We start from the raw sequence: 56,969 nt of genomic DNA on the forward strand, positions 1-56,969 counted from the left end.
CTGCTTCTGAGAGCGGGCGCAAGAAAAAACCGCCCCGGCCTAAGCCGGGGCGGTTTTGAGTGCGGGAGAGAGGACTTGAACCTCCACTGAGTTGCCCCAACATGCTCCTGAAGCATGCGCGTCTGCCATTTCGCCACTCCCGCGAACCTCTTTAATATAACACACGACCGGGGTGAGGTAAAGCCCCTTTTAAGCAATGGGGCGATTTTTTAGTGCCGAGGGGGGCGGACAGGCTAGAATGAAGCGCACGAACACCCCCTCTCACGCCCCGAATCGCCCCATCCGCCTCGTGATCGTTGAGGACGACGACCTCTTCCGGGACCTGCTGCGCATGGCGCTCGCCAACCTGCCGGGTCTCGAGGTCGTCGCCGACTTCGGCGACGCCGATCGCGCCGAGGCCGAGATCCCATCCCTTATGCCGGATGTCCTCTTGCTGGACATCGACCTGGGCAAGGGGCGCAACGGCGTGCAGCTGGGGCTCTCGCTCAGGCAGGCCCTGCCGGGGGTGGGGATCATGCTCTTCTCCAACCACCGGGAGCCGGATTTCCTGCTCTCGGTTCCCACCGAACAGGCAGGAGGCTGGTCCTACCTCCTCAAGACCTCGGTGCGGGACGTGGCCACCCTGGAGCGCGCCATCCGGGGGGCGGCCTCCGGGCTCGTCATTCTGGATCCGCGTCTTGCCGTGGACTTCCGGAGCCCCCTGCCCGGAGGCTCGGCCCTCAGCGAGCGACAGGTGGCCCTGCTCCAGTCCATCGCCCAGGGCTTCAGCAACAAGGCGATCGCCGCGCGCCTGGGCCTCTCGGAGAAGACCATCGAGAACCAGCTCGGCGTCCTCTACTGCGAGCTCGGCATCGACACCGCCGACTCCGAGACTCACGCCCGGGTCCAGGCGGCCCTGCACTACCTGCGAGGGATCGCCAGCTGAGCCTCGGGCTCGGACAGCGGGCAAACGACGCACACGCGGATCCTCACGTCGCTGGCGATGAGCATCTCCCAGCGCCCGCTCATGAGAGCCACCCGGGCGTCGAGCAGCGCAAAACCCGGGCTGCGGCGCACGCGCGCAAGGTCGATCCCCTCGCCCCAGGCCTCGATGTCCAGGGTCAGGCCCTGCGCGCGATCGCCCGTTAGCCCCACCCGCAACCTGCGCGCCCCCTGCACCGAGGCGAGATCGAGGGCCTGGTCCATGAGGGCCCACGCCATCAGCAGGCGGGACTGCACCTCCCCGTGGAGATGCTCGGCCGCCTCTCGCCGCAGGCGATCGTCCGTCTCGACCAGCTCGGCGCACGATCGCGCCAGGTCCCGCTCCAGCCGCTCGCTGGCGGCGAGCCAGGCCACGCGGGTGCGCCGGCGCGCGAGGAACACCTCGCACGCGGCGAGGGTGGAGAGGAGCGAAAAGGCCAAAAGGCCCATCATTTGCCAGAACGTCCGCGGCGAGAGGGCAGCGCCGAGGGCCCAGGGCGCAAGGGCCGAGCGCATGAACGAGCCGGCGAAGATGGCCGCCGTGAAGATCCCGTATACGCCCCCCAGCTGCCGAGCCTCGGTCGCGTCCAGTCCAGGCCCATGGCGCGCAGGCGATTCAGCAGGGGCAAGCAAGCCAGTAGCGAGAGGCTCGCCAGGAACGAGAGCAGGCCCCAGCGCAGGGCCATGAGCGGGGTTGCCTGCCAGGCCGCGCCGATGCTCCCGGTCACCAGGTTGTAGGCCCCAGTCACGCCGTAGTGCACCGCGATCGCAAGCAGGGCCCAGCCCGGCAGCGCGTAGGGTGCCCGGCGGATGAAGGCGCGATCGCGCGCGACGTCTGTGATAGCGGAAATGCGCCTCCCCATCTTGGGATAATACCCCGATCAATCGGGGGTTACCCCCCGAGAATCAGAAGGGAAGCCCTCTTTCACCCGCGAAGGCGAATTTCATAGACTCGAAACGAGGGTCTGTCCGCCTCGCGCGGATTCCCTCCTCGATACGCCGTCGCACCCCATCAGGAGGCCCCATGGTATCCAAGCTCCTGGCCCCGACGCTCGCGGGCAGGTTCTTGCTCGTAGGCTGCATGTCCTTGCCGTTCGGCTCGCTGCTCGGGCGCTCGAACGGTAGCGTGGCCGAGGGCCGCGCGGAGCTGCACCTGCGGCCCTGGATCCAGGCGGGCGGCCTGACGATCCAGGCCACCGTCTCCCCCTACGTGGCCGCGGACGTGGACCACCTGGTGGTCAAGGTCTTCACCCTCGACGGCAGCGACGAGCAGCCCGTGACGAACAAGCTCGGCGTCGCCCTCGCCGCGACGGTTCCCCAGGCCCAGCTGAGCGCGCCCATCGCCTTCGACGACCGGCCCACCATGGCCACCCTCAAGGTCAAGCTACTCGGCACCCGTCCCTTCGACGGCCAGGCCAGCGCCTCGGGCATCGCCGTCACCCCAGGCGGCCTCGTCTCCAGCGGGTCCTTCAATGTCGCCTTCCTCGAGGAGCCCGTCACCACCTTCGTGGGCGGTGCATACGGCAGCTCGGACGGGGCCACCTCGAGCGCGAGGTTCAATAGCCCCAGCGGGCTCGTCTTCGATGGCTCGGGCAACCTTTAGGTCGCGGATACCGGCAACAACGCCATCCGCATGCTCACGAAGAACGGGTCGGACTGGACGGTCAGCACCATCGCAGGCAACGGCTTTGCCGATTGGGCGGACGGCTCGGGGACGGGCGCGGCCTTCAACAGCCCTGTGCCGTGGCCCTCGACGCTTCGGGAGACCTCTACGTCTCGGAAAACAGCAACCACGCCGTTCGCCGGATCACCCCCGGTGGAGCCGTCACCACCTTCATCGGCGCCTACCCCACTCTGACGCAGGGCTCCACCGACGGCATCGGGACGGCCGCGAGGCTCAGGAGCCCCTGGGGGCTCGCCTTCGACGGCTCGGGGAACCTCTACGTCCTGGACAGCTGGAACCAAACCATCCGCAAGGTCACCCCCGCGAGGGTCGTCACCACCCTCGCCTCCGGCCCCAACGCCAACGGCTACGCCAATGGCAGCTTGAGTGCGGCGAGGTTCGCCTACCCCATGGGGCTCACCTGCGACCCCGCGGGGGTCCTCTACGTGGCGGACACGAACAACAACGCGATCCGCAAGGTGATCCCCTGAATCATCCGAACGCCAATCGCCCCCACCCTGTCCGGGTGGGGGCGATTGGCGTTGAAACGAAAGAGGCTACGCCTCGGCGCCCGAGGCGGCAGGGGCGCTCGCGCCCCCCTCCTTGCGACGCATGACCCAGGCGATGAGCGCAGCGCCCCCGACGACCATCGGCACGCTCAGGAGCTGGCCCATGGACAGGTTGCCGATCACGAAGCCAAGCTGCGGGTCGGGGTTGCGCAGGAACTCCAGCGAGAAGCGGATGGCCCCGTAGCCGATCAGGAAGGTCCCCAGCAGCACGCCCGGCTTGGGACGGCGCGTGCTCATGAAGAACAGCACAAGGAAGAGCAGGATCCCCTCCAGGCCGAACTCGTAGAGCTGCGAGGGGTGGCGCGGCAGGCCCATGGGATCGGTCGGGAAGACCATCCCCCACGGCAGGTCGGTGGGACGGCCCCACAACTCGGCGTTGATGAAGTTGCCGAGGCGGCCGAGGCCCAGGCCCAGCGGCACCGCGACCATCACGATGTCGGCCATCTCGAGGAAGCCCAGCTTGTGCTTGCGGCAGTAGTACCAGCCCGCCACGATGGTGCCGACGAGGCCCCCGTGGAAGGACATGCCGCCGTGCCACACCGCCAGGATCTCGAGCGGGTGCGCCAGGTAGTCCTTGAGGTTGTAGAAGAGGATGTAGCCGAGGCGCCCGCCCAGGATCACGCCCATGATGAGGGTCATGATGAAGTCGGCCACGTCGCCCTCGGGAAGGACGATGCCGCGGCGCTTCACCTGGGCCTTGACGATGAAGTAGGTGAGCAAGAAGCCCAGGCCGTACATCACGCCGTACCAGTGGACCCGCAAGGGGCCCAGGGTGTGGCCTGCCACGTCTAACGGGCCGAGCTGGAGGGCGACCGGGTTGAGCGGTGGAAATTGAAGCATGGTCCTAGTCTACCACGTCGGAAAGGTGCTGCTCGAAGTTGATGGAGCACGCCCCCTTGGCGGGCAGTTCCAGGCGCCAGTGGGGCATCATGCACGAGCTCTGGTACACCCGCTCGAAGCCGCCCTCCGACATGGAGATGGTCTCGACCGGGAAGCGCCAGACCGTCGCCGGAAGGTCCCAGCTCAGGCGGTAGTCGATCCCGTTGAAGACGTCCTTGATGCCGATGGCCTTGAGGTCCGCAAGCTCGCCCCTGGATCCCAGGCGCGGGTCGGGGACGATGGTGCCCGGGCTGTAGTAGTAGCGGTCCGGGGCGTTGCCCGCCAGGAAATTGGCGTTGAACTCGACCCCGAACCAGAGGCTCACCGGGCGCTCCATTCCGTTCTCGACGGTGTAGGCGACGCGCGTCACGGCCGGGCCCGCCTTGGGGATGACGAAGCGCTTTTTCACGGTGATCGGCCAGAACTCGGATCCGACCCACACGTGCCCGTCCCGCCTGAAGGTCAGGGCCACCTCGTCGGTGCCGTCCTCGCGCGTCAGGACGTAGTCCTGGTTCACGAAATCGCCCTGCTCGCCGTAGGTCATGTCGTAGAACGAGTCGAGGCGCGAATCGGGATGCAGGAAGTGGTCGAGGAAGGAGAGGCGGCGGTACCAGTCGTGGAACAGGTAGCGCTCGAGGCCCGCCTCCTTGGTGAGCACCACGTCGTAGATGGCCTTGAGGCCGCCCTCGCGGCGGAAGGCCTCGAGGGTGGTGGCGCGGGCGATCTTGCTGTGATAGGCCTCGGTGCGGCGCGCGAGCGTGTCCAGGACGTTGAAGGCGCGGGGCTTGTAGTCGAGCTCGAAAAGCGCGCCCCCCTCCAGGTTGAAGTAGAGGTTCTGTCGCTTGCTCGAGACCAGGACCTCGGGCTTGCCGTCGCAGTCGAAATCCCGCTCCTGCACCTCGAGGAAGTCCGCGCCCCGGTGGATCAGGTCGTCCGAGAGGGTCTCGGCCTTGAGAAGGGCGCGGTAGTTGGCCGAGCGCAGGTGCGAAAGGTAGAGCCCGCCGAAGACCCCGTGCCAGTAGGGGTCGCTGGACTGGCCCTGCCAGAGGGCCGCCTGGGCCTCGGGGGGACGGCCCGCGGCGTCGACCTTGTCGGCCACCAGGAGCATCTTCTTGTGGAGGTTGTTGCTCTCGGGGTAGCGCACCAGGAAGTTGCGCCACATGCCCCCGCGCAGGAAGTTGGCCTGGCGCTCGTTGAGCTGCGCGCGCGCCTCGGCGTACAGCTTCGCCTCCTCGGGGGGCAGGGCCCACTCCTGCATCTTCACGTAGGTCGCGCTCGGAAGGTAGATCCGGCCGAAGGGGCGGCGGCCCACCCGGTAGTCCCGGACGGTGGTGCAGTTGATCCAGTCGGAGTGGTCCTCGAGCAGCCGGAAGAAGCGATCGAGCCAGCCGTTCTCGTAGACCGCCTTGTGGGTGTTGGGCCAGACGCCGAACTTCTCGCCGTCGTCGAGGCAAAGGGCGATGCGGTTGCCGTCCGGCGAGGCGTTGGCGCGCAGGTACTCGATCACGCGCTCGGGGGCCTCGAACGGGATGAGGCGCATCAGCTCGGTGTTGATGGGGAAGAGCTCGAGCATGCGGCCCTGCTCCTCGGTCTGGTAGTACCCGAAGAGCTGCGAGCCCCTCAGGCCCGCCGCCTTGAAGATGGAGTCGTCGAGGGCCGTCCAGGCGCACCCCGCCTCGGCGATCGGCTTGGAAAGATGGGGCTCCCAGACCCGCTCGGCGAGCCACATCCCCTCGGGGGCGTCGCCGAACTGGGCCGCGATCAGCTCGGTCAGGCGCGTGATCTGGTCGCGCTTGTCCCGGTCCGGGATCACGGCGAGCACCGGCGCGTGGTAGCCCCCGGTGACGAGCTCGATCTGCTTGGCGTCGCTCAGGGCCTTGAGCCTGGCGATGAACTCGGGGTGGTGCTCCAGGAGCCACTCGAGCAAGGCCCCCGAGTAGTGCAGCGTGACGCGGACGCCGGGATGCCGCGCCAGGACCTCGAGGAAGGGCGAGTAGGCGCTGGCGTAGGCCTCCTCGATGACCCAGTCCCAGTTCCCGAAGGGCTGGTGGTTGTGCACCCCCAAGGTGAAGTTGATGGTCGGCTTGTCGGAGAGGAGCATGGAGAATCCCTATCGGAGTCGGTTGGCCGGATGGATGATGCCGTCAAGGACACCATACCATCCTGAAAGGCAAGCAGCCAGAGCCGGAAAGAGGCTAGCGCGGAGCCGAAACAAGGCGCAGGGCCACGTTCCCGACCGCCTCCAGGCTCGAAGGCGAACACTGCGCGGGAAGGTCATGGACCGTGTGCCACTGGGGGTAGTCGAAGTCGATCAGATCGACGAAGGGCACCCCCTGCTCGAGGAAGGGCAGGTGATCGTCCTCGATGGCGGGGCCGCCCTGGTCGGGGAAGTTCGCCCCGTAGCCCATGGCCGCGGCCGTCCGGTAGACCCGGTCCAGCAGGGCGCCCGCTCGCGCCTCCGAGTAGGCCTCGCGCAGGATCACGAGGTCCTTGTCCCCCACCATGTCGAGCAAGAGCCCCCAGGCGGGCAGATCGCCCCGGTGGCGCCGGACGTACTCGCGCGAGCCGTAGAACATGGTCTCGGGGGTCTGCCCCCAGTCCTCGCCGTCGAGGAGCACCAGCCTGACCTCGCGCGGCGGCGGGCTGGCCTTGAGGGCGCGGGCGAGCTCGAGCACCACCGCCGCCCCCGAGGCCCCGTCGTTGGCGCCGGGGGTCGGCTGGAGCCGGTGGGCGGGGTGCGGATCCTGCTCGGATCGCGGCCGCGAGTCCCAGTGGGCGGCGACCATCGCGACATCCCCCTTGCCCTGGCCGAAGACCGCGACCAGGTTGGTCAGGGCCAGGGTCCGAGGGCCGTCCTGGACCGAGAAGCGCTCGAGCGCCACGCGCGGCGCGTAGCGCCCGAGCTCCGCCTCGAAGGAGGCGATCGCCTTGGCGTGCGCGTCGGTGCCGGGCACCCGCGGCCCCAGGGCCACCTGGGCCTCCAGGTGGCGGAAGGCCGCCGCCCCGGAGATGCCGGGGGGCGCCGCCTGCGCGGCGCTCGCCGCCAGGATCAGGGTCAGGCTAAGCCATGACCAGAAGGGTGACGATCTCACCGGGGCCCACCTCCAGTCGGATCGACCCCGAGCCCAGCTCGCGGCCGGGAGCCTCTCTCAGGTCGGACAGCGCGATTACGCGGTGCGGCAGCGAAACTTCGAGGTCGGTCGCGACTGCCGCCGCGGTCGGGTTGTACAGCCGGATCGCCAGGTGCTCGGAGCCCTCGGCGCGCTTGACGGTGCTCACGACCAGGCGCGGATCCCCGATGGAGAGCCAATCGCCGAGCTGCTTTCCGCGCGAGAGCGGGGCCTGATCGCCGCCGAAGCCCCTGACGAGGAAGGGGGCGCCGAAGGCGTGGGCCTCGGGCCGGGCCTCGCTCCAGTCGCCCCGGTAGGGCACGATCGCGTAGGCGAAGCGCTGGGGCCCGAGGCACTGGGCGTCGGGGGTCTCGACCCGGGGGCCCGCGCCGCCGCCGCGGGTGCGCAGGTCGTCGCGCGAGAGCCAGCCCACGCAGCGCAGGAGGGTGACGTAGACCGCCCAGGCGCCCTCGGGCCCGGCGGCCACCTCGGCCTCGGGCAGGCCGACGCTCGCGACCATGAGCGATCGCTCGCCCTCCACGGCGCTCCAGCCCTGCTGGGGGAAGGTGGTGGGGGCGGCCTCGTGGTGACGCTGCACCGGCAGCTCGGGAAGCCGCGTGGTGGGCACGCGCTCGGTCACGGCGAACTGGTTCTCGCTCAGGACCCGGACCTGACCCGTCAGGCCCGTGCCGAAGCGAACGCGCAGGCGGTGGTCCTTGACCCGGTTGTCCAGCTCGGTCGTCACCTCGACCGTCCGCGACCCCGTTCGCAGCGTGAAGCGGCTCAGGACGATGGTGGCGACGTTGCGCTTGCTGCGCCCCGTTCGATCCGGGGTGAGGGCCTCCGGCAGCTCCAGGCGATAGACCACCCTGAGGACCGCCTCGACCGGGGTGACGCGCTCGACGATCCAGTGCTCGAGCTGGCTGGTGACGATGCGATCGCGCTCGGGGGGCGAGTAGTTGTACTCGTCGCCCGCGTCCGCCCCGTCCTCGAAGGCGTGGACGTCCGGGTAGATTTCGCCGGTCTCGAGGTCCTCTAGGTGGAGGGCGCCGTCCTTGACGAAGAGGCGCAGGGACTCGTTGGCGATGCTGTTGGGGCCGTGCGCGGTGGAAGGCTCGAGCGCCTGCGGCGCGCCGGGCGCGGCGAAGAGGGGCTCGACGCCCATGGCCGGGACCCCATCCAGCCACGTGCTGAAGCAAAAGCGCCTCACCTGGCGCCAGTCGGGGAACAGGTCGATGTCCGAGTAGAAGGCCTCGGTGTCCTCCACCCGATCCAGCACGCAGGGCACGGGGTTGCCGGCCGCATCGACCAGGTGCGCCTCGTCGGGCGCAAGGGAGCGCGGCCAGTCGATCACCACCTCGCACAGGCCGCTGCGCGGGTGGCCGAGGGGGTTGTAGACCAGGGCGCCCGGGCGATCGCCCACCGGCGAAAGCGCCAGCATGGCCCGATCCAGGAGGACCTGGCCGAGCTCGCGGGCCTCCGAGAAGCGCCCCATCATCTCCTGGTGGACCGCGTCGATCGAGCAGCCGCAGATGGAGTCGTGGGGCTGGTTCAGGAGGATCTTGCGCCAGCCCTCCTCGAGGTAGCCTCCGGGCAGATCGACGCCGAGCCGCCCGGCCAGGGCGCTCAGGGGATCCACGTAGCGCTCGTAGAGGGTCTGCACCTCGGCGTTGGCCTGCTTGAGGTACATGCGCGCCGAAAGGACGTCGGGCAGGAGATAGGCGAGGCCCACGCCGAAGGAGCGCAGCTCGCCCTTCACCACCGGGGCCTGCGGGCTCACGGCGAAGAAGGCGTCCTCGAGGCGGCCCAGGCGGATCGTCCCCTCGCCCCACCGCTCCTGCATCGCCTGGATGATCGACGGCAGCTCGGGATTGGGGGCCAGGTGGTCGCAGCCCGCGAGCAAGAGCATCCGGTCGTGCCGGTGCAGGTCGACGAACTCCTCGAGGCGCGCCATGCGCACCTCGAGCGGCAGATCGCCCCACAGGAGCACGTTGCAGTAGCCGCTCGGCAAGAGGGTCGTCGCGATTCGCTCGCCGCTGGGCGCCTCCCACCAGAACTGCTCGTCGTCCAGGCGTACCCCGCGCCAGATCACCGCCCGGTCCATGCCGAAGCCGCGCAGGATGGTGGGGATCTGGGAGACGTGCCCGAACATGTCGGGCAAGTAGCCGACCGAGCGCGTCTCGCCGAACTGCCCCATCAGGCGCCGGCCGAACTGGAGGTTGCGGATCAGGCTCTCGCCGCTGACGAGGAACTCGTCGGGCAGGATGTACCAGGGGCCGATGGCGAGCTTGCCCGCGGCGACCAGGCTTGCCAGGCGCTCGCGGTTCTCGGGCTTGATGGCCAGGTAGTCCTCCAGCATCACCGTCTGGCCGTCCAGCAGGAAGTTCGGCAGGGTGCCCGCCTCGAGCAGGTCCAGGACCCGATCGACCACCTCCACCAGGCGCAGCCGGAAGGACTGGAAGGTGCGGTACCACTCGCGATCCCAGTGGGTGTGGGGGACGACGACGACTTCTTTGGTCTGCAAGCGGCACCCTCCTAGCTGATCATGGTCAAGCCGATTCCAGACAGGGTAGCGGAGTTTCGGTCGATTGAAAAGGCGGCGGCGGGGGCCGTGAAATCTTCGTTTCGTTCACGTTAAACGGCCGGATCCGGGGAAGAGATCCAAAAGCGCCGGGAACCGAACGCGGCCTGAGCGGAGTCTCAGCTCCAACGCCATCGCGCCCCTCGACCCACAGGAGCCCGCCATGAGCAACCTCGTCGGAAACGGGAACACCCCTCGCCCCCAGTGGGCGTCCCCGGCGCCGCGCGCCCACGAGCACTCCAAGCGACCCGATCCCCACGGGACGGCGCCCCAGCGCCGAGCGGACGGGCTTTCGCTGAGCGCGGCGGCGACCGCCCTCTCGTCGGGCGAGGCCACCCAGGCCCTCTCCCTGCTCAAGCGCATGACGGAGCGTCCCGGCGGGACGCTCCAGGACGCCGAAGGGCGGGCGCTGACGCCCGCCCAGGCCCTCGAGCACCTCGTGATCGGCCAGGAAGTGCTCGCGCGGGTCTCGCCCGAGGGGGGCAAGACCCGCAGCGCAAGCGCCCTGCTGTTCGCGATCGAGGACATCCGGCCGATGGCCGCGCGCCTCGCTCAGGCCTGATCGCCCGCGCTAGCGCGCCTCGACCAGGACCTTCTCGCGGTAGAGGGTCTCGATCTCCTCGCGGTACTTGTCGGCCACCACCCGGCGCTTCAGCTTGAAGGTCGGGGTCAGCTCGCCGGACTCGGGGGTGAAGGGGTGGGCGATCGCCTGGAAGCGCCGGATCCGCTCGTGGGACGCGAGACCCGCGTTCACCTCCTCGATCGCCTCCTGGAGCGCCTCGCGCACCGGCGGAAGCGAGACGAGCTCGGCATCGCTCTTCCAGTCGTGGCCGGCCTCCACGGCCAGGCGCGCCGCCTCCCCGAGGTCGGGCACCAGCAGGGCCGTCATGTGGCGCCGCCCCTCGCCGAACAGCATGGCCTGGGCGACGAGCGCGTGCGAGAGAAGCCGCTGCTCGATGGGCTGCGGGGCCACCTTGGAGCCGTCGGCGAGCGCCAGCAGCTCCTGCTTGCGGTCGACGAGGCTCAGGTAGCCCTCGTCGTCCATGTGGCCGACATCGCCGGTGCGCAGCCAGCCCTCGGCGTCGAGGACCTCACGGGTCGCGGCCTCGTCGTTCCAGTAGCCCTTCATGACGTTGGGGCCGCGCACGACGATCTCGCCGTCCGCCGAGAGGCGCAGGGTCACGCCCGGCAGGGCGCGCCCGACCGTCCCCAGCTTGATGGCATCGGGAGGGTTGAGGGTCAAGACCGGCGCGCACTCGGTCAGGCCGTAGCCCTCGGCCACGGGCACGCCCATGACCTGGAAGAAGCGACCGAGCTCGACGCTGAGCGGGGCCCCGCCCGAGACGATGAAGCGCAGGCGACCGCCGAGGGCCTCGCGGACCTGCTTGAAGACCAGACGATCGGCGGCATGGTAGAGGGCGTTGGTCGGGAAGGTCACCCGGCCCTCCTCCTGCATGACCTTGTGGAAGAACTCGCCGATCTCGAGCGCCGCCCAGAACAGCTCGCGCTTGAGGGCGCCCTCGGCCTCGATCTGCGCGATGGTGCGGCGGTAGAAGGTCTCGAGGACCCGCGGCACCGCGCAGAAGAAGGTCGGCCGGACCTCCGCGAGGTTCTGGGCGAGGGTCTCGAGGCGCTCGGCGTAGGCGATCGAGGCCCCGACCGCGAGCGAGGCGTAGCAGGCGCTGCGCTCGAGGACGTGCGACAGCGGCAGGAAGGACAGGGCCACGTCCTCGGGCGTCAGGCCCAGGGCCGAGGCCGCCGCGTGGGCGTTAGAGGTGAGGTTGCCGTGGGTGAGCATGGCCCCTCGAGGGGTGCCGGTGGTGCCCGAGGTGTAGACGATCGAGGCCAGATCGTCCGGGCGCAGCATCTCGCGCCGGCTGCGGATCTCGTCCTGGTGGCGCGACAGGAGCGCCTGGCCGCGCGCCAGCGCCTCGTGGTAGGTCAGAAGGCCGTCGGCGCGCTCGAGGGGCTCGTCGAAGGCGAGGACCAGGCGCAAGGAGGGGACCCGCGGCGCGATCGCGCGCAGCTTGGCGAGCTGGTCGGGGGTTGAGGCGATGACCGCGCAGGCGGCGCAATCGTTGAGCATCTCGGCGATCGCATCGGCGTCGAGGGTGGGGTAGAGGGGCACGTCGACGGCCCCCACGCCGAGGACGGCCTGATCGGCGATCGCCCACTCGGGGCGGTTCTCGCTCAGGATGGCCACCCGCTCGCCGATCCCGACGCCGCTCTCGACCAGGTAGGCGCCGAGCGCGTCCACCTGGCGCTCGGCATCGCCGTAGGAAGCGCTGCGGTAGCGTCCCCCCTCCTTTGCAAGCAGAGCGGGTCGCTCGGCAAATCGGGTGATCGTCGCCTGGAACATCGCAGGAACGGTGGTGACCATGTGTCTTGCTACCCCCCTCTGAATAAGACGCGCGAAGCCGGGTCGGTCGTGAAAACCGTCGCTCGACATTGTAAAAGAAGTTTACAATTCGTGCAAATCCTTCACAAAGAAAAAGGCACCCGCACGATGTGCGGGTGCCGGGAGCGCCTCGAGGCGATCGCGTCGGGTCTTACTTGAAGAGGCCGCCGATGAGGTTGACGAGCCCGGCGACTCCCTGGATGCCCTGGCTGACCTGGGCGGCCCACTCGGGCTGGCCCTGGACCTGCGCGGGGGCGTAGGTCTGGGCCACGTTGGCCGGCTGCTGAGGAGCCTGGGCGGGCTTCGGCTGATCCGCCTGGCCCTTGATCAGGCCGACGAGGCCGAGCACCAGGGGCAGGGCCTGATCGATCACGGGGGCCTTCTTCTGGACGAACTCGTCGTAGTCCTTGTCCTTGACCAGGCCGCGCAGGGACTCCAGGGTGACCGAGATGGGGCCCGCAGCCCCGCCCGCCACGGGGCGGTTGGTCGAAGGCTGGTAGGTCGAGGCGTAGGGATTCACGCTCTGCTGGCTCTGCACGGCCGGCTGCGAAGCGGGAGCCACCTGCCCGATGGGAGCCGCCGTGGCCGCCTTGTAGCGGGCAAAGGCATTCGTGAAGTTGTCGACGGCGTTGGGCATGGGGGGACCTCCTGCGGAAACGATTGGATCCTTCGAGGAGGTTATGGCCCGGTCGGGCTCGGATTCGGTAAAGGCGAAAAAAAGCGAAAGGTAAGCTTCGGTAAAGCTATCCCTTGACCGCCCCCGAGGTCTGGCCCTCGACGAAGAAGCGCTGGAGCACGAGGAAGACCGCGAGGATCGGCGCGATCGCGAGCACCGCCCCGGCCGCGATCAGGCGCCAGTTCGCCGAGAAGGTCCCCGCCAGGTAGGCGATGCCCACCGGCAGGGTGTAGTGATCGGGGTTCTTGAGGACCAAGAGGGGCCACAGGAAGTCGCCCCAGGCGGCCACGAAGTCGAAGATCGCGAGCGTCGCGAGCGACGGGGTCACCAGCGGAAGCAGCACCCGGTAGAAGACCTGCCAGGCGCTCGCCCCGTCGATGATGGCGGCCTCGTCGAGCTCGCGGGGGATGGCCAGAAAGGCGTTGCGCATCAGGAAGATGCCGAAGGCGTTGACCGCGGTGGGCAGGATGACGCCCGCGTAGCTGTCGATGAGGCCCATGCGGTTGACCAGCAGGAAGAGCGGGATCATCAGGACGGGCAGGGGCACCATCATGGTGGCGAGCAGCCCCGCCTCGATCCCGCCCGCGCCCCTGAAGCGCATGCGCGCGAGCGGGTAGGCCGCGAGGCTCGCGAGCGCCACGTTGAGGACGACCGAGACCAGGCTGACCCCCACGCTGTTGGCGAAGTAGCGCGCGAACGGCACCGCCTCGAGCACCAGGCGGAAGTTGTCGAGGGTCGGCTGGGCCGGCCACACGGTGGGGGGGTAGGCGAAGATGTTCTCGCCGGGCCCCCTCAGGGCGGTCACGAGCAGCCAGGCGAAGGGGCCGACCGTCACGGCGGTCAGGGCGAGCAGGACGAGGCCCAAAAGCCAGGCGCGGAGCTTCTTCATAGGAGCATTCTAGACTTGGAGGCGACGATCGGCAAATAGGTAGATCGAAAGCATCCGAGGGTATAAGGGGCACAGGCAACCGGGCGCCAGGCCGGACCGAGGTCGACGCGCCACCCATCGCGAAAAAGGAGCAGCAGCCCATGTCAAAGCTGTCGGTCGAGGCCATCGAAGCCACCTACGGAATCACCTCCCGCGAGATCCGCAACGCCATCTCCGACGGGCACCTCGAGGGGGAGCGCAATCACGGCTCCTGGCTAGTCAGCGAGCGAAGCATCGAGGACGCCATCCGCCAGGGGGTTCTGAAGAACCGCAAGCAGGCCGTCTGACCGACGCCACGCGCTCCATCGCGCCCCGGCCCCTTGGCCGGGGCGCGCGTCGTCGGCGCGCCCCCTGACAAGAAGGATGATTCCAGTATAATGGGGGGCGGTCCCTGTTGCCCCACGCGCGAGCCTTCGTCCACCGGCCGACCTCGCGCGATCGCCAAAGGAGCGCCTCCGTTGTCGAATCCCCAGACCCCTTCCCCGGTCGTGCGCAGGCTCGATCGGGCCTTCGAGGGGGCCGCTTGGCTCATCCTCGGCCTCACCCCGGTCCTGATCAACGTCTACAACGTGGACGCGTACCGCACGGTCCAGGCCACCTTCGCCTCGATCCTGATCGCCGTTGCCCTGTGCTTCTGGGCCGTCGCGCGCTGCCTCGGCCGGAGCTGGGCCGAGGTGGGCAAGGTACCCATGCTCTACCCCATCGCCTTCCTGGGGCTCTGGACGCTCTTGACCGTGCCGCGCTCGCCGGCGCCCCCCCTGGGCCTCGCGAGCTGGTGGAACCTGGTCGCCTACCTGGGCTTCTGGATCGCCCTGAGCGACGTCACCGCCCGCGAGCCAAAGCTGCGCTGGCGGCTGATGGTGCCGATCCTGTTCGGCTTCGTCGCCAACAGCGTGATCGGCCTGATGCAGTACCAGCACGTGGACTTCATGGCCCTGAGCCGGGGCCTGCCCCAGGCGCCCTGGATCCTCAACTACTTCGCGGGCCTCGACGCTCCTGCCCGGCTGGGCTCGGCCGCGGGGATGCTCGGCAACCAGAACGTGCTCGGCGGCTACCTGGTCGCCGCCATCCCCCTCCTCTTTCTGGCGGGCTCGGCCCTGTTGGCCAAGCGCGAGCGCGTGGTGCTCGCGGTCGCGCTGGTGGCCTCGGGCCTCGTCGGCAGCGCCAGCCTGGTGGCGACCCAGACCCGCGGCGCCTGGGTGGGCCTCGCCATCGGCCTCTGCTGGGCCGCGGTCGCGGTCCTCGCGCACTACGGCTCGGCGATTCGCCGCCTGAGCGCCAAGACCTGGATCGCCGTGGCCCTGGGGCTCGCGGTGGCGCTCGGCGGCCTGGCCGCCGGCGGCAAGACCATCGGCCTGGACCGGGCGATCGCCAAGCTCCAGACCGCGGGCACCGACAACACCTCGCAGCAGCGCATCAACGCCTGGCATGTGGCCAGGACCATGGCCGACGAGCGGCCGGTGGTGGGGCACGGCCTCGGGACCTACAAGATCCTCTACTTCAAGTACCTGGTGAAGACCTTCAACGGCCAGCCCATCCCCTCGTCCATGCACCACCGCTACGTCCAGGCCCACAACGACTTCATCCAGATGGCGGGCGAGACCGGCTACCTGGGACTGATCCTGGGGCTCGTCGTCCTCTTCGGCTTCGCCGGCGGCGGCACCTGGTGGATGATCAGGCACCCCGCAATCGCGCTTAGCGAGCGCATGCTGGTGCTGGGCGGCATCACCGGGGCGATCGCCATGGCGGGCTCGGGCATCTTCGGCTTCCCCTTCCACATCGCCTCGTCGTCGGCCCTGGCCGTGGGCGTGGCGGGGCTCGCGGGCGGCGTCTGGACCCGGCAGCGGCGCGAGGGGGCTGCCAGCTCGCAGGCCCCGGCCGCGTACAGCCCGGCCCAGCTCGCGGTCTACACCTACGCCCTGCCGATCGCGATCGCCTTCGTCACCTTCGCCGTGTGCTGGAGCGTCTGGAACCCCTACCAGGCGGACAAGTTCACCAAGCAGGGGCAGGAGCTCTACAAGGCGGGCCGGGTCCCCGAGGCCCAGGCGGTCCTCGACCAGGCCATCCGGCTGGATCCCGAGCGCGGTGACGCGCGCCTGCTCATGGGGCTGATCTACGCGGTCTACGGCCGCTTCGACCAGAGCGAGAAGGAGCTGCTCGCCGCCCAGCGCAGCTACGACGACGTGACCCTTCACTACTACCTGGGGCGGGTGTACGAGAGCGTGAACCGCCTCGACGCGGCCCGCACCGAGTACCAGAACGCCCTTCACTACTTCCCGGCGGGGCTGGACATCACCAAGGCCGTCAGCGAGCGCCTCGCGGTCCTGGACCAGGCCACCAAGGGCACCCCGGTTCCCGCCGGCGCCAAGAAGTAAGAGCGGCCAAGCGGGCGATTCCGGGATCACGCCCCCGGCGTGACGACCGTTCTCGCCCGACAGGGCCGCATGCCCGATACTGCTCCCATCGGATGGAACCCTTCACCCGACCCCGCCGGCCGCACACCGGCGGGGTTCCTTTTTTCAGTCCCTCAGGGCCTCGAGCACCAGGGCGTGGCAGCGGTTGTCGACGAGCATCAGGGAATGGAGGGCGACCGGCACCGTCAGGTTGCGCGCGCCCTGAAGCTCCGAGCTGTTGGCCGGCACGATCATCAGATCGAGCGGGGTCCAGACGCTCGTCACCCGCACCTGCCTCGCGGTCTGGTGCCAGTCACGGTTGAGATCCGCCAGGAAGGCGCTGCCCCGGCGCAGCTCGCTGGCTCCCTGGTTCCAGCGAACGTAGCCCATCAGGGTCCCCGCGTGCGGGCTCGAGAGGGTGACGAAGCGCTGGACCTGCGAGGCGCCCCCCAGGCGCTGGAGGTAGTAGCGGCTCACGATCCCCCCCAGGCTGAAGGCGACCAGGTCCACCCGGCTGGCCCCGGTCGTCGCGCGCATGCGCGCGACCTTGTCGCCCACCTGCTCGGCGAGCAGAGCGAGGCTCGCATCCCCGTTGTTCGGCACCATGTCGATCGTCTCGACGTGCCAGCCCGCCGCCCTGAGCTTGGGGGCGAGCGCGTCGAACACGCGGCCCGTGTCGTCGATGCCGTGCACCAGGAGCACGGGGTTGGGACTTGGCGGCAGATCGGCGACCATGGCGCCCTCCTTCATCGCCCCCATCGTAGCACCCGGCTCAGGACCGGGTGCGGTCGAGGGTGCGGTACTGGATGGCCTCGGCCACGTGCGGCGAGCGCACGTCCTCGCTCCCGGCGAGATCGGCGATGGTGCGCGCCACCTTGAGGATCCGGTCGAAGGAGCGAGCGGAGAGCCCCAGGCGCGCGATCGCCTGCTTCAACAGCTCGCCGCCCTCCGCGTCCAGGGCGCAGTGGTGACGCACCTGGCGCGAGGTCATCCGGGCGTTGCAGTGGATCCCCGCGAGCCCCTCGAAGCGCCGGCGCTGGCGCTCGCGGGCCGCCACCACCCGTTCGCGGATCGAGGCCGACGGCTCGCTCAGGGCCCCCTCCATCAGGTCCCCCTGGCTCAGGCGCGGCACCTCGATCTGGAGATCGATGCGATCGAGCAAGGGACCCGAGAGGCGCGTCCAGTAGTGCTCGGCCTGATGGAGCGAGCAGGTGCAGGGGTGGACGGGATCGCCGCGGTAGCCGCAGGGGCACGGGTTCAGGGCCGCCGCCAGGGTGAACTGGGCCGGGTAGGTGAGCGTCATCGAGGCCCTGGCGATCGTGACCACCCCGTCCTCGAGCGGCTGGCGCAGGACCTCGATCACGTCGCGCCGAAACTCGGGCAGCTCGTCGAGGAACAGGATGCCGTGGTGGGCCAGGCTGATCTCGCCGGGGCGCGGCACCGAGCTGCCGCCCACCAGGCCCGCCGGCGAGATGGAGTGGTGGGGCGAGCGGAAGGGGCGCGAGGTGATGAGCGGCTTGGTCGCGGGCAGGAGGCCCGCGACGCTGTAGAGCTTGGTCACTTCGAGGCTCTCGGTCACGTCGAGCGGCGGCAGAATGCTCGGCAGGCGCTTGGCCAGCATGGTCTTGCCCGAGCCGGGCGGACCCACGAGCATCACGTTGTGGCCGCCCGCCGCCGCGACCTCCAGGGCCCGCTTCGCGAAGGCCTGGCCCTTCACCTCCTCGAAATCGGGCAGCTCCGAGGCCCCGTGCGAGAAGAGGGCCCCGCGATCCAGGCGCGCGGCGCACATGGTGGCCTGGCCGTTGAGCCAGGCGGCGACCTGGGCGATCGAGGCGGCGCCGTAGACCGAAACGTCCTCGACCAGGGCCGCCTCGTGGGCGTTGGCCTCGGGCACGACCAGCGCCTCGCAGCCGGCGCGCGCGGCGGCCAGCGCGATGGGCAGGATCCCGCTGACCGGGCGCAGCAACCCGTCCAGGGAAAGCTCGCCGACAACGAGCAGGCGCGCCAGGCGCTCGGCGGGCACCTGGTCGGAGGCCGCGAGGATCCCCAAGGCGATGGGCAGGTCGAAGCTTGGGCCCGCCTTCTTGACGTCCGCCGGGGCGAGGTTGACCGTCAGGCGCAGGCCGGGAAAGGAGAAGCCCGAGTTCCGGATCGCGCTCTTGACCCGCTCGCGGCTCTCCTGGACCCCGGTGTCCCCGAGACCCACCACCGAGAAGCCGGGCAAGCCGTTGGCGATGTCGACCTCGACCTCCACCACGTAGGCGTCCACTCCGAGCACGGCCCCGCTGTGAACCTTCGCAAGCATCTCGCCCTCCTTGACCGACCAACTTGTTAACATTTTATGATAAATAAACTTAAATTTGCGTAACATCTTTCCCGCGACTGTTAAATTTTCTCTTGAACGGATGCTAGAATAAAAAGGATTGCTTCACAGCGCGCCACCGGAGAGATCTCGCCTTGAGCCAAAAGGGGGGCCTCGTGACCACGTCCGAGCTCGCGAACGTATCGAAAGAACGGCTGGTCGCCCCCAGTGCCCTGGCCTGGATCGTCTCGCACCACCCCACCCCCCCGGTGCCGGATCCGGGGCTCGCGCGTGCCGCCGCGCGCTTCGACGCCCAGGTGCTCGAGGCCGAGGGCCCGGCGACGCTGCTCTGCTTTTCCGCCGGGCAGGACGCCCCGCCCAGGCGAGCGGTGCTGCTCGCCGAGGCCCTGATGGCGAGCCCCGGACTCGGCCCCTACAGCGCCGCGCTCCACGTCTGCCCCGGCCTGGCCCGGCAGAGCGATCGCGCCCGCGCCCTGCTCTCGGCGCTCACCGCCCAGGCGCGCCCGGGCGAGATCGTCGCCTCCGAGGCGTTCCAGCGCATCGCCCATCCCGAGTGGCTGTTCGAGCCCTTGCCGGGAACGCTCGGCTTCAGGCTCTGCGCCGCGGCGCCGCGGCGCGCGCTCCCGTTCGTCGGGCGCACGAGCGAGCTTGCGCAGCTGCGCGCCTGCTGGCAGACCGCGCGCAAGGGCGGTCCTTTGCTGGTGAGCCTCCAGGGCGAGGCCGGGATCGGCAAGAGCCGCCTGCTCGCGGAGTTCCTCGAAGGCCTCGCCCCGGAGGACGCGATCGCGACCGCCCGCTGCCAGCCGGACGGCAGCACGCACCCCTACGGCATGCTCTGCTCGCTCGTCGGCGGCTGGCTCTCGACCCACCCGGACCTTTTCGAGCAGCTGGGCGAGGCGGGCCGGGACCTCGAGTACCTGCTGGGCCTGCGGGAGGCGGGCTCCTCGCTCCAGCCCAAGCACCTCCAGTACCGGGCCTTCTCGACCCTCAACGGCTGGCTCCTGGCACAGGCGCACCGCCGAGCGCTCGTGCTGACCCTCGAGGACCTGCACTGGAGCGACGAGGCCTCCTTGCAGTGGCTGGACAGCCTCATCGCGGAGATCGCCTTCGGAGGCAAGCGCGCTCCGCTCATGCTCCTCGGGACCGAGCGCACCGGCGAGGTCCACCAGCGCTACGGCGGCATGGGCATCGGCGAGGTCGCGATCGCCCTGCGGCCGCTCGCAGCCGGCGAGGCCATGGAGCTGGTGGCCGCCCTTCGCCCCGAGGCCGATGCCGAGACCCGCTCGGGGCTCTGCCGGCGCGGCGGGGGCAATCCCCTCTACCTTCAAGCGTTCGCCCAGGCCAGCGAGCTCGCTCCCCTCGCGCCGCGCGAGGTGCCCGACAACCTGCGCTGGCACCTCGCCCGGCGCCTGGATCGCCTGAGCGCCATCGAGCGGCGGGTGCTGGAGACCGTTGCGATCGCCGGGCCCGTCGCCGAGCACGACCGGCTGGCCCAGGTCCTGCCGCCCCTCGATCTCAAGTACGGCCTCGGCGGGCTCAAGCAGGCGCAGATCCTGGAGGTCCCGGCCCGCTCGCCCTCGTCGATCGGCTTTTGCCACCACCTTCTTTACGAGACCGCCTACGACGCCATCCCCCCCGAGCGCCGGCAGGCCCAGCACGCCCAGCACGCCGAGCGCCTCGAGCGCGCCGGCGCACCGCTCGGCGAGGTCGCCTCGCACCTGCTGCGCAGCGACCGGCCGAGCCTTGCCCGCCCCCTGCTGCGCAGGGCAGCCGACCAGGCTCGCAAGCGCCACGCGCTGGCCGAGGCCCAGCAGCTGCTCGAGCAGGCCCTCATGCTCGCGACCGAGGAGGCCGACGCCCACCCCCTGCGCCTCTCGCTCGCCGAGGTGCTGAGCGCCCGCGGCGAGCTGAAGCGAGCCTGCGAGCACCTGTGCGCCCTCCAGGGACGGCTCGCGGGCGAGTCGCGCCTCCAGCACGCCCTGCTGGCGAGCACCGCCTACGAGCGCCAGGGCGAGTACGGCCTCGCCACGGCCTACCTGCACGAGGGACGAGCGGCCCTCTCCCCGGTCGATCGGCGGGGGCATGCCAGCCTCGTCCTGGCCGAGGCCCAGCTCGCCCTGCGCCAGGGCGCCTTCGAGCGCTGCCGGAAGCTCGCGCAGGAGGCCCTCGCACACCTGTCGGACTCGCCGAGCCACGATCGCGCCCTGGCCTACAGCCTGTGGGGCATCGCCACCTACCGGCTCGAGGGGCCGGCATGCGCCCTGCCCCTCTACCAGGAGGCGCTCGCCATGCGCGAGCGCCTGGGGGCCGAGGCCGCCGTCGCGGGCAGCCTGAGCAACCTGGGCGCCGCCTACTACGAGCTGGGCCGCTGGGACGAGGCCCTCGCCTCCTTCGAGGGGGCGCTCTCCACCTTCGAGCGGCTCGGCGAGCGCCTGCACGAGAGCTTCGTCCTCAACAACTCCGCCCACCTCCTGCTCAACCGGGGGGAGCTCGAGGAGGCCGAGCGCCGCTACCGCCGCGCGCTCGCCCTCAAGCGCCAGATGAACGAGCAGCCGGGCATCGCCGTCGCCCTCTCCAACCTGGGCAACACCCTCTCGCGCCGGGGCTCCCACGCCGAGGCTCGCGCCTGCCTCGAAGAGGCGATCGCGCGCCTGGAGCGGGTCGGCGAGGGGGAGACCCTGTGCGAGGTCTACCAGATCTACGGCATGGTCGCGCTGGAAGCGGGCGACGACCGGCGCGCCCGCAAGCTCCTCACCCGCGTCCGCGACCTGAGCCGGCATCACCGGCGCGAGGCGCCGCTCGCCATCGCGCTGAGGGGCTGCTCGACGCTCGCCCGGCGCGAAGAGCGGCACGACGACGCGCTCGCGCTCGCCGGCGAGTCGGTCGCGCTCAACGAGCGCCTCGGCAATCCCCTGGAGCTCGGACGCAGCCTGGTGACGTGGGGCGAGGCCCTCGCGGCCAAGGGCTCGCGCGCGCAGGCACAGGACGCCTTCGAGCGGGCGCGCGCCCTGCTCGCCCCGCTCGGCGCCCTGCCGGACCTGAAGGCGCTCGAGGCCCTGCCGGGTTGATCTGAAAGCCGCCCGAGTGATATGTTTATCACATAAGAATTGACATTCTTCTGGCGTTGCATCGTTCGTAAGCAATACGTGAAGCAGGAGCCCTCTCATTCGCCAGCGTCTACGCGTCCAACTCGAGCGCCTGTCGCCCCTCGCGCTGTGGGGCGGCGTCGCGCTGGGCGCCTGGCTGCTGGCGTGGGGCGAGCAGCACCACCCGGCGCTGGCGACGGCCGCGGCGGGCCTGCTCGGGCTCGGGCTCACCGGCCGGGGGGGCGGCGGCGCCGACGAGAGGCCGCCGGCCATGGCAAGCGACCTGGAGCAGGGCGATCTCGCAGAGCTGTTCGGGGCGCTCGCGAGCGAGTTCTCCGCGAGCGGCGCGCTCTACGCCTACTTCGACGAGGAGCAGGCCCTCAAGGCCGTCGTCTCGCTGCCGGGGCAGGACGATTTCGCGCCGGTGCTTCGCCTCTCGGGCGATCCCATCACCCGCGTGCTCCTCGACGGCAAGCCCCGGGCCTTCACCCTGTACGAGGACGCCACGGCCCTCGACCAGCCGACCTTGAACGGGCGCTCGACGCTCGCCTATCCCCTCTGCCTGCGCGGCGTCCCGGTCGGGCTCGCGCTCTTCGTCTCGCGCCGGACCGAGCTCGGCGAGGGCGACATCGCGCGAGTCGGCGCCTGGAGCCCGCACCTGGCCCGCGCCCTGGAGAGCGCCATCCTGGCCGAGCGTCTCACGGCGAGCCGCCGCGAGAACGAGGCCCTGCTCGCCATCTCCCGGCTCGCCCAGTCGCCCTCGAGCGGCGCGGGGCTCTTCGCTAACGCCGTCACCCACATCCGCCACCTCACGGGCGCCCAGCACGCCGCGATCGCCCTTCGCCCCAGGCCCCAAGCCGCCTGCCTCGCCCTCGAGGCGCTCGCCACCGACGGCGACCAGGCCGTGCGACAGGCCTTCGAGCAGGGGGCCTGGGACCCGCGCGAGTGGCCTCACCTTCTCGCCTCGCTCACCCTGGGCTCGCGCGCGATGCTGCTCGCGGTCCAGGACCTGGCGCTCACGCCGGCCGAGGCGAGCTGGCTCGACGCCGTCTCCCCGGTCTCCCACGTGCTGGGGGTGGCCTTCGGCGACGAGGGGGCCCCCGAGGGGATCCTGATGCTCTGCTGGCCCGACGACGAGCCGCTGCGCTTCTACGAGACCCGGCTTGCGCTTGCGCTCTCGGATCAGCTGGCCATGATCGCCGCCAACCGTCGATTGAGCGACGAGAGGCAGGCGCACATGGCCGCCGAGCAGGCCTCCTTGGCACGCGCCGACCACGCGACTCCAGGGGCAGGCTCCGGCCCCGCGCCGCTCGGACAGACCCTCAAGGCCCTGATCCAGGAGGTGCGCCCGACCTTCATGGCAGCCGGCCTCACCCTGCGCGCGGATCTCGCCACCGAGGCCCACGTCTTGCTCGACGCCTCGAGCCTCCGCGAGGTGGCAGGCGCCCTGCTCGACAACGCCAGGCGCTTCTCGCGCCCCGGCGCCCGGGTCCGGCTCTGGCTCGCGCAGGACGACGCCTGGGCCACCCTCTACGTGGCGGACGACGGCTGCGGCATCCCCGACGCGCACCAGCCCCGCATCGGCGAGGCGGGCTTCCAGGTCGACCCTTCCAAGGGCGGCTCGGGGACGGGCCTCGCTTCGGCCAAGCGCCTCGTCACGACCGCGGGGGGCACCCTCGGCTTCACCTCGCGCGAGGGCGCGGGCAGCACGTTCTACGTGAGCCTTCCGGTCGCGGACCCGAGAGGGGGCCCCGGTAACGCCTGATTGTCTGCCGTGCGGCGGTTGGCTTAGACTAGAGGCGAGGCGCCCAGCCCCAGAGGTGCGATGAGACACGTCCCCCGCTCACGAATCCAAGCGTTCCTCCTCGCCGGCGCGGTGGCCCTGTCGGGCTGCGCGATCGGGGTGCCCACCGACCCCACGCGCCTGCTGCCCGGGGCGCAGGACGGCGTCTCCCAGACCATCCCCCTGATCGAGGGGCGCGTGCTCGATGCTGCCGGGCGGCCGGTGCCGGATGCCGCCGTGCGCGCCTACGCCCCTGCCTACCGGCTCGACGCCCCAGCCTCCTCCGGCCCGGTTGCGGCGGTCAGCGCCCGCACCGACGCCGACGGGCGCTTCGTGCTGAGCGCGCCGCCCGTCGGCAGCGTGGCCGTCGAAGCCTCGGCCCCTTCCGGCCTCAAGGCCCTCAGGCTCGGCGTGAGGGTCGCCCAGGGCGAGCGCGTCCCCCTCGGGACCCTCACCCTCAAGCCCACCGGCCGGATCCACGGCATGGTCGACACCCTCGAGAGCGCCTCCATGCTCGGCACCGAGGTGTTCATCCCCGGCACCGACAAGGTCGCCCGCACCGACGAGCGCGGGGCCTTCACCCTCCAGGACGTGCCCGAGGGCACCTACGCCCTCGCCGCCATGCGTCCCCCTTACGCCCCGAGCGTGGTCGAGGGGATCGTCGTGCGGCCGGAGGAGACGACCGAGACCTCGCTCACCCTCAGGCTGGATGCCCCCAGGCTCGAGACCCTCAGCGCCGCGAGCGGCGGGCCCGGCACGCGCCTCACGCTGCGCGGCGCGAACTTCGGCGCCACCAAGCACACGGTCCTCCAGGTCTACTTCAACAACACCCTCGCGACCACCATCGAGCGCCTGAGCGACACCGAGATCGAGGTCGTGGTCCCCGATCGGGCCGCAAGCGGCGGAGTGGTGGTGGTCTCGGGCGGGGTGGCGAGCAACTCGCAACCCTTCAGCGTCATCAGCCGGATCGCCGTGATCCCGCGCCTGGTCGGCCTCTATCCCGGCGACGTGCAGCAGTTCACGGCCGTGGCCTACGACGAGCGCGGGCAGGCGATCGCCTCGCCGGCGCTCGAGTGGACCTCGAGCTACGCCGGAGCGGGGGTGCTCAGCTCCACGGGGCGCTTCGAGGCCTCCGGGGAAGGCGCCACCCGCCTCCAGGTCACCAGCGGCACGGTCACCGACGGCACCTACCTGACGACGAGCCGCTACGAGCTCACGACCTTCGCGGGCAACGGCACCCTGAGCAGCTTCGGCGACGGCCTGAGCGCGCTGTCGGGTAGCTTCAGCTCGCCCTTCGGCCTCGCGGCCTCGCCGGACGGCGCGACCCTCTACGTCAGCGAGGCCGACGGCGGCGAGCGAGTCCGCAGCATCCTGCCGAATGGCCTGCTTGGCACCTACGCGGGGGGCGGCTCGCTCACCGACGACGGCCAGCCTCTGCTCTCGGCCAAGTTCTCGGAGCCCCGGGACCTCGCGGTCGATGGCGCAGGGGGGCTTGCGATCGCGGACCCCATCGCCCACCGCATCCGCTACGTCTCGCCCGTGACCCAGCAGCGCTTCGGGATCGCCATGCAGGCCAACCGGATCTACACCCTCGCGGGGACCGGCACCATCGGCACGCCGCAGGAGGGCGCCATGGGTCACCAGAGCGCCATCACCGCGCCCGCGGGCCTCGCCTTCGACCAGAGCGGTGCGCTTTATTTCGGCAGCGGGACCCTCAACCGCGTCTATCGCCTGGACCAGACGGGCCTGGTGAGCTCCATCGCCGGCAACGGCGGCAGCACCCCGAGCAGCTGGACGGAACTCTCTGCGCAGACCTCGATCGGCGCGGTGCTTGCGCTTGCCCTCGATGCGGCGGGAAACCTCGCCATCGGTGGAAAAGGCCGCTGCTACTTCGCCTGCCGATCACCAGGCACCTACTTCGGGCTGGCGATGGCGAGCGGATCGCTCTATCCCTTGCTCGCAACCAACAGCCTCGCCGACGGCCCCGACCAGGCCGAACTCGCCAAGACTCGGGTCGCCGACGTCAGAGGCCTCGCCTTCGACCCGAAGGGCCGGCTGTGGATCGCAGACAGCAACCACGTGCTGCGCCGCCTCGATCCGAGCGGAGGCTGCGTCTCGGTCGCGGGGGCGCGCCTGGAGAGCAGCGGAGTCGGGACACCGCAAAGCGGCGTGAACGCTGGTGCAGTCGCCCTCAGCCGACCAAGCGCGATCCTTCCGCTATCAGGCGATCGCATCCTCTTCGTGGACGGCGGACACAACCGGATCGTCCGGCTCAGTCCCCGCTAAGCCAGCGCGTTCTATTCTAAGAAAAAGCATCCTGCCCCGGTGCCAGGCAAGATGCTTGAATTCGGCTGCGGAGAAAGCCCGATTCGACTCGAGCGCGCGAAACTATGAGACGACGATGGCCCCCTGGCAGCAATTCGCCTGCGCCGAAAGGACCCGGAGATCCGTCGTCGGAGTCTGGATGACGACCGCCTTGCCTTCGTCGCCTTCCGCAAAGACGGAAGGGCAACCATTGACGCCGTTGCCGTAGCAGACCCCCTGACCCGTGCACTTGCTCGAAATGACTTGAACGTTCATCGCTGAAACCTCCATCCCTGGCGCACTTGGGCTATCCGATCATGTTCTACCCCAATGGTCGCTTGCTTTATCGGGCTACGGAGCGACGCAAAGAAGGCAATGACCTCATTATCCCAAAGCATAGAAACACTATTACCAATCATGAAGAATGCCAGCATCTATGCCTTGCCAGCTTGCTCGCATTTGGTTAATGTCAAAAAGTACGAAGGAAAGCACCCGGGTTGCTGACAGCTACACCGCCCGCCGGACAGGCCTCTCGCCGACCAGAGCAGCGAAAGTCCCCCACCACAACGAGGCCACGCGTGAATCCACACCGCCTTTTTGCTACGATTTGTTTCGCCTCGCTGGTAGCCGGGTGCCTCCCCCTCTCGACCCTGTCTCCCGGCACCGCCCCCTCGGATGACTCGCGCCCCCGCGGCACCGCGGTCGTAAGCGTCAGATGGCCGGCCCCGCCGACCATCCAGGCCATGCCCGCGGCAACGATCCGGCTGAGCCTCACCCTCCTGGACGCCGCGGGCGGCGTCGTGGCAAATCGCGTGCTCCAGGCAGGCCAGGCGACGGCCTCGTTCGAGCTTCCGACCGGCAGCGGCTACCTGCTGACCGTCCAGGCGGACGCGGCCGCCTTCGCGCGAGTCGCCGTCGGCACCAGCGATCGCTTCTCCGTCGCGCGCAACCGCGTCACCGATCTTGGCGTCGAGCTGTCCCCGACGATCCAGCGGTTCGCAGGGCCCGTCGAGGGGGCGGAAGCCAGCGACGCGGCCCGCGCGGCCTCGCTCGCCTTACCCAACGCCATCGCCCTCGACGGCGAGACGGTGCTGGTGGTGGACGAAGAGAGCGACACGATCAGGCGCCTGGATGCATCGGGACGGAATCAGCCGCTCTTCGCAGCGAACGGCGAACCCGCGGATGCCGAGGCCCCGGCGCTCCAGACCAAGCTCACCGCTCCGTTCGGCGTCCATGCCGACGCCTCGGGCAACATCTGGTTCGCGCACAACACGAGCCAGCTCTGCTTCGTCCCCAAGCAGAGCGGCACCTTCTACGGTCGCGATCGCGAGGCCGGCCACGTCTATCCCATCCTCGCGGGCAACGGCACCGACCCGTCCCTGAGCCTGGGCGACAGCATGACCCTGGAGTCGAGCGGCAGCCTCCTCGTCACGAGCCGCTCCGAGGGGAAGATCTACCGACTCTCCTCCCCTGCCGCCTCGACCGCCAGCCTCGCGCTCGTCGTGGGCGGCGGGGCCTCCTTCCCCGCCACCGACAGCATCGGCACCAACGTGGTGCCCGACCCGCTCTCGCTCTCGCTCAACACGACCTTCCTCGGCATGGCGACCGACGCGAACGACAACATGGCGATCGCTGACTCCGGAAGACGCAAGATCTTCCTGGTATGCCGCAAGAGCGGCCCGCTGTTCGGCCAGCAGATGGAGGCGGGCCAGGTCTACCTCCTGCGCCAATGGGCGACCGGCGGCCCCAAGCCCAGGCAGGTGGCCTTCGATCGCGACGGGCACCTGTACTTCACCGTCAACAGCGATCACACCGTGCGCAGGATCGACCGGGCGACCAGGGCCGAGACCATCGTGGCCGGACAGGCGGGGGTGTTCACCTCTTCCGGGACCCTCGGCAACGACGCCCCCGCCCGCCAGGCGACGCTCAACACCCCCATGGGGCTCGTCATATCGCCCGGCAACCGCCTGCTCATCGCAGACAAGCTGAACCACCAGATCCGCCTGATTCACCTGTAGGAACACTCATGGCCACTCCTCGAAACCTTCTGCCCGGCGCCCTCCTCTGCACCCTGAGCCTGCTTGCGGGCTGCGACATGCTGGGCCCGAGAGCCCCGGGCGATACCCAGAGCGCCCCCCTCGCGCTCGAAGCGCTGGCGCTCAGCCCGCAGAGCTTGACCCTGAGCCTGCCGGGCGAGGGCGAGGGCCAGGACCTGTTCGCGGCGCGCCAGCGCCTCGCGGTGGTTCTCACCCCGCAGGACGCGACGGCGAGCCTCGCGTGGGCCTCAAGTCACCCGGAAATCGCCTCGGTGGACGGCACGGGCCTCGTGACGGCCGCGGGCACCGGCACCACCGAGGTGAGCGTCCGCATCGACGCGGAGCGCTTCGCCACCGCGTCGGTCACGGTGCTGGATCGCGGGCAGGCGAACGTCACCCTGCATTGACCAAACGACGATGAATTGCCTCCTCATTGGATGGTTGGTAAAGTAGAGAGAAGCAACCAAGCATCCGAGGTGAGATGACCCGACCGAGCCCCGCGCGCAAGCTTGCGATCCTCCTGGCCACGGCGCTGGGCGTCGCGGGCTGCCCGGCAAAGCAGCTCGAGACGTCGCTTCCGATCCGCGGGGCGCAGGACGGCGTCTCCCAGACCATCCCCCTGATCGCGGGGCGCCTCCTGGACCCCCAGGGCAAGCCGGTCGTCGGGGCTACGGTGCGGGCCTACTCGCCCCCCTACCGGATCGCGGGGACCGCAGCCCCGTCCAGGCCCCCCGCGCTCGCCAGGACCGACGCCGACGGCACCTTCGTGCTGAGCGATCCGCCCCTGGGCAGCGTCGCGGTCGAAGCCGAGGGCGCGGCGGGAATGAAAGCCCTCAAAACCGGCATCGCCGTCGCCGAGGGCGCGCAGATCGAGCTGGGGACCCTCACCCTGCGCCCCACCGGCACCGTCCGCGGCCGGGTGACGACCGCCGACGGGGGCTCCATGCTCGGCACCGACGTCTTCATCCCCGGCACCGACTACCTGGGCAGGACCGACGCCGAGGGGAGCTACGCCCTCACCGGGGTGCCCGAGGGCTCCTTGGCGATCGCGGCCATGCGGCCACGCTACCGCCCCCGCGTTGTCGAGGGGCTCCAGCTGGCCCCAGGCGCCGAGCTGATCGCTCCGGTGCTTGAGCTGAGCCTCGACGCGCCCGTCCTCTCGGCGCTCACCCCCGATCACGGAGGACCGGGCGCCATCGTGCGCCTCTCGGGCGAGAACTTCGGAGCGAGCGAACACCGCGTCCTGCAGGTGAGCTTCGACGACACCCTGGCCGTCACCGTCCGGCGCCTCGGCGACACCCTCATCGAGGCGGTGGTGCCCCCGGGGGCGACCAGCGGCGACGTGGTGGTCCGCACCGACGGGATCGCGAGCGAAGGACGGCCCTTCAGGGTCCTATCGAGCATCGTCGTGGAACCGCCCTACGCGGGGCTTTTCGCCGGCGCACGCCAGGCCTACCGCGCCGTGGCGCGGGACACCACGGGGACGGTCGTTCCCGGCGCGCGCCTCGACTGGGAGCTCGGCAGCCCGGCCCTCGCCAAGCTCGACGCCGACGGCTCGCTCACCAGCCTGAGTCCGGGCTGGAGCGAGGTGCGCGCGCGCAGCGGCACGGTGACGGGCCTCGCGGCGGTTGGCATCACGCCCTACCGGCAGGTGCTCGAGCGCAAGATCGACGCGCCACCGGGCGGCCTGTGGCTCGACCTCGCCCACGGCCCGGACGGCAGCACCTACCTCTGCGACTGGCAAGCCAGCCGTATCCTTCGCCTGGACGGGGGCTCCACCGCCCAGGTCGTCGCGGGCACCGGCACGGCCGGCAGCAGCCCGGATGGCACCCCGGCCCAAAGCGCCCTCCTGAACCATCCCTACGGGATCGCGCTGGACTCCGAGGGCACCCTGTACATCGCCGAGAACGAGGGACACCGCCTGCGGGCGATCCCCGCCAGGGACACCACCCTGTTCGGAATCCCCATGCAGACGGGGCGCGTCTACACCATCGCGGGCACCGGCACCAAGGGCTACAACGGCGACGGCCCGGACGCCCGTACCCGGCAGCTCAGCTCCCCGGGTGGCCTGCTGCTGGAGCGGGATGGATCCGTGCTCTTCACCGACACCAAAAACGCCCGGATCCGCCGGCTGACGCTCGATGGCGCGCTGGAGACCGTGCTGGGCGGCGGTGCTCGCCCCGTCACGAGCGCCGGCATCGAGGCCGCGAGCTACGGCGAGCCCATCAGATCCAGCCTCGCGCTCGACGCTTCGGGCAACATCGCCTTCGCCGACGGCTACCGCATGCTGGTGCTTTGCCGATCAGCCGGCCGCTTCCTGGGGCGCGACATGACCCCCGGAATGGCCTACCCGGTCGCGGGTTACGTGAAGGCCGGGTTCAACGGCGACGGGCGAGGGCTCTCGACCCTGCTCTCCGCCCCCACCGGGATGACCTTCACCCCCCAGGGCGAGCTCCTGTTCTGCGACAGCGGCGGCAGCCTCCTGCGGGTGCTGCGCGCGGATGGCGAGGTCCGCACCCTCGCGGGCCAGCGCTACCCGGACGGGCTCGGCACGCTGAATCGCACCGACCTGCTACCCTTGCCGGCACCCGCGAGCGGGCGCCTCTTCGGCGCGAGCGCGATCGGATTCCAGCCGGACGGCTCCTTGATCGTCCCCGCCTCCTCCCCCCTTGTCCTCTACCGACTGGAACCATCCCCATGACCCGACGGCTCCTCCTGTGCCTGCTTGCGCTCCCTTCGCTGACCGCGTGCCGCCAGGCCCCGCTCACCCCCTCGACCCCGCGCCCGGCGCCTCAGGCGACGGAGCTCGGCCAGCTCCGGGTCACGGTCCGCTGGCCCGAGGCGAGCGCATACGCCCCCCAGGCCATTCCGGAGGCGAGCGTCCGGGCCTACCTCTACGTCTCGACCGAGGGGGGGCAACCCCTGGGGACCGTGACCCTCGCGCGGAAAGAGGCCGGCTCGCTCGCGAGCGCCTCGATCGAACTGCCCCCCGGGGAAGGTTACACGCTCTCGGCGGTCCTCACGGAGCAAGGCGAACAGAACATCGCGCTCGGCGCCAGCGCTCCCTTCGCCATCCGGCGCGACCGCGCGACCTCGGTCTCGCTCCTCATGGAGCCCGTGATCGCGACCGTCGCGGGGACGGGCACCACCACCTACGACGCGACGGCCTCGACGGCCCTCGACACGACGTTAAGTGTCCCGTCGGGGCTGGGGATCGACGCGGCGGGCAACCTCTACGTGGCCGTCCTGAGCCACAACGTCATCCGCAAGGTCACCCCCGAGGGGCGGATCGGCACCGTCGTGGGCACCGGCACCGCGACCACCACCGACCTGGCCAACCTTGGCGACGGCGCCGCGGCGGGCGCGGCGACCCTCAACAGGCCCCAAGGCGTGGCGGTCTCGCCCACGGGGGATCTCGTCATCGCGGACACGAACAACAGGCGCCTGCGCCTCGTGCCGGCGAGCGACGGGCGGCGCTTCGGGCAGGAGGTCCTGGCCGGCCGCATCTACACCATCGCGACCACGAGCCTCACCCCCAACGCCGTGACCCTGGGCCCGGACGGCAGCGCCTACTTCTCGGAAGGATCCAATCCGAGCAATCCGCCTCGCGTCACCCATCTGGATCCCGACGGACGGCTGAGCGTGGCCGCAGGGATCCAGGCGAGCCTCACCAATGGTGACGACCGCCCGGGGACGAGCACGGCGCTCGACACACCCGACGGCATCGTCGTGGATGCGCGCGGCAACCTGATGGTCGCGGACCGGGGCGCGCACCGGGTGCGCATGGTCTGCCGCGAGGCCGGGACCTACTTCGGCATCGCGATGCAAGCAGGACGCCTCTACACCATCGCGGGCACGGGCACGCCGACCACCGGCGACGTCTCCCCTCTGGGCGACGGGGGACAGGGGCTCGACGCGAGCCTCAAGAGCCCGCGTGGCCTGACCCTCGACGCCGCAGGCAACCTCTACATCGTGGACTCCGCCAACTGCCGGGTGCGATGCCTGAAGACGAGCGGCATCATCACCACGATCGCAGGAAATGCGATCGCCGCCGCCGCGGATAAGCCCGCTCTCTGGACCAACCCGCGCCTCGGCGACGGCGGCTCGGCGCTCAAGGCCCTGCTCAACTTCCCCGCCGGCACGGCCATCGGGCCGGGCGGGGCGCTCTACATCAGCGACACGCTAAACCAGCGGATCCGCAGGCTCTGGCTCTGAGCCGAAAAAGAGGCCCCCTCGCCGGCGTCGGCGAGGGGGCTGGCTTCTTAGTAGACCTCGGTGAACTCGCCCATCCGGCGGTACTTCTGGTACCGGTTCTCAAGGAGCTGCCAGGTGGGGACCCGCATCAGGTCGGCCAGCTGCTCCGAGAGGGCCGCGGCCAGGTGCTTCGCGCTCAGGACGGGGTCCTTGTGGCAGCCTCCAAGCGGCTCCGGGATGACGCCGTCGATCACCTCGAACGCCATCAGGTCGCTCGAGGTGAGCTTGAGGATCTCGGCCGCCCGAGGAGCCATGCCGGCGTCCTTCCAGAGGATCGCAGCACAGCCCTCGGGCGAGATGACGCCGTAGTAGGCGTGCTCGAACATCAGGACGCGATCGCCCATGCCGATGCCGATGGCGCCGCCGCTCGACCCCTCCCCGATGACCACCGAGATGATGGGCGTCTCGAGGGTGGCCATCTGGGCGAGGCTCTCGGCGATGGCGATGGACTGGCCGCGCTCCTCGGCGGCGATGCCGGGGTAGGCGCCCTGGGTGTCGATCAGGGTGATGATCGGCATGCCGAACTTGGCCGCGTGCGCCATCAGGCGCTGGGCCTTGCGGTAGCCCTCGGGGTGGGCCATGCCGAAGTTGCGAAGGATGTTCTCCTTGGTGTCGCGCCCCTTCTGGTGGCCGATGAACATGACGCTCTGGCCCTCGAAGCGGCCGATGCCGCCCACGATGGCCCGGTCGTCGTAGCCCATGCGATCGCCGTGCATCTCGAAGAATTCCTCGGAGATGGACTGGATGTAGTCCAGGGCGGTGGGCCGCGCCGGATGACGGGCGATCTGGATGCGCTGGAGCGGGGTGAGGCCCTCGTAGATGGCCCGCCGGATGTTCTGGGCGCGCTCCTCGAGGCGGCGGACCTCCTCGCTCAGGTCCACCTCGCCGGAGCCGGCGAGCTTCTTGAACTCGGAGATCTTCTCTTCCAGCTCGAGCAGGGGCTGCTCGAACTCCAGGGAAATCGTGCGCTTCTTGGTCTGCGACATGCTGCCTCTAATTCCTCACCGCTTCGAGCTTGCGGACGTGATGCAGGGCGATGAGCTGGCCGATCGTGTCGCGCAGGCGAGGGCGCGGCACGATCTGGTCGATCTGCCCGTGCTTGAAGACCCACTCGGCCGTCTGGAAGTCGGCCGGAGCCTTCTGGCGGATGGTCGCCTCGATGACGCGGCGGCCCGCGAAGCCGATGATGGCGCCGGGCTCGGCCAGGATGAGGTCGGCCTGGTTGGCGAAGCTCGCGCTCACCCCGCCCGTGGTCGGGTTGGAGAGGACGCTGATGTACAGGAGGCCCTCCTTGGCGAAGCGCGCGAGCGCCGCGCTGGTCTTGGCCATCTGCATCAGCGAGAGGGTCCCCTCCTGCATGCGGGCGCCGCCCGAGGCGGCCACCAGCACCAAGGGCAGGCGGCGCTCGATGCTCTCCTCGACGGTTCGGGTGAGCTTCTCGCCCATCACCGAGCCCATGGAGCCGCCCATGAAGGCGAAGTCCATGCACGCGATGCTCAGGCCGTGGCCGTTGATCGTCCCCTGGCCGGTGATGACGCTGTCCCCGTCACCCGCCTTGGCGCGGCTCTCGATCAGGCGCTGGGCGTAGGGCTTGCTGTCCACGAAGGCGAGCGGATCCACCGAGCGCAGCTGGGTGTGGGTCTCGCGGAACGAGCCGGGATCGAGCAGCTGCAGGATGCGCTCGCGGCCGCCGACCCTGAAGTGGTGGCCGCACTTGGGGCAGACGTTGAGGTTGGCGCTAAGGTCCTTGGTGAACAGGGCCTCCGTGCAGGCATCGCACTTGGTCCAGAGGCCGTCGGCCACCTCGCGCTTCTCGCGATCGGTGTCGACCAGCTGGCCTTTGCGGCGCGCGGCGAACCAGTCCCTTAGTGACGACATGAAAACTCCTTCGCGTATTTCCCCTCGCCGAACGTCGGCCGCGACGGCCGCCGGAGCCCGGCTGGCGGGCAAGACGCCTCATTATACGCGGGCTCCAGGGGCTTGTACACTCGCACGGCAAGCAAGCTTAATTCAGGGGTCACGCAACCTTTACTCGCGCTTTACCGGATCCCCGCCCCCTGCGCCGACAAGACGGGTAATGCCGGTTGTTCTTGGAGGGCGCCCCATGGCCGTACGTCTCGATTCGATCCAGTCCTACCAGCGCCCCCGCGTGCTGGCCGGCGGCGGCGTGCAGAAGCCCGGGGTCATCCAGATGCCCTCGCCGAACTTCAACGACCGTCCCGGCGGCAGCAAGGACATCTCGGCCATCGTCCTGCATCACACCTCGGGCGGCACCCTCGAGAGCAACGCCAACTACTTCAAGAACCCCTCGGCCGAGGTCAGCTCCCACTACATCGTGGGCAAGGACGGCCGCATCGTGCAGTCGGTCGCCGACGGCAAGCGCGCCTGGCACGCCGGCACCAGCGACTTCAAGGGCCGCAACGACGTCAACGACTTCAGCCTCGGCATCGAGATCGTCAACTCGGGCTCCGGCAGCGACCCCTTCACCGATGCCCAGTACCGGGGCCTGATCGACCTGGTCGCCTGGATGTGCCAGACCTACAACATCTCGCTCGACCGCATCACCGGCCACAAGGACATCGCCCTGCCCCGCGGCCGCAAGAACGATCCGGCCGCCAACTTCGACTGGAGCCGCGTGCGCGCGGGCGTCGAGGCCAAGCTCAAGGGCCGCTCGGCACCCGCCGCGAGCCAGCCCAAGCCCGTCGCGAAGCCCGCCTCGGCTTCGGGCGATCAGGGCCTCTACGCCGTCAAGGACGGCGACACCCTCTACGGCATCGCCAAGAAGCAGCTCGGCAACGGCAACCGCTGGCCCGAGATCTACGACCTCAACAAGGACAAGATCAAGGACCCCAACGTCATCGGCATCGGCATGGCCCTTCGCATGCCCGGCGGCGCCAAGCCCACCACCACCGTCCAGGGCACCTACACCGTCAAGGACGGCGACACCCTCTACGGCATCGCCAAGAGGCTGCTCGGCGACGGCACCCGCTGGCCCGAGCTCTACGAGCTGAACAAGGACAAGATCAAGGACCCCAACGTGATCTACCCCGGCATGGTCCTGCGCCTGTCGGCCGAGAGCGCCAAGCCCGAGGCCCCCAAACAGGAGACCAAGCCCGCGCCCCAGAAGCCCGAGCCCCCCAAGGCCCCGGACCTGAGCGCCAACCCCATCGGCAAGCTCCCCACGGTGCCCGGCACCCAGCCCTCGAAGCCCGCACAGCCCCCGGTCTCGCAGCCAAAGCCTCCCGTCACCCAGCCCGTGGCGCCCGGCGAGGTCGGTCTTTCCGGCGGCCTGCGCATCGGCGGCGGCCTGGCGCAGAACTACCTGAACTCGCCCATCTCGAGCGGCGGCATCGCGACCGGCGTGATGAAGGGCGGCTTCCTCTACGGCCTCCCCGGCCTGCTCAAGCGCAACTTCGCGGTCGCCGCCGTCGTCTCGGGCGCCACCAACCTGATGGACTTCATCAAGGGTCGCGTCACCGGCAAGCAGGCGGCCGCCGGCTTCGCCGCGGACACCGCGGCCTACACCGGCATCGGCGCCGCCTCGAGCGCCATCGGCGCGGCCGTCGGCAGCGTGCTCGGCCCGGTGGGCACCCTCGGCGGCTTCCTGGTCGGCAGCGTCGTGGGCCTCGGCCTCGGCTGGGCCTACGAGAAGTTCGGCCGCAGCAAGCTCGTCGGGGCGATCGCCGGCCTCATCGGCAAGTAAAAGTCGCTCCAAGTAAAAGGACGCCTCCGCTCGGGGGCGTCCTTTTACTTGGACTACTCGATCACTTCCAGCGAGGCCGTGCTCACCAGGCGTCCTGAGCGGACCGAAAGGATGGCCGAGCCCGTGCCCGTCGCGGTGAAGACGGTGCTGGAGCCCGTCGCGGGGAAGAAGGTGCCCTCGGCCGGGAGGGTCGCCCCGCTCTGATCCGCCGTCAGCAGGGTCCACTCCACGTTGGGCGCGGGCTCCGGGCCAGCCGAGGAGCTCGCCGAGACGCTCAGGGCGATCGGCTGGCCGAGCGTCACCGCCCCGGGGAACGGCGCGATGGCCGAGAGGGCGCTGAGCGTCCAGAAGGCGCCGCTCGGCTCGCTCGGCACCCCGTCCACCCGGACCACGATGCTCCCGCTCGCCACCCCCTCGGGCACCGTGACGCGCAGGCGCTCCTCATCGACCCGGTACAGGCCCGGAGCCTCGAGGCCGTCGAAGGTAACCGAAACGGGCTTGTTGGCGGCCGCCCCGAAGCCGCTGCCCACGAGCTCGATCGTCGCCCCCGGGCCTGCGTTGAGGGGATACGCGCTCAGCGCCGGGACGAAGCGCGGCGCCAAGTGCACGGCAAGCGGCTGCCGCTGGTTGACCTTCACCGACGCGGTGGCCGCCCCCTCGGCCACCACGTCGAAGTCCTGGTAGGCCTTGACCTCGACCCGCAAATCATCACCGGCGGGCACCGCCAGCTGCGCCTGGCTGGTCTGGTTCCCCGCGGCCTTCTCGAGGTCGTGCGACACCAGCAGCGAGGCATTCGCATCCAGGACGCGCACCCGGATCAGATTGGCGCTGTAAGGGATGAGCTGGATCTGGCGCGGCCAGCGCACGGTGATGACCAGCTGGCCCATCGCGGCCGGCGCGTCGGCCGCGGGCCCGTCGCCCGTCGCCGGGCTCAGCGCGCGCAGGGCAGGCGAGGCGCAGGCGCAAAGGAGCAGGCACAGCGTCGAGGCGGCGATGGGACGGACAAGGCGCATGGCTACCGGGCCTCCTAATCGATGACGAGATCAAGCAGGCCATCGGCCTTGACCGTGACGGTGACGCTCGCGGTGCGATCGGGGTCTCGGCGCGCGGCGGCCGTGACGCGCACCGTCCCGACCTGCCGGGCGCTCACCAGCCCGCCCGCGACGGTGACTGCCGGGCCGCTCACGCTCCAGCTCACGTCGTGATCGGTGCTCCCGTCGCCGTAGCGGACGGTGGCGACCAGCTGAACGGACGAGGGCAGGACCCCCACCTGGTCGGGATCCGCCGGGGGCAGGTTCAGGGTCGCCTCGCCCGGCGTGAGCGTCACGGTGCTCACGGCGACGGTGGGGGCCGGGGTCGGGGCGCGCGTGGGGGTCGGGCTCGGCGCGGGCGAGCCGGTCTCGGTCCCGCCCCCCACCTGCACCGGGGTGGGCGTCGGCGCGGGCGTCACGAAGATCGGGGTGGGCGTCGGCGCCGGCGTGCGGATCGGGGCAACGGTCGGCTGCGGGTCCTCGCTCGGAGCGACGTTTCCGGCCCCCGGCGCGAGCCCCGTCGTCGTGACGGGGTCGTCGGCCGGGCAAGCCGCGAGGAGGGCCGCGATCGCCACGATCGCGAGGCCCCATCCGAACCGAACCCTGCTGCTCGTCACCACGTCGCCTCAGTAGGTCGCGCCGTAAACCCGGCCCGCGTTCGAGCCGGGCGGCAGGGCCCCGGTAAGCGCGCGGTAGAACACCTTGATGGTGCCGCCCGAGACGGCGCTCGTCGCACCCGCACCGCCGTCGCCGCCGGGAAAAATCGAGAACCCGCCGCTGTCGATGGCGGCAAAGGAGCCGTTTGCGCCGTTGGCGCCGCCGCGCGCGTCCATGGTGCCCTGCAGGGTCACCTGAGGGGCCTGCAGCACGATCGAACCGCCCGAGCCCCCCCCTCCGCCGCCGGAGCCTGGGGTGTTGTTGGCCCCGCCCCCGCCGCCCGCTGCCCCCACGACGATGAGCTTGGCCGTGTTCGCGACGCTCAGGGCGCTTCCCGCCTTGAGGACGATGGCCCCGCCGCCGGCTCCTCCGCCGGCACCGGCCGTGTACTCCCCGGCGCCGCCGAGCCTCGCGGCGTTCCCGCCCGCGCCGCCCGAGCCCAGGACCCAGCTCGCATCCGTCGAGACATCGGCCGAGGGCAGGTAGGATCCCGCCGGACCGCCCTTCCCGTCCTCGGCGATGGCCAGGGTCCCGGGCGCCCAGCCCAGCCCGCGCGTCGCAGCGCCGAAGACGCCGCCTCCCGTGCCACCGGCCCCGCCGCCGCCCCGGCCCGCGCTGCCGCCCGATCCGCCGCCGCCCGCGCCATAGCCCGCCGCGCCGGTGCCACCCCCGTTGTCGTCATAGCCGCCCAGGCCGCCACCGTAAGGGGCGGCCCCGCCGGCGCGCGTGGGGATGGCCAGGGGGCCCCAGCTCGGGTTGCCGTAGGCTTCGCCGCCCGCCGTCGTCGCATCGTTCCCTGCCGAGGCCGTCGCGACGGGGCCATCGGCGCCCCCGCCGCCCGCGCCGCCGAAGTAGCCGCCGCGACCGCCCGCGCCCGAGACGCAGCCTCCGCCGCCGGCCGCCCCGTAGCCGAGGCCGCCGCTGGTGAACCCGCCGTTGCCCGAAAGGCCCGCGACGCCGCCGCGACCGTACTCGGCCGTGATGGAGCCGCCGGGGCCGCCGCCGTAACCGCGCCCCGCCCCGTCGATGGTGCCGTTCACGGTGATGGTGTTGGCGTAGAGACCGAGCCAGCCGTCCTTGGGGGAGCGGACCCGCTGATCGTACATGGAGGCGCCTTCCCCGATGGCGTCCGCCCTTCCGAAGGGCTGCACGTAGGTCGTCGTCCCGTTCGCGATCGAAACCGTCTCGAAGTAGTGGTTGCCGAAGAACTGGGTCTTGTTGCTGCCTGCCGGGAAGTTGACCGAGTAGCCCGCGTCCGAGGCGTTGCGCACCCCGCTGGTCGTCGCCCCGTCCCAGGAAGCCCCCTCGGCCACCTGGACCCCGTCGCTGATGACGGTCGTCCCGTTCCCGGTCGCGAGCACCGGCGTCACGCTCACGTAGTAGGTCGCCCCCGCCCAGGCCCCCGCCAGGCTGAGGGCGTCCGTCCGGCAACTGGTGCCCAAGCCCACGGGCCGGTCGGCCATGACGTCGCCGGCGCCGGGGGTCGTGCCGACCCGCACCACGTAGCCCGACGCGTTGGGATTGGCGCTCCAGTTGGCGTAGAGGTAGCCCGCGCCCGAGGTCACCGGGCTGTACTGGTAGGCGACGTCCACTGCCGCCGAGGTGGTGCCGTCGTTGACCTTGAAGGGCGAAACCGTGAAGGCGGGCCCCTGGTAGACGAGGCTGCCCACCTGGACGGTGACGGCCCCGGCACCGAGCCCGCGCATGGACACGTCGAGGCGGGTCGGCGAGGCGCTCGTGACCACGCCGGGCACCCCGTTGAACTTGACCACGTTGTTGGCGGGCGTGGGATCGAAGCCCACGCCGAGCAGGGTCACGCTCGCGCCCTCCATCAGGGCGGCGAGGGACGATTGGTCGGTGACCTTGGGGCCGCCCGTGATCCGGAAGCGTCCGGTGGCGCTCTCGTAGGCCACGTCGCCCAGAGGGTCGCGGTCCTGGGCGATGAGCGCGTCGACCAGAGGAAGGACGGCGGCGTACTCGGCGACCGAGCAGTTGGTCACGGGCGAGAAGACGTCCGGGGCGCCCGTCACCACGCGGCCGATCAGGCTCGCGGGGCTCACCTGCAAGGCGGGCGCGAGGGCGGCCTTGAGGCCCGCGATGATCGAAAGAGCCGTGCTCGATCGCCCGAGCATGATGCTCGACCCCGTGATGCTCTGCCACGTCCCGTCCGCGTGGGAGAGCACGGTGCGAAGGGCCGCGGTGTTGCTGCCCGCCTGGTTCCCGTTGAGCCCCTTGACCGCTTCGAGGTAGTAGGGCTGCTCTCCCGGCACGAAGCCCGGGATGCTCAGCGAGAAGGCGCCGGTCGTCGGGTCGGTGACGGCCGAGGCGATGGTGCGGTTCTGGGTCGGATCGATCAAGGAGACGGTGGCGGCGAGGGTCACGTCAGCGAGTGCCGCCTGCGTGGTGCGCCCGAGGGCGGCAGGCTCCACCCGGCCGCTGAGCGTCACGGCCTCGCGCGCCGCGGGCATTGGCAGCTGCGCGCTCGGCGTCGTGGCCGGACGGATGCAGCCGGCCAGGAGCGCCAGGACGATCGCGAGCGACAGCGCCAGGCGCCGCAGGGCATCAGTAGGTGGCCGCATAGACCCTCCCTGCCGTCGTCAGCGTCGGCATCGCCCCGATGAAGCTACGGTAGAAGACCTTGACGGTCCCGCCGGTGAGCGCGCTCGCCCCGCCGTTGCCGCCGTCACCGCCGGGCCCGCCCGCGACGGGATTGCCGGTTCCGCCTCCCGTGCCGCCCAGGCAGCTCACGACGCCCGAGAGGTCGATCGTCCCGGCATCCATGAGGATCGTCCCCCCCGATCCTCCTCCTCCGCCGCCGCCCGAGGGCGAGTTGTTGGCGGCACCACCTCCGCCGGCCGCCCCGACCGCGATCAAGCGCCCCGAGACGGTCAAGGTCCTGGCCTTGAGGATGATGGCCCCGCCACCTGCCCCCCCGCCGCCGCCCGTCGTACGCTCGGTCGTCATCTGGACGCCCGGGTTGCCCCCGGCCCCGCCGGACCCCAGGACCCAGGAGCGATCCGTGGTGGTATCGGGCGAGGGCAAGTAGCGGCCGGCGGGCCCGCCCAGCCCGTCCTGCGCCTTCGCCAGCACCCCGGGCTCCCAGCCGAGCCCGCGCGTGGCGCCGAGCGAGTAGCCGCCGCCGGTGCCGCCGGCGCCGCCGCCGCCGGCGTAGGTCGTGTTGCAGCCGCCGACCCCTCCGCCACCGCCCGCCCCGTAACCGGAGCCGCCGCTCCCGGGCGAGTTGTCGACGCGGCCGCCGGATCCGCCGCCGTACGGCAGGGCCGCGACGGGAGGAAAGGTCGGCGAGCCGGTGATGCCGCCCTGGCCCGTCGCGTCGCTGCCGCTGCCGCCCACCACCGGCCCGACGGCCCCGTAGCCGCCGTTGGCCCCCGCGCCGGCGCCGCCGAAGTAGCCGCCGCGCCCGCCGTTGGAATCCCCGAGGCAGCCGCCTCCCTGGCCGCCACCGCCCGCCGCCCCGAAGCCCAGGCCGCCGAGGCCCGCGCCCTCGGTTCCCCCGTTGCCCGAGAGGCCTCCGATCCCGCCGTGGCCGAAGGTGGCCACGCTGTCCGAGGCCGTCAAGCCGGGTCCCCCGCCGTAGCCGCGCCCGGCCGCGTCGATGGCCCCGCTCACCGTGAGGGTGTTGGCGTAGAGACCGAGCCAGCCGTCCCTGGGGGTGCGGACCCGCACGTCGTTCATGGAGGCGGCCTCCGTGATGTTGTCCGCCTTGCCGAAGGGCTGCACGCTCACCGTGGCGTTCGAGGGGATCGAGACCGTCTCGAAGTAGTGGTTGCCATAGAACTGGGTCTTGTTGCTGCCCGCCGGGAAGTTGGCCGAGTAGCCCGCATCCGAGGCGTTGCGCACCCCGCTGGTCGTCGTCCCGTCCCAGGAGGCCGCCTCGGCCACCTGGACCCCGTCGCTGGTGACGGCGGTCCCGTTGCCGGTCGCAAGCACCGGCGTCACGCTCACGTAGTAGGTCGTCCCCGCCCAGGCCCCGTCCAGGCTCAAGCCGGTCGCCTGGTAATCCGTCACGGCGCCGACCGACACCTCGGCCTTCACGTCGGCGGCCCCCGGCGTCTTGCCGATCCGCAGGCGGTAATCCGTGGCGTTCGGGTTGGCGCTCCAGTTGGCGTAGAGATAGCCCGCCCCCGCCGTCACCGGGCTGTACTGGTACAGGTTGTCCACCCCGATCGAGCGGGTGCCGTCGTTGAGCGCGAAGGGCGAAACCGTGTAGGGCGGCCCCTGATAGATGGTGCTTCCGACCTGCACCGTGACGGTCCCGGCGCCGAGCCCGCGCATGGAGACCGTGAGGCGCGTCGGGGTCGCGGCGGTGACGACGGCACTCGCCCCGTTGAACTTGACGGTGTTGTTGGCCGGGGTGGGATCGAAGCCGCTGCCCTCGAGGATGACGCTCGCACCCTCCATCAGGCCGGTCAGGGGCGAGGTGGACGTGATCCCGAGCCCCGCGTTCAAGAGGAACCTGGCGTTCGCCGTGTCGTAGGCGATCGCCCCGAGGGGATCGAGGTCCCGCGCCAGGGCCGCGGCGACCACCTCGCGGGCGCCGTCGAACTCGGGCCCCGTGCAGTTGGGGATGGGCGAGAAGACGTCGGGCGAGCCGGGCGCCAGGCTCCCCAGAAGCGCGCTCAGGGCCGGGCGCTGGGGAGCGGGGAGAGCCTGCTTCAGGCTGACGATCGCGCACAGGGCGGTGGTCGAGAGGCCGAGGCGCACCGGCCCCGGCTGGGAGTTGGTCACCGAGCGCCACCCGTCGCCTTGCGCCGCGATCGCGGTGCGCAGGCGCGCCACGCGCTGCCCCACCCGGTTGGAGCCCAGGCGCTTGAAGGCCTCGAGGTAGTAGGTGGCGCTGCCCGGCTGGAAGCCGCCGTAGTAGAGGGCGAAGGCGCCGTCCGCATCGGTGGTCGCGGTCGCCACCGTGCGATTGGTCGCAGGGTCGATGAGCACGACCGTCGCGGCCTGGGCCACCTCCGCGGCCTGGGCCTGAACCTCGCGGCCGAAGGCATCGAGCTCCACGCGGCCCCGGATGACCGCGGCGGCGGCCTCGCTCGTCGCAGGCGCCGGGCTTCCCGCGTGCGGGAGGGGCGCCCCGAGGCAGCCCACCAGAAGAAAGAGACACAGCGCGAAAACCCACTGTCTGGAGCGTCGCATCCTCACCTCCCGGTCTCCACGCCGCCCGCCACGACGCCCGTGACCGTGAAGACGGGCCCATCGATCGACAGTCCCCCGATTTTCAGGCCGACCCGGCCGCTGGTGGCGCCTGCCGGGACGGTGGCGACGAGGGTCGTGGCGCTCACGGAGTTCACGAAGGCGCTCACGCCGTTGAAGGTCACCGAGTTGCTCGCGGGCGTCGGCAAAAAGCCCGAGCCTATTACGGTCACGAGCGTGCCCACGCTCCCGCTCGCCGGGCTCACGCTCGCGAGGGTCAGGGGCTGGTTCACCTGGACCCAGGCATCCGGCAAGACCAGTCCGACGCCGGCGACCGGATCCAGGTCGGCCGCAAGCGCCTGTTTGACCAGGATCAGCAGCGCGTCGAAATCCTGTCCCGACACAGCGGCGGCCGGCGCGTAGCTCGCGGACGCCCCCGGGGTCACGCGCCCGATGAGCGAGGAGAAGTCGAGGGGGGCGGGGTTTTCGTTGCGCAGGGCCGCCCCGATGGCGAGCGCCGTGGTCGCCTCGTCGACGACGATGCCCTGGTTGGGCACGGTGTTGGTGAGCGACATCCAGCCCTTGTTGTACTTGACGAGGGTGCGCACGCGCGCCGCCTGGTGACCCGGCATGTTGGAGGCCAGGCCCTTCACCGCCTCCAGGTAGTAGGTGGCGGCCGGATCGGGCTTGAACGAGCGGGGGAACGTCAGCTGGAAGGATCCGCTCGCGGTGGTCAGGCTCGTGACGACGGTGACGTTGAGCGCGGCCTGGATCAAGGAAACGGTCGCCGCGTCCGCCACCTGACCGATCTCGGCCTGCACGCGGCGCTCCGGGAAGGACACCCTTCCGGAAAGCGGCTCGCTCGTTTCAGGCGCGCGGACGGGACTCGCCTGGCAAGCCACGAGCAGGAGCGCGAGAAGGCCGGCGCCGAGCAGCGCGCGGCGCGGCTTCCCCTCGAGGCATCGATGCCGGAACCATCCGAAGGCGGCCATCAGGACCTCTTATCCCGGTGAACCCGATGAGATTATGGTATCTCGAACAAGGAGACCATGCCCGATGGGGGCGCGCTCAAAACCGCCAAAAAAATGAAGACTTCGTGAAAGAGGATCGTCTAACCCAGGCGCAGCTCGGTCTGGGGGTCGAAGACGTGGATCTTGGCGGGCTCCACGTTGAAGGCCACCGACGACCCGATGCGCGGCGTCTGCTCCTCGGGGACGCGGGCGATGATCGAACCTCGCGCGCCCGGCAGGTAGACGTAGCTCTCGAAGCCCATGGGCTCGGTGACCTCGACCTGGCCCTTGAGGCCGATCTCGCCCTCGGGGACGACCGTCATGTGCTCGGGGCGGACCCCCACCACCACCGCGCCGTCGCGGAAGCCCGCGCGCATGGGCAGGACGAACTTGAAGCCCTGGCCCTCGATCACGGCCTCGTCTCCCGAGAGGCGCATGGTGCCGTCCAGGAGGTTCATCTGCGGCGAGCCGATGAAGGTCGCCACGAACAGGTTGGCCGGCCGGTTGTAGACCTCGTGCGGGGTGTCGCACTGCTGGAGGTCGCCGCCCTTCATGACCGCGATGCGATCGCCGAGGGTCATGGCCTCGGTCTGGTCGTGGGTCACGTAGACGAAGGTGGTCTGGAGTCGGTGGTGGAGCTTCTTGATCTCGGCGCGCATTGAGACGCGCAGCTTGGCGTCCAGGTTGGAGAGGGGCTCGTCCATGAGGAACACCTTGGGCTCGCGGACGATGGCGCGGCCGATGGCCACGCGCTGGCGCTGGCCGCCAGAGAGGGCCTTGGGCTTGCGATCGAGGAGGTGCTCGATCTCGAGGGATTTGGCCGCGTCCATGACCCGGCGGCGGATCTCATCCTTGGAGACCTTGCGCAGCTTGAGGGCGAAGGCCATGTTGTCGAAGCAGCTCATGTGGGGGTAGAGCGCGTAGTTCTGGAAGACCATCGCGATGTCGCGGTTCTTGGGGTGCAGGTCGTTCACGACCCGGTCGCCGATCGACAGGAAGCCGCCCGAGATGTCCTCGAGGCCCGCAATCATCCGGAGCGCGGTGGACTTGCCGCAGCCGGAGGGGCCGACCAGCACGAGGAACTCCTTGTCCTCGACGCGCAGGTTCAGATCCTTGATGACCGGGTTGCCGTCACCGTACTGCTTCTTGACGTGGTCGAATACGACGTTCGCCATACCGCGCTGGTTCTCCTTACTCAACATGCGCCGAGACCCCTAGATTCTGGCACATCACGGCCATTAGAGCAAAACCCCCCGGCATACGCCGGGGGGTCCTGGTGAAGGAGCGGTACCGACCGCTGGGGAGGTGGCCCTACTGGGCCGGGGGAACGGTGGCGGGCTGGGTGGCCTGGCTGTTCATGCCCTTGGCCGAGGCCATCATGCTCTGGATGCCCTGCTGGACCTGACCCGAGAAGCTGGTGCGGACCTTGTCCTCGTAGAATTTGCCGAGCAGGAGGCCGACGCCGGCGCCTGCCGCGATGCCGAGGGCGGTGCCCAGGAAGGGGATGGGGATCAGGCTGCCGATCATCCCGCCGATGGTGGTCGAGGCGGCGCCGATGCCCGTGTAGGCGGCGGTGTCGGCGATGAAGTTCCCGGCGGCCTGCATCGGCTTGACCTTGCCGGTCATCATCTCGTAGAGGTTGCTGACGCCCGAGAGCAGGGCCGAGATGGCGAAGTTGGACTTGAGGGCGCCGACGAAGTTCTTGAGGCCGCCGCTCAGGGTCCCCCAGATGCGGCTACCGATGCCGCTCGAGAAGGTCATGCCGCTCGCGGCGTTGGCGACCATGCTGGCGCCGACGGCCTCGGTCCGGGCGCCTTCCGCCACGGTCTTGGCGATCTTGAGCGTGTCGAAGGTCTTGATCACGGGCGCTGCCATCCGCATGCCGGCCATGTTGTCGGTGTTGGCCGCAGGCAGGAAGGCCTTGGCCTTGGCGGCCATCGTGCTGGTCAGGTTCGCGTTGTTGCTCTGAATCGCCATCGTGGGCCTCCTTGGTCAGTGACCAACCGCAGGGTGTTTTTCCTTCACACCCCTCTTATCGGGGGGTGGGGGAGGCAATTCGGTAAAGAAGAGCCTAAGACATGCGTAAGTCGGGTCTAAGGTTTTAAATCCAGATCAAATCGGCGCTCGCGCCGTTGCTTGACACTCCGTTTCTCGTTCAGCTATCATCAGCCTCACGCCGCGTTGGGGAGTAGCCAAGTGGTAAGGCATCGCTCTTTGGAAGCGACTACCGTAGGTTCGATTCCTACCTCCCCAGCCTAAAGCCCCCTGATCCGGAACTCGGATCAGGGGGCACTTCTCATGGTTCGATGCCATCGGAGATGGCGGGCAGGAATAGACAAGCGTTGATTGACGGGTAATTCTTACGTGCGCAGCGCTCTTCTCAAGCGGGCAGAATCGCCACCTCGTAATGCCGGAAGCGCTCGTCTCGACTGACGAGCACCATCTCCTCCGCCTGCGCCTGCGCTATCAGCATCCGATCGAACGGATCGTCATGATGTCGTGGTAACGAGCCGGCCCGCAGAGCGTGAGCCCAGGCGATCGGAAGCGGCTCGAACCCCCCTTCCTCCAGCGCCCCTATCAGCTCACCGGGGATATCCAGCTTCCCGATCGCTTGCTTGATGGCGATCTCCCAGACGCTGGCGGCGCTCAGGAATACCTGATTCTCGCCCTTGGAGATCGCCTCGCGGGCCGCCCTCGAAAGGGTGGGATCATCCGCCAACCACCACAGCAGGGTGTGGGTGTCCAAGAGCAGCTTCAAGGCAGCTCACCCCGGAACGCCGCCGCCATTTCCCCCGGAAGCTCATCGAAGTCGGGCGCGATCTTGACCTTGTCGCGCCAGAGCCCCGGCACCCGCGAGGGCTGCTCGGCTCGGAAGGGGACAAGACGGGCAACCGGTTTTCCGGCACGCGCAATCAGGACATCCTCGCCCGCCTCTGCTCGTTCCAACAAGCGAGAGAGGTGGGTCTTCGCCTGATGAACATTCACAACGGCCATCTCAAGCCTCCTTTTCAGGCAAGGAGAAAAACGACTTAGCTAAGTCTAGTCCACAGGCGCCGCAAAATCAAGCGCAGGAGATTCACGGCCAGCAGCCAAAGTTCGAACACGGTCCAACCAAGCCAGCATCGGGCCCCCTGAGCCGGAACTCGGCTCAGGGGGCCCGATGCTTTCAACGAGGGGGGACGGCTACTTCAGCAAGCCCATCAGGACTTCCCGCGCCCTGAGGTTCTGGGCCAGGGGCCACTCCCACTGGTTCCCGTTCTTGTAGTGGAGGACGATCTTCTTCGCGGTCAGGACTCCGCCCTTGGCTTCGACGTTGACGATGTTGGCGACCGGGACGGTGGCCACGACCTTCCACTTCCCGAAAAAGCCCTTTTCCCAGATCTCGAAGCGGTTCTGGTAGATCTTGAAGACGTAGGTGCCCGAGGCGTGGACTTCCTCGAACAGGGGGGTCATGTCCGCCGCATCCTTGGCTTCAACTTGCGTCTGCTTTTCCGTGACCGTGGGAGCAACCATCGGCGCCGTGCCGCACCCGCTCAGGGTGAGCGCCACCAAGCCAGCCAGGCCCAGACGATGGAAGTTATTCATATCAAGACGCTGCTCCGTTTCATCATGAATCTTTACTACAAAATTAACCATAATTTATTATAGGCAAGCAAAATCAACGACTTTCTTAAGCAATAACAATGATTATATTAAGTAAAGGTTAACACTCCCTACCCTTCCTCCTCGATGTTCGCCCGCTGCGCGATCAGGTCCCGCATCTCCGAGGCGTGCAGCTCGGTCTCGCACAGGATGTCCTCCAGGACCCTGCGGGTGGTGGGGTCGTCGAAGGCGATCTCGCGGATCAAGGCGGTGTAGGCCTTGATCTGCTCTCGCTCTACCGCGAGATCCTCCCGGATCATCCCGGCCAGGGTGGGAGCCTCCTCCGCGTGGATGTGCTGATACTCGGCCTGGGTCGCGATCTCCTCCGGCCGGAAGACGGGGACGCCACCCAGCTGCTGGATCCTGGCGGCGAGCAAGTCGGCATGGCGCTCCTCGGCGGCCGCGTGCTCGAGGAACTCATCCTTGACCCCGGGCAGCAGCATGCTCACCGCCATGTAGGCGTGATGCTTGTACTGCAGATGCGCCACGATCTCGGTGCTGCGCAGGTGGTTCAGCTTCTTGACCAGCTCGGCGGTGCTTCCCCGGTATTCCTCGGTGATGGGCCCCATCATCAGGATGCGGAGCTGCTCCTGTTGCTGCTTTTTCGTCCCTGCCATCTGTCGCCCCCTTTCACGCGCCCGGTCCGTCCTCTCCGGACGCAGCCATGGTGTACGGCCGGAACGCATGAATGACAAGGAGCGGCGGGAGGCTACGATGAGGAGGGTCACCCGGCATTCAGGTGAAGTACGATGTTCATCGGGCGTCCCCTTCTTCGCCGTCGAGCGAGACCTCGCAAGGAGCAAGCCATGCAAGCCATCCCCCTGGAAGACGACTTCAACGACATCCTCGGCAAGGCGATCCGCGGCCGCAAGCTCGACCTTGACGCCCTCGCCTCGCGCGCGAGCCTGACGCCGGACGCGCTCCGGCAGCTCCTGGACGGCTCGTTCGACGAGGGGGCCGTGAGGCGATTGGCCCCCCTGCTCGATCTTGGGACCGAGACCCTGGTTGCGATCGCAAAGGAATCCTATCACCCGGGCGCCGGCGCCCCGGATGGCCTGCTCGGCTTCAACACGCCCTACGCCGACTTCTTCGTCAACGCCTACCTCGTCTGGGATCCCGCGACGCGCAAGGCAGTGGTCTTCGACACGGGCAGCGACCTCTCGCCTATCCTGAAGGAGGCCGAGGCGCGCCGGCTCGAGATTTCGCTGATCCTGGTGACCCACACCCACCACGACCACATCATGTGCCTCGACGCGCTGAAGCTGGCCACCGGGGCCCCGGCCTTCGCCTCCGAGCGGGAGCCCGCCAAGGGCGCCGAGACCCTGAAGGAAGGCCGGCGCTTCCAGGTCGGAGGCCTCAGCGTCGAGGCCCGATCGACCACGGGCCACTCCCGGGGCGGCACCTCGTACGTGGTCACGGGCCTCGAGAAGCCGCTGGTGGTCGTGGGCGACGCCCTCTTCGCGGGCTCCATGGGGGGCGGGGTGGTGTCCTACGAGGACGCGCTCGCGAGCAACCGGCGCGAGGTCTTCACCCTGCCGGACGAGACGATCGTCTGCCCCGGCCACGGCCCGCTGACCACCATCGGCCTCGAGAAGCGGCACAACCCCTTCTATCCGGAGTTCCAGGCTTGAGAAGGAGGTCTCCTCATGAAGCGTCCCATCGGCTTCGTCGGCGTCGGCCGCATGGGGGCCAACATGGCCCGGCGGCTCAAGGATTGCGGCTACGCGATCGCGGCGCTCCACGACGTCAACCGCGAGGCTGCCCGCTCCCTGGCCACCGAGCTCGACGCCAGGGCCTGCGAGACGCTCGCGGAGGTCACGGCGAGCGCGGAGATCGTCTTCACGGTGATCTCCGATGACGCGGGGATGCGCGAGATCTTCCTGCGGCCCGGCGACAACCTGCTCGCGGGCGCCAAGGGCAAGCTGTTCATCAACTGCGCGACCCTCACCCCCGGCCTACACCGGGCGATCGAGCAGCATGCGCATGCCGCCGGAGCCGAGACCCTCGAAGCCTGCATGGCCTCGAGCATCCCGCAGGCCCGCGGCAGCTCCGCGAGCACAGCTGCTACTTCTCGGCGGCCCACGCCGCCAAGGACTCCTGCATCGCGGCCACCCTCGGCCGGGAGGCGGGGCTCGTTCTGCCCCTGGCCGAGGCGACCCTGAAGCAGTACCAGCGCATGGTCGATCTGGGGCTCGGCGAGCTGGACAAGTCCGGCATCGCAGAGCTGACGTTCAAGGAGCGCCTGGCCACGCCACGCTGAGCCGCATCTCCGGGCTGCCGCTTCGCTCAGGGGGGCTGCTCGGGTATGGTGGCGACGCATCCCCTGCGGTGAGGGCGCGTGCATGGCGGGCTTCGGCTTCAGCGACCTGATCAAGCTCTTTCTGAGCATCGCCGTGCCGGTGATGATGATCGGCATCGGGACGCACCCGGGGCGCGACGAGCTCGTCGCGCTGTGGCGCAGGCCGGGCTTGCTCGCTCGATCGCTCCTGGCGAGCCTCGTCCTCTGCCCGCTCACGGCCTACCTGCTGACGAGCTGGCTCAAGGCCCCCTTGCCTGTTGCGATCGGGCTGCTGCTCACCGTCGCGTCTCCCAGCGCGCCGCTCGGCTTCGTCCAGACCCTCAAGGCGCAAGGCGACACGGCCTACGCTGCGGACATGATCGCGCTTCTCGCCCTGCTCGCCTTCGTGAGCATGCCGCTCACCGTCTGGGCCGCCATCGGGGACCCGCGCCTGAGGCCCGAGAGCGTCCTGGGAGCCGTGGGCCTCAAGATGATCCTGCCCCTGGGGGCCGGCATGGCCCTGCGCGCGCTCTTCCCAAAGCTCAGCCAGCCGATCCGGCAGTGGGTGCCCCGCTTGATCCCTCCCTTGCTCGCGCTCGCCGTCCTGCCGGTCCTCTTCCGGTACCGGGCGCACCTCGCCATCGGGTGGCCCACGGCGCTCACCATGCTCGCCGTGGCAGGCGCGATGCTCGCGATCGGCTACGGCCTCGGCGGCCCCCCGCCCCAGCTGCGCCTCTCGCTGGCCCTGCTCTGCGGCTTTCGCAACGCGGCAATCCCGATGATGCTGGTCGCCCCCTACCTTCCCCAGGCCCTCCTGCCCATCGCCGTCTTCTCGGTCCTCTCGGCGATCCTCTCCTTCGGCTTCGCGATCCTGTGGCGCAAAGGCCATCCCCCGTCCCGCTGAGGGGACGCGAGGGAAGGTCGCGAATCAACGATCACGCAACCCTTGACCTTCCCCCCACCGGGAAGGTTTAGGCTGAGCGGACTTCCAGGACTTGAACGAAAGGAACTCCCAGATGGAACCCTCAGCCCTTACCTCTGCCTCGCTCACCCTTGCCATCGAGGGAATGGGCTGCCGGAGCTGCGTGACCAAGATCGAGCAAGCTCTTGCCAAGTTGCCCGGCCTCGAGGCCGCCACCGTCGACCACGCGAACAAGCAAGCGCATGTCCGCTTCGATCCCGGCGCCGTCTCCCCCGCCGAGATCGCGCAAGCGATCTTGGCCCTCGACTATGGCGTGACGATCCTCGCCAAAGGAGCTCAGACATGATTCGGATTTTCACCCCGCTTCTCGCTCTGACCCTCGTCGCCGCGACGGGAGCGTGACCCGATGGCCGTACACGCTCCGGTGACCCCGGCCAGGCGCATTCCTGCCAGGACCTCGCGGAGAAAGTCCCGCCGCCTTTAGACAAATCGGCCCCATCCTCCGCGCACCCTCCCCGTTACCATGGCCTTGGAAGGGGGGGTGGAAAATGAAAAACAGCTCGGCCCTCGCGGCCACGGGATTGGTGAGCGTTCTCATGCTGGGCTCGGCCCCTGCAGCCTTCGCCCAGCATGAGGGGCACGCGGTGACACGTCCCGGGGGCGCGATCGCCCCTGGAGACCTGGCGCGAGATCCCGCCGACGAACTGATGCGCCGGACGAGCCTCATGGGATCGGGCACCAGCCTCCAGCCCGCCTCCTCGCCCATGTGGATGTGGCAGCAAATGACGGGGCCCTGGCTCCTCAGGACGCACGGGAACGCCGTTCTCGCCTGGAACCAGGGGACGAGGCCGCGCGGCACCGGCGAGCCGTCGCTCGCCAACTGGGCGATGATGATGGGCTCCCGGATCCTGGGCCCGGGGATCCTCGATTTGACGGCGATGGGAAGCCTCGAGCCCGCCACCATGCCTCCCGGCGGCACGCCGCAGCTCTTCCAGACGGGCGAGACCTACGGGGGACGGCCCCTCATCGATCGCCAGCACCCGCACGATCTCTTCATGGAGCTTTCAGCGCGCTACACCCTGCCCTTGAACGGGCGAGCCGCCGCCTTTTTCTACGGCGCCCCCGTGGGCGAGCCCGCGCTCGGCCCCGTCGCCTTCATGCACCGCCCCTCGGCGGCGGACAACGGGCTCGCCCCGCTTGGCCACCACCTCCAGGACTCGACCCACATCACGATGGGCGTCCTGAGCGCGGGCCTGCAATGGGAGCACTGGCAAGTGGAGGGGTCGCTCTTCCGCGGCAGGGAGCCCGACGAGAACCGCTGGAACCTCGATCTGGGCCCCCTCGACTCCTGCTCCGGTCGCCTCAGCTATGCGCCGGGCCCGAACTGGGCCCTCCAGATCTCGAGCGGCCGTCTGAGCAACCCGGAGGCGCTCGAAGCGGGGGATCTCCGCCGTACCACGGCCTCGATCCAGCACAACCTGCCCCTTTCGCGGGGCAACTGGGCCACCGCCATGATCTGGGGGCAGAACACCAAGTTCGGCCTTTCCCCGGCCCCGATCACGAATGGGCTGCTGCTCGAATCCACCCTGGACCTCGATCGCAACCACCTCTACGGCCGCTTCGAGGCGGTGGACAAGACGGGCCTCCTCGCGAACCTCCCGGGCGGCGAGGCCGACGAGCGGATCGTGCGCCCGATCCAGGCCCTCACCCTCGGCATCATCCACGACCTGAAGCTTCAGCCCTTGGTCGTCGGGATCGGGGCGGATGCGACCCTCTACGCCCAGCCCGGAGATCTCGTGGCCCTGTACGGCAGCAACCCCATGGCCTTGCGGATCTTCCTGAGAATGCGCCCGCCTCTCATGGCGCACCGCTCTTCCCCCTGATCGTCGCACCCCACCGCTCGAAAAATATTACCCGGGTAATATTGACTCCCTCAATATTACCCGGGTAATATCATGCCAACCATCGGAAAGGATCACGGATATGGACATGCAAGCGCACACGTACACGGCCTTCGGGGACACGCGCCTCGTCGCCACGGGCCCCATCGAGGAGGTGGCCCTCAGGACCAAGGAATGGCTCGAGCAGGGCGGGGTACCGGTGCTCATCTTCGAGGACAAGACCGGCCAGCAGCTCGATCTCGACCTCCGGGGCACCCACGACGAGGCCCTGGCGCGCCTTCGGTCGCACCCCTGGCTCCAGCAAGAGCAAGAAGAGAAGCGCACCGGTCCCGGGCGCCCCAAGCTCGGCGTCGTGTCGCGCGAGGTCTCGCTCTTGCCCCGGCACTGGGACTGGCTGAACGAGCAGCCGGGCGGCGCCTCGGTGACGCTTCGCAAGCTGGTCGAGGAGAAGATGAAGCAGAGCCAGGGCAAGGATCGCGCCCGCAAGTCCCGCGATGCCGCCTCCAAGTTCATGTGGGTGGTGGGCGGCAATCTCCCCGATTTCGAGGAGGCCTCGCGCGCCTTCTCCCGCAAGGAATACGAGCGCTTCGACCGGCTGATCGAGGCCTGGGCGCCCGACGTCCGGGCGCACATGCGAAAGCTCGTGGCAACGGCCATTCAAGACGAGCAGGAGGCGGCAAATGAGTCTTAAGGAAGAACTCAAGGCCGATTACCGGCAGAACTGGCACCGGCTCAGGAAGATGGGCGTTTACCAGATCAAGAACCAGGTCAACGGCAAGGTCTTCATCGAGGCGAGCCTCAACCTCGACGGCGCGATCGCACGCGATCGCCTGTGGCTGCCCCGGGGCGGTCACCTCAACCACAAGCTCCAGCAGGACTGGAAAACGTTCGGGCCAGACGCCTTCACCTTCGAGATCCTCGAGACCCTGACGCCGACGGACGATCCGCGCGATTACGCGGGAGAGGTCGCGCTCTTGCTCGAGGTCTGGAAGGAGCAGCTCGAACCCTACGGCGACAAGGGTTACCTCTCGCCGCCGCGCCGCTGACCCCTCGATCCCACAGGAGACTCCCCATGCCAAAACCCGCCAAGAGCCCCGGCATGCTCTTCATCTTCATCACGGTGCTGCTGGACATCGTCGGGATGGGGATCCTCATCCCCATCACGCCCCAGCTCGTCGCCCAGTTCGTGGGCGGCGATCTCTCGGACGCCTCGCGCTTCTACGGGCCCTCGATCGCCCTCTACACCGCGATGCAGTTCATGTGCGCCCCCATGCTCGGCGCGCTGTCCGATCGCTTCGGGCGCAAGCCCATCTTGCTGCTGTCGCTCCTGGGCACGGCGCTCGCCTACCTGATGACGGCCTTCGCCCCCAACCTGTGGTGCCTGTACGCCGCCCGCATGCTGGGTGGCATGGCCGGCGCCAGCATGACGGTCGCCACCGCCTACATCGCGGACGTCAGCAGCCCCGAGAACCGGGCCCAGAACTTCGGGATGCTGGGGGCGGCCTTCGGGATCGGCTTCATCATCGGGCCGGCGCTCGGCGGGATGCTCGGGCACTTCAGCCTGCGGCTCCCCTTCCTCGTCTCGGCCGCGGTGTCGCTCATCAACTTCACCTACGGGCTCTTCGGCCTCCCCGAGTCCCACCGCCTCGAGAACCGCCGGGCCTTCACCTGGGCCAAGGCGAACCCGCTCTCCTTCGTCCCCATGCTCCGGAAGTACCCCCAGATCATGGGGGTGGTGGCGACCTTCATCCTGGTGGGGCTGGCGCAACAGTGCCAGCAGAGCAACTGGGTGCTGTACACCACCCTGCGCTTCAACTGGTCGCCGATCGAGACCGGGGCGTCGCTCGCGGTTGCGGGAATCTGCCTGGCCCTGGTCCAGGGCGGGCTGATCCGGGTGATCCTGCCCCGGCTCGGAGAAAAGCGGGCGATCCTGTACGGTCTTGCGCTCCTCGCGGTGTCGATGATGCTCTTCGGCTTCGCGACCCGGGGCTGGATGATGTACGCGGTCACGATAGTCTCCAGCGTGGCTGCGATCGCGGGCCCCGCGGCCCAGGCCATCATCTCGCGCCAGGTCGGCCCCGAGGAGCAGGGCGCCATCCAGGGCTCGCTGACCAGCCTCATGAGCCTGACGGGCGTCGTCGGCCCCATCGTTGCCAACCAGCTGTTCGCCACCTTCACCGCCGCCGCGGCCCCCATCCGGGTGCCGGGAGTCGCCTTCTTCCTCGCGGCGCTGCTCGTCGGGCTGAGCCTCGTGAACATGATCCGGTACTTCTCGAAGCAGCCGCAGGCGGCCGTGGCGCCGCAGCCCGCCCAGGTCTAAGCTCTGCCTGAAACCTCCCCGCCCCCCGGTGGGGCGGGGTCGGGGGTGGGGGGTTCTAACCGCTCCGAGTCTCCAGGCGAGGGCATGAGGAACTTGATTTTATCCCCCCACCCCTCACATCCAACAAAACCGGGCATGTGTTGTGGTGGCCGCTGTAAGCGGCTTGATGGAACAGTTTCGTTAGACGTTCCCCCTAGCCCCGCCCCACCGGGGGGCGGGGAATCAAGCGGATGCCAATCTCAATTCGAGTCTGCTTGGCGGGCTACAGCAGGAAGAGCCCGCCGACCACGACCAGCGCGGCGCCCACGATCTGCTTGGCGCTGAGGGTCTCCTTGAGGCCGAACACCCCGAACAGCATCGTCACGACCGGCGCCGCGCTGAACAGGAAGGGAAAGACCCGCGAGACGTCGGCGCGCTGCAAGAGCAGGTAGTAGCAGTACTGCGCGAGCAGCATCGAGGTGATCCCGCTCGCCAAAAACAGGCCTATGGCGAGCGGCGACATCTCCCGGACCATGCGGGCGCCCTTGCCGATGGTGAGCGCGAGCGGCAAGGCGATCGCCGAGACCCCAAGCGTTCGGATGGCGATCCCGACCAGGGGCGAGGCCGAGAAGTGCGAAAGGGCCAGCTTGTCGAAGATGGGAATGAGCCCCCAGAGGAAGATGGTGACGAGGGTCAACAGGATCGTCTGAAGGCTCATGAATATTGGCTCCTGGGTTAGGCTACTTCTTCGAAGCGGGCTTCATCTCGGTCTTCTCGAGATTCATCTTGCACTTCGGGCAACGGCCGGGCTTGTCCGAGACCACGTCGGGGTCCATGGGACAAGTATAGACCACCACCTTGCCCGCAACCTGCTTGCCGTGCTGATGGGAGTGCGCCGCCGGCTTGCCCTGAGGTGCCGGGGCCGCCCAGCCGGGAGCGCTCGTGAGCAGGATCGCCCCGGCGAGCACGCTCAGGGTCAACAGGTTACGCTTGAAGGTCATGGATGGGGTTCCTTTCGTCAAAAGGGCGCGAAGGTCAGTGCTCCAGGCCGGACGGGACGAGCGTCCCGCGCTTGAGCTGCCGGGTCTTCCAGAGGGTGAAGAGGACGGGGATCACGATCAGGACGAGCACCGTGGAGGTGAAGAGCCCGCCGATCATGGGAGCCGTGATCGGCCTCATCAGGTCAGATCCGGTTCCCTGACTCCACATGATAGGCATCAGGCCGATGAAGTCCACTGCCACCGTCATCAGCTTCGGTCTCAGACGGAAAACAGCCCCCTCCATCGTCGCCGTTTCGATGTCGGCCGGGGTGATGGCGCCCCCCAAAAGCATCCGGTCAAGGGCCTCGTTCAGGTACACGAGCATGACCACGCCCGTCTCGACGGCGACCCCCGCCAGCGCGATGTAGCCGACCCAGACGGCGACGCTGAAGTTGTAGCCGAGCACCTTCTGGAGCACGAGCCCCCCGATCAGGGCGAAGGGGATGGAGAGCACGACCATCGCCGACGAGGCCAGCGACCGGAAGGTCAGGTACAGGAAGAACAGGATGACCGCGAGCACGATCGGCACCAGGACGCGCAGCCGCGCGGCCGCCCGGCTCTGGTTCTCGTACTGGCCGCTCCAGGAGAGATAGGTCCCCTTCGGCAGCTCGAGGTCGCTAGAAAGGCGCGCCTTCGCCTCATCGACGAAGCTGCCCATGTCCCGGCCTCGGACGTTCAGGAACACGATCGAGCGCAGAAGACCGTTCTCGCTGTTGATCATCGGAGCACCCGTCGTCAAGCGCACGTCGGCGAGCTGGGAGAGGGGGATCTGGGCGCCCGTGGGCGTGGGCACCAGGATGCTTCCGAGGGACTCGGGGTCCCCCCTCAGCTCCCGGGCGTAGCGGACCCGCACGGGGAAGCGCTCGCGGCCCTCGACGGAGGTGGTGAGGTTCATCCCGCCGATGGCCGTCTCGATGACGTCCTGGACGTTCTCCACCATCAGGCCGTAGCGGGCGATCGCCTCCCGGTTCGGGGTGATGTCCACGAACCGGCCGCCGATGACCCGCTCGGCGAAGACGTCCTGGGCCCCCGGGATCCCCTTCAGGATGCCCTCGGCCTTGACCGCCAGGTGCTCCAGCTCGCGCAGGTCCGAGCCGTAGATCTTCAGGCCGAGATCCGTCCGGACGCCCGTGGCCAGCATGTTGATCCGGTTGATGATGGGCTGGGTCCAGCCGTTGCTGACGCCCGGGATCGAGAGCTTATGGTTCATCTCGGCGATCAGGTCGTCCTTGGGCTTGCGCGGGTCGGGCCACTCCGAGCGCGGCTTGAGGTTGATGATCGTCTCGATCATGCTGACCGGCGCCGGATCGGTGGATGTCTCGGCGCGTCCCACCTTGCCGAGCACCGACTCCACCTCGGGGAAGGCGCGCAGGATCTTGTCCTGGA

General features: G+C 69.5%; 49 protein-coding genes and 2 tRNA genes (1 of these 51 running past the window's edge). 23 read left to right on the top strand and 28 right to left on the bottom strand.

All coding sequences use genetic code 11. The features are described from left to right. Nucleotides 1-60 precede the first annotated feature (60 nt). Nucleotides 61-143, bottom strand: a tRNA-Leu gene (locus V6D00_12015). A gap of 95 nt (nt 144-238) precedes the next feature. Here V6D00_12015 and V6D00_12020 point away from each other — a divergent pair. Continuing rightward, on the top strand, nt 239-925 hold the full coding sequence (locus tag V6D00_12020; GenBank protein HEY9899901.1) for a response regulator transcription factor: 687 nt from the start codon (nt 239-241) through the stop codon (nt 923-925). Here V6D00_12020 and V6D00_12025 read toward each other — a convergent pair. Then, on the bottom strand, nt 901-1,593 hold the full coding sequence (locus V6D00_12025; protein ID HEY9899902.1) for a hypothetical protein: 693 nt from the start codon (nt 1,591-1,593) through the stop codon (nt 901-903). The two genes, V6D00_12020 and V6D00_12025, sit on opposite strands and share 25 nt — an antisense overlap. A 391-nt stretch (nt 1,594-1,984) precedes the next feature. On the opposite strand from V6D00_12025, the gene V6D00_12030 reads away from it, so the two are divergent. Beyond that, nucleotides 1,985-2,563: a hypothetical protein gene (locus V6D00_12030; protein HEY9899903.1), complete on the top strand. Its 579-nt coding sequence runs from the start codon at nt 1,985-1,987 to the stop codon at nt 2,561-2,563. A gap of 140 nt (nt 2,564-2,703) precedes the next feature. Then, on the top strand, nt 2,704-3,114 hold the full coding sequence (locus tag V6D00_12035) for a hypothetical protein (GenBank protein HEY9899904.1): 411 nt from the start codon (nt 2,704-2,706) through the stop codon (nt 3,112-3,114). 66 nt (nt 3,115-3,180) lie between these two features. Here V6D00_12035 and lgt read toward each other — a convergent pair whose 3' ends face one another. From lgt to V6D00_12055, 4 genes are all read right to left on the bottom strand, one after another. Next, a complete protein-coding gene (gene lgt, locus V6D00_12040; protein HEY9899905.1) occupies nt 3,181-4,032 on the bottom strand; it encodes a prolipoprotein diacylglyceryl transferase in 852 nt (283 codons plus the stop codon). A 4-nt stretch (nt 4,033-4,036) separates the two neighbouring features. Then, the gene (locus tag V6D00_12045; GenBank protein ID HEY9899906.1) at nt 4,037-6,172 is read right to left on the bottom strand and encodes an alpha-amylase/4-alpha-glucanotransferase domain-containing protein; all 2,136 of its coding nucleotides are present in this window, start codon (nt 6,170-6,172) and stop codon (nt 4,037-4,039) included. A gap of 94 nt (nt 6,173-6,266) precedes the next feature. Next, entirely contained in the window at nt 6,267-7,163 is an 897-nt protein-coding gene (locus tag V6D00_12050; GenBank protein ID HEY9899907.1) for a M28 family peptidase, read from the bottom strand. Next, nucleotides 7,132-9,705 carry a glycosyl hydrolase-related protein gene (locus V6D00_12055; protein HEY9899908.1) on the bottom strand — a complete coding sequence of 858 codons (2,574 nt, stop codon included), beginning with the start codon at nt 9,703-9,705 and terminating at the stop codon, nt 7,132-7,134. The genes V6D00_12050 and V6D00_12055 overlap by 32 nt, the downstream gene beginning before the upstream one ends. 220 nt (nt 9,706-9,925) lie before the next feature. On the opposite strand from V6D00_12055, the gene V6D00_12060 reads away from it, so the two are divergent. Next, nucleotides 9,926-10,324 carry a hypothetical protein gene (locus tag V6D00_12060; protein ID HEY9899909.1) on the top strand — a complete coding sequence of 133 codons (399 nt, stop codon included), beginning with the start codon at nt 9,926-9,928 and terminating at the stop codon, nt 10,322-10,324. Between the two features lie 9 nt (nt 10,325-10,333). Here the strand turns inward: V6D00_12060 and V6D00_12065 are convergent, their stop codons facing one another. The 3 genes from V6D00_12065 to V6D00_12075 all read right to left on the bottom strand — a co-directional run bounded on the left by V6D00_12065 (nt 10,334) and on the right by V6D00_12075 (nt 13,725). Continuing rightward, on the bottom strand, nt 10,334-12,142 hold the full coding sequence (locus V6D00_12065) for a long-chain fatty acid--CoA ligase (protein ID HEY9899910.1): 1,809 nt from the start codon (nt 12,140-12,142) through the stop codon (nt 10,334-10,336). Between the two features lie 169 nt (nt 12,143-12,311). Then, on the bottom strand, nt 12,312-12,797 hold the full coding sequence (locus V6D00_12070; protein ID HEY9899911.1) for a hypothetical protein: 486 nt from the start codon (nt 12,795-12,797) through the stop codon (nt 12,312-12,314). Between the two features lie 106 nt (nt 12,798-12,903). Further along, complete coding sequence (locus V6D00_12075; GenBank protein HEY9899912.1) at nt 12,904-13,725, bottom strand: carbohydrate ABC transporter permease; 822 nt, start codon at nt 13,723-13,725, stop codon at nt 12,904-12,906. A gap of 140 nt (nt 13,726-13,865) precedes the next feature. Between V6D00_12075 and V6D00_12080 the strand changes: the two genes are divergently transcribed. After that, entirely contained in the window at nt 13,866-14,051 is a 186-nt protein-coding gene (locus V6D00_12080; protein ID HEY9899913.1) for a hypothetical protein, read from the top strand. A 171-nt stretch (nt 14,052-14,222) separates the two neighbouring features. Continuing rightward, on the top strand, nt 14,223-16,139 hold the full coding sequence (locus V6D00_12085) for an O-antigen ligase family protein (protein ID HEY9899914.1): 1,917 nt from the start codon (nt 14,223-14,225) through the stop codon (nt 16,137-16,139). Nucleotides 16,140-16,283: 144 nt separating this feature from the next. On the opposite strand, the gene V6D00_12090 is transcribed toward V6D00_12085, so the two are convergent. Beyond that, nucleotides 16,284-16,892: a triacylglycerol lipase gene (locus V6D00_12090; GenBank protein ID HEY9899915.1), complete on the bottom strand. Its 609-nt coding sequence runs from the start codon at nt 16,890-16,892 to the stop codon at nt 16,284-16,286. Nucleotides 16,893-16,929: 37 nt separating this feature from the next. Then, nucleotides 16,930-18,462 (bottom strand): YifB family Mg chelatase-like AAA ATPase, encoded by a 1,533-nt coding sequence (locus V6D00_12095; protein HEY9899916.1) that lies wholly within the window; start codon nt 18,460-18,462, stop codon nt 16,930-16,932. A 173-nt stretch (nt 18,463-18,635) separates the two neighbouring features. On the opposite strand from V6D00_12095, the gene V6D00_12100 reads away from it, so the two are divergent. The 3 genes from V6D00_12100 (at nt 18,636) to V6D00_12110 (ending at nt 25,635) form a co-directional block, all read left to right on the top strand. Then, nucleotides 18,636-21,548, top strand: a complete 2,913-nt coding sequence (locus tag V6D00_12100; protein HEY9899917.1) for a tetratricopeptide repeat protein — start codon at nt 18,636-18,638, stop codon at nt 21,546-21,548. Nucleotides 21,549-21,837: 289 nt separating this feature from the next. After that, entirely contained in the window at nt 21,838-23,331 is a 1,494-nt protein-coding gene (locus tag V6D00_12105; protein HEY9899918.1) for a HAMP domain-containing sensor histidine kinase, read from the top strand. Between the two features lie 60 nt (nt 23,332-23,391). Continuing rightward, nucleotides 23,392-25,635, top strand: a complete 2,244-nt coding sequence (locus tag V6D00_12110) for a carboxypeptidase regulatory-like domain-containing protein (GenBank protein ID HEY9899919.1) — start codon at nt 23,392-23,394, stop codon at nt 25,633-25,635. Between the two features lie 102 nt (nt 25,636-25,737). On the opposite strand, the gene V6D00_12115 is transcribed toward V6D00_12110, so the two are convergent. After that, the gene (locus tag V6D00_12115; protein HEY9899920.1) at nt 25,738-25,929 is read right to left on the bottom strand and encodes a hypothetical protein; all 192 of its coding nucleotides are present in this window, start codon (nt 25,927-25,929) and stop codon (nt 25,738-25,740) included. A 467-nt stretch (nt 25,930-26,396) separates the two neighbouring features. On the opposite strand from V6D00_12115, the gene V6D00_12120 reads away from it, so the two are divergent. The 4 genes from V6D00_12120 (at nt 26,397) to V6D00_12135 (ending at nt 31,904) form a co-directional block, all read left to right on the top strand. Beyond that, nucleotides 26,397-27,671, top strand: a complete 1,275-nt coding sequence (locus V6D00_12120) for a hypothetical protein (protein HEY9899921.1) — start codon at nt 26,397-26,399, stop codon at nt 27,669-27,671. 8 nt (nt 27,672-27,679) lie between these two features. Next, a complete protein-coding gene (locus V6D00_12125; protein HEY9899922.1) occupies nt 27,680-28,096 on the top strand; it encodes an Ig-like domain-containing protein in 417 nt (138 codons plus the stop codon). A gap of 74 nt (nt 28,097-28,170) precedes the next feature. Further along, nucleotides 28,171-30,390, top strand: coding sequence for a carboxypeptidase regulatory-like domain-containing protein (locus tag V6D00_12130; protein HEY9899923.1), 2,220 nt, complete (start codon nt 28,171-28,173; stop codon nt 30,388-30,390). Then, the gene (locus V6D00_12135) at nt 30,387-31,904 is read left to right on the top strand and encodes a hypothetical protein (protein ID HEY9899924.1); all 1,518 of its coding nucleotides are present in this window, start codon (nt 30,387-30,389) and stop codon (nt 31,902-31,904) included. Before V6D00_12130 ends, V6D00_12135 begins: the two co-directional genes overlap by 4 nt. Nucleotides 31,905-31,951: 47 nt before the next feature. Here V6D00_12135 and V6D00_12140 read toward each other — a convergent pair whose 3' ends face one another. Both V6D00_12140 and accD read right to left on the bottom strand, forming a co-directional pair. Then, nucleotides 31,952-32,929, bottom strand: coding sequence for an acetyl-CoA carboxylase carboxyltransferase subunit alpha (locus V6D00_12140; protein HEY9899925.1), 978 nt, complete (start codon nt 32,927-32,929; stop codon nt 31,952-31,954). Between the two features lie 7 nt (nt 32,930-32,936). Beyond that, nucleotides 32,937-33,821, bottom strand: a complete 885-nt coding sequence (gene accD / locus V6D00_12145) for an acetyl-CoA carboxylase, carboxyltransferase subunit beta (GenBank protein HEY9899926.1) — start codon at nt 33,819-33,821, stop codon at nt 32,937-32,939. Nucleotides 33,822-34,047: 226 nt separating this feature from the next. Here accD and V6D00_12150 point away from each other — a divergent pair, with 226 nt between their 5' ends. Then, entirely contained in the window at nt 34,048-35,646 is a 1,599-nt protein-coding gene (locus tag V6D00_12150) for an N-acetylmuramoyl-L-alanine amidase (GenBank protein ID HEY9899927.1), read from the top strand. Nucleotides 35,647-35,699: 53 nt separating this feature from the next. On the opposite strand, the gene V6D00_12155 is transcribed toward V6D00_12150, so the two are convergent. The 7 genes from V6D00_12155 to V6D00_12185 all read right to left on the bottom strand — a co-directional run bounded on the left by V6D00_12155 (nt 35,700) and on the right by V6D00_12185 (nt 45,478). Further along, nucleotides 35,700-36,659, bottom strand: coding sequence for a hypothetical protein (locus tag V6D00_12155; GenBank protein ID HEY9899928.1), 960 nt, complete (start codon nt 36,657-36,659; stop codon nt 35,700-35,702). 14 nt (nt 36,660-36,673) lie between these two features. Beyond that, complete coding sequence (locus V6D00_12160) at nt 36,674-37,294, bottom strand: hypothetical protein (protein ID HEY9899929.1); 621 nt, start codon at nt 37,292-37,294, stop codon at nt 36,674-36,676. Nucleotides 37,295-37,303: 9 nt separating this feature from the next. Continuing rightward, on the bottom strand, nt 37,304-39,913 hold the full coding sequence (locus V6D00_12165; GenBank protein HEY9899930.1) for a hypothetical protein: 2,610 nt from the start codon (nt 39,911-39,913) through the stop codon (nt 37,304-37,306). After that, nucleotides 39,897-42,494: an IPT/TIG domain-containing protein gene (locus tag V6D00_12170; protein HEY9899931.1), complete on the bottom strand. Its 2,598-nt coding sequence runs from the start codon at nt 42,492-42,494 to the stop codon at nt 39,897-39,899. The genes V6D00_12165 and V6D00_12170 overlap by 17 nt, the downstream gene beginning before the upstream one ends. Nucleotides 42,495-42,496: 2 nt before the next feature. After that, a complete protein-coding gene (locus tag V6D00_12175; GenBank protein ID HEY9899932.1) occupies nt 42,497-43,483 on the bottom strand; it encodes an IPT/TIG domain-containing protein in 987 nt (328 codons plus the stop codon). Nucleotides 43,484-43,602: 119 nt separating this feature from the next. Then, the gene (ugpC, locus tag V6D00_12180; GenBank protein ID HEY9899933.1) at nt 43,603-44,676 is read right to left on the bottom strand and encodes a sn-glycerol-3-phosphate ABC transporter ATP-binding protein UgpC; all 1,074 of its coding nucleotides are present in this window, start codon (nt 44,674-44,676) and stop codon (nt 43,603-43,605) included. 136 nt (nt 44,677-44,812) lie between these two features. Next, complete coding sequence (locus V6D00_12185) at nt 44,813-45,478, bottom strand: hypothetical protein (protein HEY9899934.1); 666 nt, start codon at nt 45,476-45,478, stop codon at nt 44,813-44,815. Between the two features lie 205 nt (nt 45,479-45,683). Between V6D00_12185 and V6D00_12190 the strand changes: the two genes are divergently transcribed. Beyond that, nucleotides 45,684-45,755 (top strand) — tRNA-Gln (locus V6D00_12190). A gap of 126 nt (nt 45,756-45,881) precedes the next feature. Here the strand turns inward: V6D00_12190 and V6D00_12195 are convergent. From V6D00_12195 to V6D00_12210, 4 genes are all read right to left on the bottom strand, one after another. Beyond that, nucleotides 45,882-46,259 carry a type II toxin-antitoxin system VapC family toxin gene (locus tag V6D00_12195; GenBank protein HEY9899935.1) on the bottom strand — a complete coding sequence of 126 codons (378 nt, stop codon included), beginning with the start codon at nt 46,257-46,259 and terminating at the stop codon, nt 45,882-45,884. After that, nucleotides 46,256-46,495 carry a type II toxin-antitoxin system prevent-host-death family antitoxin gene (locus V6D00_12200; GenBank protein ID HEY9899936.1) on the bottom strand — a complete coding sequence of 80 codons (240 nt, stop codon included), beginning with the start codon at nt 46,493-46,495 and terminating at the stop codon, nt 46,256-46,258. The genes V6D00_12195 and V6D00_12200 overlap by 4 nt, the downstream gene beginning before the upstream one ends. A gap of 189 nt (nt 46,496-46,684) precedes the next feature. Next, complete coding sequence (locus V6D00_12205; GenBank protein HEY9899937.1) at nt 46,685-47,086, bottom strand: hypothetical protein; 402 nt, start codon at nt 47,084-47,086, stop codon at nt 46,685-46,687. A gap of 128 nt (nt 47,087-47,214) precedes the next feature. Continuing rightward, a complete protein-coding gene (locus V6D00_12210; GenBank protein ID HEY9899938.1) occupies nt 47,215-47,760 on the bottom strand; it encodes a ferritin-like domain-containing protein in 546 nt (181 codons plus the stop codon). Nucleotides 47,761-47,949: 189 nt separating this feature from the next. Between V6D00_12210 and V6D00_12215 the strand changes: the two genes are divergently transcribed. From V6D00_12215 to V6D00_12250, 8 genes are all read left to right on the top strand, one after another. Next, nucleotides 47,950-48,774, top strand: a complete 825-nt coding sequence (locus V6D00_12215) for an MBL fold metallo-hydrolase (GenBank protein HEY9899939.1) — start codon at nt 47,950-47,952, stop codon at nt 48,772-48,774. Between the two features lie 15 nt (nt 48,775-48,789). Further along, on the top strand, nt 48,790-49,305 hold the full coding sequence (locus V6D00_12220; protein HEY9899940.1) for an NAD(P)-binding domain-containing protein: 516 nt from the start codon (nt 48,790-48,792) through the stop codon (nt 49,303-49,305). Between the two features lie 180 nt (nt 49,306-49,485). Then, nucleotides 49,486-50,325, top strand: coding sequence for a hypothetical protein (locus V6D00_12225; protein ID HEY9899941.1), 840 nt, complete (start codon nt 49,486-49,488; stop codon nt 50,323-50,325). A gap of 112 nt (nt 50,326-50,437) precedes the next feature. Then, a complete protein-coding gene (locus V6D00_12230) occupies nt 50,438-50,689 on the top strand; it encodes a heavy metal-associated domain-containing protein (protein HEY9899942.1) in 252 nt (83 codons plus the stop codon). Between the two features lie 202 nt (nt 50,690-50,891). Further along, complete coding sequence (locus V6D00_12235) at nt 50,892-52,226, top strand: hypothetical protein (GenBank protein HEY9899943.1); 1,335 nt, start codon at nt 50,892-50,894, stop codon at nt 52,224-52,226. A gap of 106 nt (nt 52,227-52,332) precedes the next feature. Continuing rightward, nucleotides 52,333-52,935, top strand: coding sequence for a DUF2239 family protein (locus V6D00_12240; GenBank protein ID HEY9899944.1), 603 nt, complete (start codon nt 52,333-52,335; stop codon nt 52,933-52,935). Next, the gene (locus V6D00_12245) at nt 52,925-53,290 is read left to right on the top strand and encodes a GIY-YIG nuclease family protein (protein HEY9899945.1); all 366 of its coding nucleotides are present in this window, start codon (nt 52,925-52,927) and stop codon (nt 53,288-53,290) included. Before V6D00_12240 ends, V6D00_12245 begins: the two co-directional genes overlap by 11 nt. Nucleotides 53,291-53,316: 26 nt before the next feature. Next, nucleotides 53,317-54,564 (top strand): TCR/Tet family MFS transporter, encoded by a 1,248-nt coding sequence (locus V6D00_12250; GenBank protein ID HEY9899946.1) that lies wholly within the window; start codon nt 53,317-53,319, stop codon nt 54,562-54,564. A 262-nt stretch (nt 54,565-54,826) separates the two neighbouring features. Here V6D00_12250 and V6D00_12255 read toward each other — a convergent pair whose 3' ends face one another. The 3 genes in view from V6D00_12255 to V6D00_12265 are tightly spaced (at most 34 nt apart) and all read right to left on the bottom strand, a layout consistent with a single transcriptional unit that may run on beyond the window. After that, nucleotides 54,827-55,261: an EamA family transporter gene (locus tag V6D00_12255; protein ID HEY9899947.1), complete on the bottom strand. Its 435-nt coding sequence runs from the start codon at nt 55,259-55,261 to the stop codon at nt 54,827-54,829. 22 nt (nt 55,262-55,283) lie between these two features. Next, on the bottom strand, nt 55,284-55,544 hold the full coding sequence (locus V6D00_12260; GenBank protein ID HEY9899948.1) for a heavy metal-binding domain-containing protein: 261 nt from the start codon (nt 55,542-55,544) through the stop codon (nt 55,284-55,286). A 34-nt stretch (nt 55,545-55,578) separates the two neighbouring features. Further along, nucleotides 55,579-56,969, bottom strand: partial view of a CusA/CzcA family heavy metal efflux RND transporter gene (locus V6D00_12265; GenBank protein HEY9899949.1) — the end only. 1,750 nt of this gene lie beyond the right edge of the window; only the last 1,391 of its 3,141 coding nucleotides appear in the window; its start codon lies off the right edge, out of view; its stop codon occupies nt 55,579-55,581.

The organism is Pantanalinema sp. (genome assembly GCA_036704125.1).
GTDB lineage: Bacteria > Cyanobacteriota > Sericytochromatia > S15B-MN24 > UBA4093 > JAGIBK01.

Excerpts from the sequence above, each read along its gene's own strand:
- V6D00_12020 (HEY9899901.1), top strand. The coding sequence starts at position 239 with ATGAAGCGCACGAACACCCCCTCTCACGCCCCGAATCGCCCCATCCGC.
- V6D00_12030 (HEY9899903.1), top strand. The coding sequence starts at position 1,985 with ATGGTATCCAAGCTCCTGGCCCCGACGCTCGCGGGCAGGTTCTTGCTC.
- lgt (HEY9899905.1), bottom strand. The coding sequence starts at position 4,032 with ATGCTTCAATTTCCACCGCTCAACCCGGTCGCCCTCCAGCTCGGCCCG.
- V6D00_12045 (HEY9899906.1), bottom strand. The coding sequence starts at position 6,172 with ATGCTCCTCTCCGACAAGCCGACCATCAACTTCACCTTGGGGGTGCAC.
- V6D00_12060 (HEY9899909.1), top strand. The coding sequence starts at position 9,926 with ATGAGCAACCTCGTCGGAAACGGGAACACCCCTCGCCCCCAGTGGGCG.
- V6D00_12065 (HEY9899910.1), bottom strand. The coding sequence starts at position 12,142 with ATGGTCACCACCGTTCCTGCGATGTTCCAGGCGACGATCACCCGATTT.
- V6D00_12070 (HEY9899911.1), bottom strand. The coding sequence starts at position 12,797 with ATGCCCAACGCCGTCGACAACTTCACGAATGCCTTTGCCCGCTACAAG.
- V6D00_12075 (HEY9899912.1), bottom strand. The coding sequence starts at position 13,725 with ATGAAGAAGCTCCGCGCCTGGCTTTTGGGCCTCGTCCTGCTCGCCCTG.
- V6D00_12080 (HEY9899913.1), top strand. The coding sequence starts at position 13,866 with ATGTCAAAGCTGTCGGTCGAGGCCATCGAAGCCACCTACGGAATCACC.
- V6D00_12090 (HEY9899915.1), bottom strand. The coding sequence starts at position 16,892 with ATGGTCGCCGATCTGCCGCCAAGTCCCAACCCCGTGCTCCTGGTGCAC.
- V6D00_12095 (HEY9899916.1), bottom strand. The coding sequence starts at position 18,462 with ATGCTTGCGAAGGTTCACAGCGGGGCCGTGCTCGGAGTGGACGCCTAC.
- V6D00_12105 (HEY9899918.1), top strand. The coding sequence starts at position 21,838 with ATGGCAAGCGACCTGGAGCAGGGCGATCTCGCAGAGCTGTTCGGGGCG.
- V6D00_12110 (HEY9899919.1), top strand. The coding sequence starts at position 23,392 with ATGAGACACGTCCCCCGCTCACGAATCCAAGCGTTCCTCCTCGCCGGC.
- V6D00_12115 (HEY9899920.1), bottom strand. The coding sequence starts at position 25,929 with ATGAACGTTCAAGTCATTTCGAGCAAGTGCACGGGTCAGGGGGTCTGC.
- V6D00_12120 (HEY9899921.1), top strand. The coding sequence starts at position 26,397 with ATGCCCGCGGCAACGATCCGGCTGAGCCTCACCCTCCTGGACGCCGCG.
- V6D00_12125 (HEY9899922.1), top strand. The coding sequence starts at position 27,680 with ATGGCCACTCCTCGAAACCTTCTGCCCGGCGCCCTCCTCTGCACCCTG.
- V6D00_12130 (HEY9899923.1), top strand. The coding sequence starts at position 28,171 with ATGACCCGACCGAGCCCCGCGCGCAAGCTTGCGATCCTCCTGGCCACG.
- V6D00_12135 (HEY9899924.1), top strand. The coding sequence starts at position 30,387 with ATGACCCGACGGCTCCTCCTGTGCCTGCTTGCGCTCCCTTCGCTGACC.
- V6D00_12140 (HEY9899925.1), bottom strand. The coding sequence starts at position 32,929 with ATGTCGCAGACCAAGAAGCGCACGATTTCCCTGGAGTTCGAGCAGCCC.
- accD (HEY9899926.1), bottom strand. The coding sequence starts at position 33,821 with ATGTCGTCACTAAGGGACTGGTTCGCCGCGCGCCGCAAAGGCCAGCTG.
- V6D00_12150 (HEY9899927.1), top strand. The coding sequence starts at position 34,048 with ATGGCCGTACGTCTCGATTCGATCCAGTCCTACCAGCGCCCCCGCGTG.
- V6D00_12155 (HEY9899928.1), bottom strand. The coding sequence starts at position 36,659 with ATGCGCCTTGTCCGTCCCATCGCCGCCTCGACGCTGTGCCTGCTCCTT.
- V6D00_12165 (HEY9899930.1), bottom strand. The coding sequence starts at position 39,913 with ATGCGGCCACCTACTGATGCCCTGCGGCGCCTGGCGCTGTCGCTCGCG.
- V6D00_12170 (HEY9899931.1), bottom strand. The coding sequence starts at position 42,494 with ATGCGACGCTCCAGACAGTGGGTTTTCGCGCTGTGTCTCTTTCTTCTG.
- V6D00_12175 (HEY9899932.1), bottom strand. The coding sequence starts at position 43,483 with ATGGCCGCCTTCGGATGGTTCCGGCATCGATGCCTCGAGGGGAAGCCG.
- ugpC (HEY9899933.1), bottom strand. The coding sequence starts at position 44,676 with ATGGCGAACGTCGTATTCGACCACGTCAAGAAGCAGTACGGTGACGGC.
- V6D00_12185 (HEY9899934.1), bottom strand. The coding sequence starts at position 45,478 with ATGGCGATTCAGAGCAACAACGCGAACCTGACCAGCACGATGGCCGCC.
- V6D00_12200 (HEY9899936.1), bottom strand. The coding sequence starts at position 46,495 with ATGGCCGTTGTGAATGTTCATCAGGCGAAGACCCACCTCTCTCGCTTG.
- V6D00_12205 (HEY9899937.1), bottom strand. The coding sequence starts at position 47,086 with ATGAATAACTTCCATCGTCTGGGCCTGGCTGGCTTGGTGGCGCTCACC.
- V6D00_12210 (HEY9899938.1), bottom strand. The coding sequence starts at position 47,760 with ATGGCAGGGACGAAAAAGCAGCAACAGGAGCAGCTCCGCATCCTGATG.
- V6D00_12215 (HEY9899939.1), top strand. The coding sequence starts at position 47,950 with ATGCAAGCCATCCCCCTGGAAGACGACTTCAACGACATCCTCGGCAAG.
- V6D00_12220 (HEY9899940.1), top strand. The coding sequence starts at position 48,790 with ATGAAGCGTCCCATCGGCTTCGTCGGCGTCGGCCGCATGGGGGCCAAC.
- V6D00_12225 (HEY9899941.1), top strand. The coding sequence starts at position 49,486 with ATGGCGGGCTTCGGCTTCAGCGACCTGATCAAGCTCTTTCTGAGCATC.
- V6D00_12230 (HEY9899942.1), top strand. The coding sequence starts at position 50,438 with ATGGAACCCTCAGCCCTTACCTCTGCCTCGCTCACCCTTGCCATCGAG.
- V6D00_12235 (HEY9899943.1), top strand. The coding sequence starts at position 50,892 with ATGAAAAACAGCTCGGCCCTCGCGGCCACGGGATTGGTGAGCGTTCTC.
- V6D00_12240 (HEY9899944.1), top strand. The coding sequence starts at position 52,333 with ATGCAAGCGCACACGTACACGGCCTTCGGGGACACGCGCCTCGTCGCC.
- V6D00_12245 (HEY9899945.1), top strand. The coding sequence starts at position 52,925 with ATGAGTCTTAAGGAAGAACTCAAGGCCGATTACCGGCAGAACTGGCAC.
- V6D00_12250 (HEY9899946.1), top strand. The coding sequence starts at position 53,317 with ATGCCAAAACCCGCCAAGAGCCCCGGCATGCTCTTCATCTTCATCACG.
- V6D00_12255 (HEY9899947.1), bottom strand. The coding sequence starts at position 55,261 with ATGAGCCTTCAGACGATCCTGTTGACCCTCGTCACCATCTTCCTCTGG.
- V6D00_12260 (HEY9899948.1), bottom strand. The coding sequence starts at position 55,544 with ATGACCTTCAAGCGTAACCTGTTGACCCTGAGCGTGCTCGCCGGGGCG.